The organism is Agrobacterium sp. CG160-95 (assembly GCF_053521725.1).
In genome coordinates, this window is sequence record NZ_JBNWDU010000007.1 from 225725 (window position 1) to 283395 (window position 57671).

General features: G+C 57.9%; 48 protein-coding genes (1 of these 48 cut by a window edge). 12 read left to right on the forward strand and 36 right to left on the reverse strand.

Translation table 11 applies throughout. The features are described 5' to 3' along the window. A protein-coding gene (locus ACQZ63_RS22495; RefSeq protein WP_173998665.1) for an aldehyde dehydrogenase family protein crosses the window boundary here: on the forward strand, nucleotides 1–662 show its end. The gene continues 1735 nt to the left of window position 1, outside the view; only the last 662 of its 2397 coding nucleotides appear in the window; its start codon lies beyond the left edge, outside the window; its stop codon occupies nucleotides 660–662. Between the two features lie 359 nt (nucleotides 663–1021). On the opposite strand, the gene ACQZ63_RS22500 is transcribed toward ACQZ63_RS22495, so the two are convergent. The 14 genes from ACQZ63_RS22500 to ACQZ63_RS22565 all read right to left on the reverse strand — a co-directional run bounded on the left by ACQZ63_RS22500 (nucleotide 1022) and on the right by ACQZ63_RS22565 (nucleotide 16088). Then, nucleotides 1022–1672, reverse strand: a complete 651-nt coding sequence (locus tag ACQZ63_RS22500) for a LysE family translocator (RefSeq protein ID WP_013637548.1) — start codon at nucleotides 1670–1672, stop codon at nucleotides 1022–1024. A gap of 168 nt (nucleotides 1673–1840) precedes the next feature. Then, nucleotides 1841–3592: a nitrilase-related carbon-nitrogen hydrolase gene (locus ACQZ63_RS22505; RefSeq protein WP_025591675.1), complete on the reverse strand. Its 1752-nt coding sequence runs from the start codon at nucleotides 3590–3592 to the stop codon at nucleotides 1841–1843. 24 nt (nucleotides 3593–3616) lie between these two features. After that, complete coding sequence (gene urtE, locus ACQZ63_RS22510) at nucleotides 3617–4312, reverse strand: urea ABC transporter ATP-binding subunit UrtE (RefSeq protein WP_003516996.1); 696 nt, start codon at nucleotides 4310–4312, stop codon at nucleotides 3617–3619. After that, entirely contained in the window at nucleotides 4312–5061 is a 750-nt protein-coding gene (gene urtD / locus ACQZ63_RS22515) for an urea ABC transporter ATP-binding protein UrtD (protein WP_013637550.1), read from the reverse strand. Before urtD ends, urtE begins: the two co-directional genes overlap by 1 nt. A 1-nt stretch (nucleotide 5062) precedes the next feature. Further along, the gene (gene urtC / locus ACQZ63_RS22520) at nucleotides 5063–6202 is read right to left on the reverse strand and encodes an urea ABC transporter permease subunit UrtC (RefSeq protein WP_013637551.1); all 1140 of its coding nucleotides are present in this window, start codon (nucleotides 6200–6202) and stop codon (nucleotides 5063–5065) included. Nucleotide 6203: 1 nt separating this feature from the next. Continuing rightward, nucleotides 6204–7097 carry an urea ABC transporter permease subunit UrtB gene (urtB, locus tag ACQZ63_RS22525; protein WP_013637552.1) on the reverse strand — a complete coding sequence of 298 codons (894 nt, stop codon included), beginning with the start codon at nucleotides 7095–7097 and terminating at the stop codon, nucleotides 6204–6206. Between the two features lie 156 nt (nucleotides 7098–7253). After that, entirely contained in the window at nucleotides 7254–8504 is a 1251-nt protein-coding gene (locus ACQZ63_RS22530) for a transporter substrate-binding domain-containing protein (protein ID WP_013637553.1), read from the reverse strand. A gap of 249 nt (nucleotides 8505–8753) precedes the next feature. Further along, nucleotides 8754–9362: an ANTAR domain-containing response regulator gene (locus tag ACQZ63_RS22535; RefSeq protein WP_003516987.1), complete on the reverse strand. Its 609-nt coding sequence runs from the start codon at nucleotides 9360–9362 to the stop codon at nucleotides 8754–8756. Nucleotides 9363–9374: 12 nt separating this feature from the next. After that, nucleotides 9375–10526: a transporter substrate-binding domain-containing protein gene (locus ACQZ63_RS22540; RefSeq protein ID WP_060641975.1), complete on the reverse strand. Its 1152-nt coding sequence runs from the start codon at nucleotides 10524–10526 to the stop codon at nucleotides 9375–9377. Nucleotides 10527–10896: 370 nt separating this feature from the next. Beyond that, the gene (locus tag ACQZ63_RS22545; RefSeq protein WP_013637555.1) at nucleotides 10897–11370 is read right to left on the reverse strand and encodes a hypothetical protein; all 474 of its coding nucleotides are present in this window, start codon (nucleotides 11368–11370) and stop codon (nucleotides 10897–10899) included. 43 nt (nucleotides 11371–11413) lie between these two features. Continuing rightward, a complete protein-coding gene (locus ACQZ63_RS22550; RefSeq protein WP_003516981.1) occupies nucleotides 11414–12061 on the reverse strand; it encodes a MarC family protein in 648 nt (215 codons plus the stop codon). Nucleotides 12062–12126: 65 nt separating this feature from the next. Next, on the reverse strand, nucleotides 12127–12558 hold the full coding sequence (locus ACQZ63_RS22555) for a hypothetical protein (protein WP_013637556.1): 432 nt from the start codon (nucleotides 12556–12558) through the stop codon (nucleotides 12127–12129). Nucleotides 12559–12610: 52 nt separating this feature from the next. Then, the gene (locus tag ACQZ63_RS22560) at nucleotides 12611–14776 is read right to left on the reverse strand and encodes a mechanosensitive ion channel family protein (protein WP_111802819.1); all 2166 of its coding nucleotides are present in this window, start codon (nucleotides 14774–14776) and stop codon (nucleotides 12611–12613) included. Nucleotides 14777–14828: 52 nt separating this feature from the next. Continuing rightward, nucleotides 14829–16088: an alpha/beta hydrolase gene (locus ACQZ63_RS22565; protein ID WP_236776521.1), complete on the reverse strand. Its 1260-nt coding sequence runs from the start codon at nucleotides 16086–16088 to the stop codon at nucleotides 14829–14831. A gap of 426 nt (nucleotides 16089–16514) precedes the next feature. Between ACQZ63_RS22565 and ACQZ63_RS22570 the strand changes: the two genes are divergently transcribed. The 3 genes from ACQZ63_RS22570 to ACQZ63_RS22580 are packed head-to-tail and all read left to right on the forward strand — an operon-like array spanning nucleotide 16515 to nucleotide 18957. Beyond that, a complete protein-coding gene (locus ACQZ63_RS22570; RefSeq protein WP_035200796.1) occupies nucleotides 16515–16799 on the forward strand; it encodes a hypothetical protein in 285 nt (94 codons plus the stop codon). A gap of 39 nt (nucleotides 16800–16838) precedes the next feature. Next, a complete protein-coding gene (locus tag ACQZ63_RS22575; protein WP_035252442.1) occupies nucleotides 16839–17945 on the forward strand; it encodes an HlyD family secretion protein in 1107 nt (368 codons plus the stop codon). Beyond that, nucleotides 17935–18957, forward strand: coding sequence for a DUF2955 domain-containing protein (locus tag ACQZ63_RS22580; RefSeq protein WP_173998661.1), 1023 nt, complete (start codon nucleotides 17935–17937; stop codon nucleotides 18955–18957). Before ACQZ63_RS22575 ends, ACQZ63_RS22580 begins: the two co-directional genes overlap by 11 nt. A 174-nt stretch (nucleotides 18958–19131) precedes the next feature. Here ACQZ63_RS22580 and ACQZ63_RS22585 read toward each other — a convergent pair whose 3' ends face one another. Continuing rightward, nucleotides 19132–20937 (reverse strand): adenylate cyclase, encoded by a 1806-nt coding sequence (locus ACQZ63_RS22585; protein WP_112286155.1) that lies wholly within the window; start codon nucleotides 20935–20937, stop codon nucleotides 19132–19134. 698 nt (nucleotides 20938–21635) lie between these two features. Beyond that, nucleotides 21636–22553 (reverse strand): AraC family transcriptional regulator, encoded by a 918-nt coding sequence (locus tag ACQZ63_RS22590; RefSeq protein WP_065687652.1) that lies wholly within the window; start codon nucleotides 22551–22553, stop codon nucleotides 21636–21638. Nucleotides 22554–22709: 156 nt separating this feature from the next. Here ACQZ63_RS22590 and ACQZ63_RS22595 point away from each other — a divergent pair, with 156 nt between their 5' ends. Then, nucleotides 22710–23096 (forward strand): limonene-1,2-epoxide hydrolase, encoded by a 387-nt coding sequence (locus ACQZ63_RS22595; RefSeq protein ID WP_025591684.1) that lies wholly within the window; start codon nucleotides 22710–22712, stop codon nucleotides 23094–23096. A 146-nt stretch (nucleotides 23097–23242) separates the two neighbouring features. On the opposite strand, the gene eutC is transcribed toward ACQZ63_RS22595, so the two are convergent. The 16 genes from eutC to ACQZ63_RS22675 all read right to left on the reverse strand — a co-directional run bounded on the left by eutC (nucleotide 23243) and on the right by ACQZ63_RS22675 (nucleotide 41691). Further along, nucleotides 23243–24049 carry an ethanolamine ammonia-lyase subunit EutC gene (eutC, locus tag ACQZ63_RS22600; protein ID WP_003516961.1) on the reverse strand — a complete coding sequence of 269 codons (807 nt, stop codon included), beginning with the start codon at nucleotides 24047–24049 and terminating at the stop codon, nucleotides 23243–23245. A 1-nt stretch (nucleotide 24050) separates the two neighbouring features. Then, entirely contained in the window at nucleotides 24051–25442 is a 1392-nt protein-coding gene (locus tag ACQZ63_RS22605) for an ethanolamine ammonia-lyase subunit EutB (RefSeq protein ID WP_112286156.1), read from the reverse strand. Nucleotides 25443–25451: 9 nt separating this feature from the next. Further along, a complete protein-coding gene (gene hisN, locus ACQZ63_RS22610) occupies nucleotides 25452–26240 on the reverse strand; it encodes a histidinol-phosphatase (protein WP_113292228.1) in 789 nt (262 codons plus the stop codon). Further along, nucleotides 26240–27175, reverse strand: a complete 936-nt coding sequence (locus ACQZ63_RS22615) for a choline/ethanolamine kinase family protein (protein ID WP_113292229.1) — start codon at nucleotides 27173–27175, stop codon at nucleotides 26240–26242. Before ACQZ63_RS22615 ends, hisN begins: the two co-directional genes overlap by 1 nt. A 47-nt stretch (nucleotides 27176–27222) precedes the next feature. Next, nucleotides 27223–28188 carry a phosphotransferase gene (locus ACQZ63_RS22620; protein WP_236761972.1) on the reverse strand — a complete coding sequence of 322 codons (966 nt, stop codon included), beginning with the start codon at nucleotides 28186–28188 and terminating at the stop codon, nucleotides 27223–27225. Beyond that, nucleotides 28185–29474 carry a Zn-dependent hydrolase gene (locus tag ACQZ63_RS22625; RefSeq protein WP_003516956.1) on the reverse strand — a complete coding sequence of 430 codons (1290 nt, stop codon included), beginning with the start codon at nucleotides 29472–29474 and terminating at the stop codon, nucleotides 28185–28187. Before ACQZ63_RS22625 ends, ACQZ63_RS22620 begins: the two co-directional genes overlap by 4 nt. Beyond that, nucleotides 29467–30228 (reverse strand): DeoR/GlpR family DNA-binding transcription regulator, encoded by a 762-nt coding sequence (locus tag ACQZ63_RS22630; RefSeq protein WP_003516955.1) that lies wholly within the window; start codon nucleotides 30226–30228, stop codon nucleotides 29467–29469. Before ACQZ63_RS22630 ends, ACQZ63_RS22625 begins: the two co-directional genes overlap by 8 nt. Nucleotides 30229–30286: 58 nt before the next feature. Further along, nucleotides 30287–32122 (reverse strand): dipeptide ABC transporter ATP-binding protein, encoded by a 1836-nt coding sequence (locus ACQZ63_RS22635; protein WP_173998659.1) that lies wholly within the window; start codon nucleotides 32120–32122, stop codon nucleotides 30287–30289. Then, nucleotides 32122–33039: an ABC transporter permease gene (locus tag ACQZ63_RS22640; protein ID WP_003516951.1), complete on the reverse strand. Its 918-nt coding sequence runs from the start codon at nucleotides 33037–33039 to the stop codon at nucleotides 32122–32124. The genes ACQZ63_RS22635 and ACQZ63_RS22640 overlap by 1 nt, the downstream gene beginning before the upstream one ends. Further along, complete coding sequence (locus ACQZ63_RS22645; RefSeq protein ID WP_013637573.1) at nucleotides 33039–34019, reverse strand: ABC transporter permease; 981 nt, start codon at nucleotides 34017–34019, stop codon at nucleotides 33039–33041. Before ACQZ63_RS22645 ends, ACQZ63_RS22640 begins: the two co-directional genes overlap by 1 nt. A gap of 71 nt (nucleotides 34020–34090) precedes the next feature. Then, nucleotides 34091–35674, reverse strand: a complete 1584-nt coding sequence (locus tag ACQZ63_RS22650) for an ABC transporter substrate-binding protein (protein WP_173998657.1) — start codon at nucleotides 35672–35674, stop codon at nucleotides 34091–34093. 917 nt (nucleotides 35675–36591) lie between these two features. After that, nucleotides 36592–37641, reverse strand: coding sequence for an ABC transporter ATP-binding protein (locus tag ACQZ63_RS22655; RefSeq protein ID WP_111802244.1), 1050 nt, complete (start codon nucleotides 37639–37641; stop codon nucleotides 36592–36594). Further along, nucleotides 37641–38687 (reverse strand): NAD(P)-dependent alcohol dehydrogenase, encoded by a 1047-nt coding sequence (locus tag ACQZ63_RS22660; RefSeq protein ID WP_035200777.1) that lies wholly within the window; start codon nucleotides 38685–38687, stop codon nucleotides 37641–37643. Before ACQZ63_RS22660 ends, ACQZ63_RS22655 begins: the two co-directional genes overlap by 1 nt. Nucleotides 38688–38694: 7 nt before the next feature. Further along, on the reverse strand, nucleotides 38695–39513 hold the full coding sequence (locus tag ACQZ63_RS22665; protein ID WP_003516943.1) for a carbohydrate ABC transporter permease: 819 nt from the start codon (nucleotides 39511–39513) through the stop codon (nucleotides 38695–38697). Next, nucleotides 39510–40373 carry a carbohydrate ABC transporter permease gene (locus ACQZ63_RS22670; RefSeq protein WP_003516941.1) on the reverse strand — a complete coding sequence of 288 codons (864 nt, stop codon included), beginning with the start codon at nucleotides 40371–40373 and terminating at the stop codon, nucleotides 39510–39512. The genes ACQZ63_RS22665 and ACQZ63_RS22670 overlap by 4 nt, the downstream gene beginning before the upstream one ends. A gap of 67 nt (nucleotides 40374–40440) precedes the next feature. Next, nucleotides 40441–41691 (reverse strand): ABC transporter substrate-binding protein, encoded by a 1251-nt coding sequence (locus ACQZ63_RS22675; RefSeq protein ID WP_448799402.1) that lies wholly within the window; start codon nucleotides 41689–41691, stop codon nucleotides 40441–40443. Between the two features lie 135 nt (nucleotides 41692–41826). On the opposite strand from ACQZ63_RS22675, the gene ACQZ63_RS22680 reads away from it, so the two are divergent. Next, nucleotides 41827–42765: an AraC family transcriptional regulator gene (locus ACQZ63_RS22680; protein ID WP_013637579.1), complete on the forward strand. Its 939-nt coding sequence runs from the start codon at nucleotides 41827–41829 to the stop codon at nucleotides 42763–42765. 342 nt (nucleotides 42766–43107) lie between these two features. Next, nucleotides 43108–44391: a RhtX/FptX family siderophore transporter gene (locus ACQZ63_RS22685; RefSeq protein WP_173998655.1), complete on the forward strand. Its 1284-nt coding sequence runs from the start codon at nucleotides 43108–43110 to the stop codon at nucleotides 44389–44391. A gap of 54 nt (nucleotides 44392–44445) precedes the next feature. Here ACQZ63_RS22685 and rhrA read toward each other — a convergent pair whose 3' ends face one another. Continuing rightward, nucleotides 44446–45405, reverse strand: coding sequence for a rhizobactin biosynthesis transcriptional regulator RhrA (rhrA, locus tag ACQZ63_RS22690; RefSeq protein ID WP_173998653.1), 960 nt, complete (start codon nucleotides 45403–45405; stop codon nucleotides 44446–44448). Between the two features lie 161 nt (nucleotides 45406–45566). Here rhrA and ACQZ63_RS22695 point away from each other — a divergent pair, with 161 nt between their 5' ends. The 3 genes from ACQZ63_RS22695 to htpG all read left to right on the forward strand — a co-directional run bounded on the left by ACQZ63_RS22695 (nucleotide 45567) and on the right by htpG (nucleotide 50499). Further along, nucleotides 45567–47819, forward strand: a complete 2253-nt coding sequence (locus ACQZ63_RS22695; protein WP_173998651.1) for a TonB-dependent receptor — start codon at nucleotides 45567–45569, stop codon at nucleotides 47817–47819. Nucleotides 47820–48184: 365 nt separating this feature from the next. Then, entirely contained in the window at nucleotides 48185–48403 is a 219-nt protein-coding gene (locus ACQZ63_RS22700; protein ID WP_034502169.1) for a DUF4172 domain-containing protein, read from the forward strand. Between the two features lie 203 nt (nucleotides 48404–48606). Then, the gene (gene htpG / locus ACQZ63_RS22705) at nucleotides 48607–50499 is read left to right on the forward strand and encodes a molecular chaperone HtpG (protein ID WP_026330880.1); all 1893 of its coding nucleotides are present in this window, start codon (nucleotides 48607–48609) and stop codon (nucleotides 50497–50499) included. Between the two features lie 299 nt (nucleotides 50500–50798). Here htpG and ACQZ63_RS22710 read toward each other — a convergent pair whose 3' ends face one another. The 3 genes from ACQZ63_RS22710 to ACQZ63_RS22720 form a co-directional block, all read right to left on the reverse strand. Then, nucleotides 50799–51518: a methyltransferase domain-containing protein gene (locus ACQZ63_RS22710; RefSeq protein WP_173998649.1), complete on the reverse strand. Its 720-nt coding sequence runs from the start codon at nucleotides 51516–51518 to the stop codon at nucleotides 50799–50801. 29 nt (nucleotides 51519–51547) lie between these two features. Beyond that, a complete protein-coding gene (locus tag ACQZ63_RS22715; RefSeq protein ID WP_173998647.1) occupies nucleotides 51548–52258 on the reverse strand; it encodes a YbhB/YbcL family Raf kinase inhibitor-like protein in 711 nt (236 codons plus the stop codon). A gap of 88 nt (nucleotides 52259–52346) precedes the next feature. Continuing rightward, nucleotides 52347–53240 carry a helix-turn-helix domain-containing protein gene (locus ACQZ63_RS22720; RefSeq protein ID WP_111783839.1) on the reverse strand — a complete coding sequence of 298 codons (894 nt, stop codon included), beginning with the start codon at nucleotides 53238–53240 and terminating at the stop codon, nucleotides 52347–52349. Nucleotides 53241–53811: 571 nt separating this feature from the next. Between ACQZ63_RS22720 and ACQZ63_RS22725 the strand changes: the two genes are divergently transcribed. Both ACQZ63_RS22725 and ACQZ63_RS22730 read left to right on the forward strand, forming a co-directional pair. Then, nucleotides 53812–55665, forward strand: coding sequence for an ABC transporter ATP-binding protein (locus ACQZ63_RS22725; protein WP_173998646.1), 1854 nt, complete (start codon nucleotides 53812–53814; stop codon nucleotides 55663–55665). A gap of 279 nt (nucleotides 55666–55944) precedes the next feature. After that, nucleotides 55945–57486: an IS3 family transposase gene (locus tag ACQZ63_RS22730; RefSeq protein ID WP_173998644.1), complete on the forward strand. Its 1542-nt coding sequence runs from the start codon at nucleotides 55945–55947 to the stop codon at nucleotides 57484–57486. Nucleotides 57487–57671 lie beyond the last annotated feature (185 nt).

The following is a 57671-nucleotide window of genomic DNA, read 5'->3' on the forward strand; positions in this document are numbered from 1 at the left end:
CCCATAACCGTGCGCAAGTGCTCTATTATCTTGCAGAGAACCTCGATGCACGGCGTGACGAATTTGTCGCCCGCATCATCGATAGCACCGGTGTCAGCGAAAAGAAGGCGAAGGACGAAGTCGACGCATCTCTGCGCCGTATTTCCTATTATGCCGCCCAGGCAGACAAGTTCGATGGCGCCGTGCACTCCACCAAGTCGCGTCACGTCACGCTTGCCATGAACGAGCCTTGGGGCATCGTCGGGATCATTTGCCCCGATGAGGCACCCCTCCTGTCGCTGGTGTCGCTGGTGCTGCCTGCAGTAGCGATGGGCAATCGCGTTGTGGTGGTCCCGTCGTCTCGCCATCCATTGATTGCCGGTGATTTCTACCAGGTGCTGGACACGTCGGATATGCCCGGCGGGGTCATCAACATTGTGACCGGCGAAAGCGATCTGCTTGCAAAGACACTGGCCGAGCATGATGACGTTGCGGCTGTGTGGTATTTCGGCTCGACCGAGGGAAGCGCGATGGTCGAGCGGGCTTCTGCGGGCAACCTGAAGGCCACCTGGGTCAATAATGGCCGTCAGCCCGATTGGCTAAATCGCACCGAAGCGCAGGGTCGTGATTATCTGCGCAGGGCGATCCAGGTGAAGAACATTTGGGTGCCATACGGAGCCTGACCGGCATTGTGCACGGGCGACAACTGACAAGATGGCTTACGGAGGCCAACGGTCTCCGTAGGTTTTTTGAATTATACTAATTGCTGCAACCGCATCTTTGCCCTGTTGGCCAACCTGGAAACGTCATTGGCGCAACTTCTGGGTTTCGAGCGGAACGAGCAAGCTAATAAACGGTTGAAAACCGTCGATTTAGTAAAGATCGCTCAGGGCCTTGGCGCCGATCTGGCGCCACAGCCAATCGCGGCTTGCTACGAAATCTCATATCAAAGCGACGCCGACAAAAATCGAACACAAGGGACGCCCCGTTGTCTCCAATAGGTTAGCCGTTCAGGGCGACTCCCAAGGTACAACAGGATGGTCTATTTCTTTTGATTGCCAGCAAAAGCGGCCGTCAAGCCAAGACCGATATACACGAAACCACTGACCCAGCGTTCAGCCTTCAGGTACGCGGGACTGCGCTTCAGCCACTTGCCGGCCGTGCCGGCGGCAAGTGCGTAAGAGCTGTCCGTCAGAACGCCAATCGCTGTGTAAACAAGCCCGAGAAAAGCGATCTGCATAGCCACATGGCCACGATTGACCTCAACGAACTGCGGCAAGAAAGCCAGAAAGAATAGTGCGGTCTTCGGATTGAGGAGATTAACGATAAAGCCCTCACGAAAGAGGCGCATGCGGCTCCGTGTGGGTAAATCGCCCTCGACGCCGGGAATATCCGAGGGGCCAAAAAGCTTTTTGAGGCCAAGCCAGATCAGATAGGCCGCGCCGGCATACTTTACGACGCTGAAGGCGAGCGCGGATGATGCCAGGAGCGCCGACAACCCGACAGCCGCGGCGGCGACATGCACAAGCGTGGCCGTATGGATGCCAAGGATTGAAACGAGCCCCGCAGAGCGACCCTGCTCGACCGAGCGCGCGAAGATGTAAAGAACTGCCGGTCCCGGCACAAGAAGCAGCACCAGTGTAGCGCTGACGAACAGGCTGAGATTTGTTAAGCTGGGAATTACCAAATCCATGATTGTCTTGCCCCGTTTTATATTGCACGAACGATAGCATTGGGCTTGCTCCAATGCCATATCGTCGTCTGCGGCTTGACACTTTTATGGTTTCACATCGCGCCGATTCCTGGTTCCGGGCTCACATGAGCCGCTATGACCTGAAAGACGTCGACATTGTGCCGCCTTTTACTGATGCCATTTGACGAGAGGCTGATAGTGATGCGGCTGACGCATGACGACAAGGTCTTTTCGCCGGACGATGTTCGTCGGATATGGCGTGTCGAGATTGGTGGTATCGACAGCCGCAGCGGCAATCCCCTCCTCATCCAGGATCGCCGATTCCTGACGTGGAAAAGCAAAGGAATCCGGCCCGAATACCGCACTCTTGCCCAGATAACCCTTTTCCTGGTCCAGCACATTGGCGAAGGCGAAATAGACGTTGTTCTCGCCGCCGCGAACGCGAAGCGCATGCCAGTGGTAGGGATCGGCGCCCTTTGGGATCGGATAGTTGTGCGGGATTTTCGTACCGCCATGGCTGCCGGTGAAGGTGCCGGCGATCGCCGAAGGGCAGGCAACAAGATCGCATCCCATGAGTGAAAGCGAACGGATGGCTTCCGGATAAAGCGCGTCGTGGCCAATCGCCAGGCCCACCCGGCCAATGGCAAGGTCGTAGATTTTCCATTCGTCGCCGGCCGTTGCCCAACTGTCGGCGACGCCCAGATGCGTCTTGCGATAGCTGCCCACCAGCCCCTCCGGCCCTGCAAGGACCACGCTGTTATAGATCCTGTCTTCGTCCGCTTCGGCAAATCCGGCGACGATATAAAAGCCGAGCTTCATGGCCAGACGAACGAAGGCGGATACGGTGGGACCAGACAGCGGCTCCGCACGCGTTTGCGGGGCCTCAAGTCCGGTCAGCGACAGTTCCGGGAACACCAGAATGTCCGGCGCCGTTGTCGCCTTAGCCTCGTTTGCGAGCCTTGTTATGTGGGCAATATTGTCTGCAATGACCGAGGTTGGCGCGAACTGGGCAACGGCTGCACGCGATCTGCGTCCGCGCGGGATTGGCTGATAGCCATAGAGGCGGAAGTAATCGCCAGGGTTCCAGGTGAAGCTGTTGGTCATCATGTTCATGTAGAGCTCGGGCCGGCGCGTCTTGAAGACCGGTTCGCTTAAGACCTCGCGGCGACGGGCACGGGCAAGATCGACCTTGCCATAGGCAATTCCGTCGCCTGTGTCGATGGATGCGGCAACCGTTCCGTCGGGCTCGATCAGGCAACTTCCCCCGGAAAACTGCACGGTTCTTTCCAGACCCCACCGATTACTTTCGATGACATAGCAGGCATTTTCGAAGGCGCGGTTGATCCAGTAGGGAGCGGGCGCGCGCTCCTGCAGCCAGTTGGAGATGTGGCATATGATGTCGGCACCGGCCAGAGCCTCCAGCCGCGCCGTTTCGAAGAAGTGCAGATCCATGCACACCAGCATTGAAATACGTCCGATCTCCGTTTCGAAGACCTCGTGCACGATGTCGCCATTTGCGGCCCATTTTGGCTCGGCGATATAGGGATGCGACTTGCGGTGCCGACCAACGATGCCATCCGGACCGATCAGAACTGCCGTATTGTAATAGAGATCGCTCGCCGGATCGACTTCCGGCATGCCGACGACGATATAGCAGCGGTGTTTGCGGGCAATCGCCTGGAAAACATCGGTTGTCGGTCCGGGGATCGCCTCGACGAAGGGCTTCACCTCGGCCCTGTCGAACCAGCAATAGCCTGTCGTCCCCATTTCGGGGGTGACGATCAGGCGGGCGCCGGCCTGCGCCGCTTCCTCGCAAAGGGCGCTCAGCCGGCTGATATTGCGCGCCTTTTCGAACATGGTCGGTTCGAACTGGATAGCGGCGGCGGTGTAGCTTTGTGTCGGTGTCATGATTGTTCCCATTGTCTTATGAAAGGATGCGTCTTTTCAAACAGCCATATGCCTATGAACCAGCGCGTCGGAGAGCGCGTCGATGGCGCCGGCCGCGACCACACCTCCCTTCTCCAGCATGGCGAAGTGGTGAGAGGCATGCCGCGCAAATGCAACGTTCTGCTCGACGAGGATGATCGTCATGCCGATCTCGCGATTGAGCCGGATGATGATCTTTTCAATCTCCTCGACGATCGAGGGCTGGATGCCTTCATTGGGTTCATCGAGAAGCAGTACCTTCGGATCCGCGGCCAGTGCGCGGGCGATGGCGAGCTGCTGTTGCTGGCCGCCCGAAAGCACACCGCCGGGCCGATCAAGGTTGGCCATCAGATATGGAAAAAGCTCCGGCACCAGTGCCGGAATTTCGCGTTTGCGATCGGTGCGCGCAAAGGCGCCCATCAGGATGTTCTCGCGGATGGTGAAATCGGGAATGATCTCCCGGCCCTGGGGGACGTAGGCGATCCCGGCCCGTGCCCTCATATGCGTCGAAGATGAGCCTATGTCTTTCCCCTGCAGATGCATCTCGCCCGTCATACGGTCGGTCAGCGCCATCAGGGTTTTCAACAGGGTCGTCTTGCCGGTACCGTTGCGGCCAAGAATGCTGGTTACCTTTCCCGCCGGGATATCAAGCGTGACGCCGTGCAGGATATGGCTGCGGCCGTAGTAGCTGTGTACGTTTTTCAATGTCAGCATCAGGATATTCCTTTCGAACCGAGATAGGCCTCGCGGACCTTCGGATTGCTCTCGATATCCCCGACGCTTCCTTCGGCGAGCACCTCTCCCAGATGCAGAACGGTGATGCGTTCGGCGATTTCACGGACGAACCCCATGTCGTGCTCGACGACGAGGATGGTGTGGCGGCCTTTGAGATTTTTGATGATCTGGGCCGTCTTGCGGGTTTCGGCCTGGGTCATGCCCGCCGTCGGCTCGTCCAGCAGAACAACCTTGGGATCCTGGACGATGAGCATGCCCAGTTCCAGCCATTGCGTCTGGCCATGACTGAGATAAGCCGCAGTCACATTCTCCTCCGCTTCGAGGCCGGTGAGGGCGAGTACCTCATCGACGCGTTTGGCTTCGGCGCGTGAAAATCCAAACCGGAGATTGGCAAACACCGATGGATTGCGGCAATTGGCGACCTCCAGATTCTGCCGCACGGTGAGATCGCGAAAAATGCTGGGGATCTGGAATTTTCGACCGATCCCGGCGCGGGCGATCTTGTGTTCCGGCCAGTTGGTGATGTCTGTGTCGTAGACGAAGACCCTGCCTTTTGTGCTGCGGGTCTTGCCGCTGACCAGGTCCATCAAAGTTGTCTTTCCGGCGCCATTTGCGCCGAGCAACACACGCAACTCGCCATCGCGAACGGTAATGCTGACATTGTTGACGGCTCTGAATCCGCCAAAATCGACGCTGAGACCGTCGATGGTCAATGCGATTGCACTCATATTACAATGCCTCGCTTTGTTGCTGTAACGATGAGGATGCCGGGCCTGGTTTGACACGGCGGATAAACTGCCGCAGCACATCGTGCGCGACGCCGCCAAGGCCCCGCGGCATGAACAGGACGACAAGGACGAAGATGAGGCCGATGATCGCTTTCCAGGCCTCGACCAGCGCTTCGGTCTCGCTGACCTCGGCCTCGATCATGTTGATCAGGATCGCGCCGATGCAGGCGCCGAGCAGGGAGGAGCGGCCGCCGACGGCAGCCCAGACGACCATCGTCACCGAGAAAGACAGGTCCATGAAGGTCGGCGAGGCGAACTCCGCGACGACCACATAGAGCATGCCGGCAACGCCGGCGATGCCTGCAGAAATGACAAAGAAGAATACCTGGTAAAGAGAGACGTCGAAGCCAAGATAGCGGGCGCGAAGCTGATCGTCGCGGATCGCCTGTAGGATCATACCTGCACGGGTCTCCACGATGAGACGCGCGCCGATGAGCGTCAGGGACAGGCATGCGGCGCACAGATAATAGGTTGCCCGGCTGTAGGGGTCGAATTCGATGCCGCCGATCGTCAGCCAGCCAAGATCGGTCAGGCCGTTGAAACCGTTCGTCACCGGTTGCGCATCGACCATGACGAGACGCACAAGCAGAACAAGCGCCAGGGTGATGATCGAGACAAAGACACCGGAAATACGCTTGCGGAAAACCAGCATGCCGAGTGCCCCGGCGATCACGACGGGAAGCACGATGCCAAGCACGAGACCCACGGACTGGCTCTGAAACGGAAGCCAGAGGAAGGAGCCCTTGTTGATACAGCAAAGTTCCGTCGGCGCGCCGGGCTCGGCATTCCACAGCATGAAATCCGGAACCGGCCTGTCGGAGCCCTGTTGCAGACTGGTCAGGCTCGACAGTTTCAGCGACATGGCGAGCATGTAGGCGCCCAGGCCAAAAAACAGCCCTTGGCCGAGATTGAGAATGCCGGCATATCCCCATGTGAGCGCAATGGCGACGCCGAGCATGCCGTAGACCAGATATTTCGAAATGCGGTTCAGCCAGAATTCGTCACCGAAAACCGGCGCTGCAAAAATCACCGCGATGAAAAGCACATAGGCGGCGATCTGGAATTTTCGTTCGATGCTCATGTTAGCGCCCCTTGAACGAGAATAGCCCGCTGGGCTTGACGAGAATGACGAGGATGACGACCCCGAAGACGACGGCGCGCGCCAGAATGTCGTTCGTTCCAATCGCCACCAGCGCATTGATTTCGCCCAGAAGCCCTGACGACAGGGCCGTGCCGAAAAGGCTGCCGACCCCGCCGGTCACCACGACCATGAAACCGTCAACGACCATCGTCGTGCCCATGTCGGGGAAAACGGTCTTGAAGCCGGACATCATTACGCCGGCGACGCCCGCAAGGCCGGAACCGAAGGCGAAAGTCAGGGCATTGATGCGTTTCACATCGATGCCGCAAGCGGCGGCCATTTTTGGATTACGGATGATGGCGCGCACCTGCATGCCCGCTGTCGTCCGGTAGAGAATGAACCATGTCGCCAGCGTCAACGTGGCCGTCACCGCGATGATGAAGGTGCGATACGCGTTGATGTCGGCGCCGGCGAACCTGAAGGTGCCCTGCAGATACGAAGGCACGGCGACGTTTTGCAGTCCGGCTCCCAGGCCCTCGATATGAATGCCGAAAAAGCTGAGGCCGAATTCGAGCCTTACGGCCTGCTGCAAAAGGATGGCAATGCCCCAGGTGGCAAGAAGCGTGTCGAGCAGGCGGCCGTAAAGCCTGCGCACCACCACCCGCTCGATCACCAGGCCGAGCAGGGCGGTCACGACAAAAGCCAGGGGAATTGCGAACAGAAGGCCTGTTTTCAGCCAGATGCCCGAGAGGACGGCGACGTAGGCACCGATCATGACCATTTCGCCGTGGGCCATGTTGATGACGCCCATGGCGCCGTAGGTGATGGCAAGACCGAGTGCCACCAGAAGAAGGATTGAGCCGAGACTGAGGCCGATAAAGAGAATGTCGAGCATAACGCCACCGTTCGTGAGAAGGGCGGATCAGACTTTGTCCTGCTCCTTGCCTGCCCTAAAATCGGGTTGGCACCGAGCAGAGGAAAAAACGCAGATCCGCCTTGCCGAGACATGATCCCGCCAGGCATGGCTGGCGGGAGGACGCGGAAAGAGGGGTCAGCCCTTGAGCTTTGCTGCGTCGAGACCGTTGCTGGTGCAGAAAAGATTGCTTTCCGTCTCGCCATAGGCCGAATAGGGCAGCGGCTTGATCGGTGACGGGTAGGCGTTGACGACCTTGCTTTGTCCATCCGGCTGCCATTGGCCGATACGCGGCGTCAGCCAGCAATGCAGGTTGTCGGGGTCGGTGGTCACCTTGCCGCCGGGCGCGTCATAGGTCTGGCCACGAATGCCGGCCCTGATAGCATCGGCGGACAGATCGCCGGATTTCTCCACTGCCTGCTTCCACAGGAATACCTGGAAATAGGCGGCCTCGAGCGAATGGTATGTCACTGCCTTCGGATCGTTGACGAAGGTCCTGAAGCGTTCGATGAAGCTCTTGTTGGCCGGCGTTTCGATCGACATAAAATATGGAAATGATGTGTAGCTGCCCGCCGCATATTCGGCGCCCATGGCGGCGATCTCGATTTCGGAGGTCACTGTCGCGCAGATCGGGATGACCTCCTGCGAGAGGCCCTGGTTCTTGAACTCGCGGTAGAAGGCGATGATCGAGTCGCCAACCACGTTGGAAAGAACCACGTCGGCGCCCGATTCTTTGATCTTGCTGACCATGACAGCCCATTCGGAGTGTCCAAGTTCCAGATATTCGTCCGCCACCCATTCTGCGCCCGCCGCCTCGATCAGTTTCTTGGAAACCTTGGCCATCTCGCGCGGATAGACATAGTTGGAGCCAACGATGAAGAACTTCTTCTTGCCCAGTTTCTCGACAATCCAGGGAATGTAGTTGGAGAGCTGCTGGTTTGGAACGGCGCCGGAATAGACGACGTTGCGCGAGCACTCAAAGCCCTCATAGTGCGTCTGGTAGAACAGCATCGCGCCGCGCCGTTCGAAGATCGGCAGCACGGCCTTGCGGCTGGCAGAGGTGTGGCAGCCGAAGATGGTGGAAATCTTGTCCTTGAGGATCAGTTTCGATGCTTTTTCGCTGAAGGTCTTCGGATCGGAAGCGCCGTCTTCGACGACGACTTCCACTTGGCGGCCAAGAACGCCGCCGGCTGCGTTGATTTCGGCCACGGCCATCATGACACCGTTGGCGAGAAGCTTCTCGGCGACAGAAAGCCCGCCCGTCTGGGAGTAGAGCGCACCGACCTTGATAGCATCGGCTGCAAATGCCCGGCCGCCCAGCGCCGGCAAGGCGAGTGCGGCGGAAGCTGTGGCTGCGGTTTTCAGAAAGTCACGTCTGTTGAACACCATCTTGGTTCCCCTTTTTTTGATTGGCGCACGCGACGGCACTGCCCGGCTCTACGGCGAGGCTTTCATGCCGAAAAAATACTGGAAGGCCGACTTCACTGTCAGCAGATAACAAAAAACCCGCGAGGCTTTTCACAGCCTGCGGGCACCCTTGCCATCATCGCATCACGGCTGCGCCGCGTGCAACAGCGGCACATGGCTTCGCGAAACGAAGGGATGTGCCGGAGGTGTTCATCTGGAACACATCAAAAACTAATCATGTTTTTGGGAAGGGCGCAAGAGCTGTTCGGCGTTGATAATCGAATTGGCGATTTCATCGATTGGGACCCGCCGAGCCATCGCTTGCTCGCGCATTTCACGATACGCCTCATTCTCGCTCGTGCCGCGATTGGCCATGAGAATGGCCTTTGCCCGGGCAAGCTTCTGGTCTCCCAAGACCTTGCGCTTATATTTACGGGCTTCCTTGACGAGCCTTTGGCGCTCAAGCCAGAGACTGCGCGCTATGGCGAGATTTGTCAGCAGGCCGAACGGTTTGATCGGTCTCTCGACAATGGCAAGCGCGCCGCTTTCCAGAACGATCTGCAATGTGGAGGGATTTTCGTAACCGACGATGGCGAGCATGGTCGGAGCGGGATTGGGGAGGCACTTCAGCAGGCGTTCGATTTCCGGTCGCGCCTCGTCTTCCATGGCAAGAAAGACGACATCCGTGCCGTGTGGCAACTCGGCAGGGACCGGCCAGAGGCAACTGACCGTACAACCGATACGGCGCAGGTGATCAACGAGAAACTCTCCTTCGGATGTCCGGGGATGAATCACCAGAACCTTGAGGTCCCGCAAATCTCTGAGAAGGGCGAAAGACATCGTCGCTCCTTCTCAGACCTGAACACGATGTGGGAACGGCTGCGTCAGATCCGGGCGATATTCTCGCATGAAGGGATCTGGCGCCACGCGCAGCGACGGGTCATGGACGATGTCATAGCTGCCTTGCGCATTTACTTTTGCAACCCTTGGCCACAGATGGGTGTGGTTCGTCAGCCGGTCTATCTTCACAGCGCCCTGCGGAGCGTCGTACTCGACCTCGTAAAGGGCTGGAAGAAGCTGCTCCAGCCCGTCGCCACCGGCCCGCTGCAAAGCTCCCGCATAGAGATAGACCTGGAAATAGGCCGCTTCGGCCGGCGCGGTCGGCAGCATCTGCTGGCCGTATCGCTGTTGGTAAGCCAAGACGAAGGCACGCGCGCGAGGCGTATTCAGGGAGGCGAAAAACGGGGCCGCGGTGATATGCCCCTCGGCCACTTCCGGCCGCATCCGGATCACGTCGGCCTCGCTTGTCGACTGACTGGCGATTGGCATCGTCGCTGAATCAAAACCCGCCTCTTTGAACGCCGTGTAGAAGGGAATGATACCGTCGCCGACGATTGTCGAATAGATGACATCCGGCCGTGCCGCGCGAATATGCCGGATGATTTTGGCGACATCTTCGGGTTTTAGGTTGAGAGGAACATATATTTCGTCCAGCACCTGACCGCCCAGCTGAAGAAAGAGATCGCTGATCGTCCGGTTGGATTCGTAAGGGTAGACGTAGTTCGAACCCACAAGGAAAACCCGCTTTCCATAATGCTTGGTGAGGAAGTCGACCAGCTGCACGGAGTTTTGGTTGGGTGCGGCCCCGGTGTAGATGCAGTGCCGAGAGTATTCAAACCCCTCATACAGTGTCGGATAGAATAGCAGGGCATCTCGAGCTTCGATGACGGGCAGTACGGCTTTGCGGGTGCTAGACATATGGCAACCGAAAACGACCCGGACCCGATCCTCGTCGCAAAGCTTGACCGCAAGTTCCTTATAGAGATTGGGCGTCGATTTAGGGTCATAGGCGACAGGCTCGATCATCCGGCCAAGGACGCCGCCAGCCGCATTGATTTCGTCAATCGCCAGCAAGGTCGCGAACCTCTGGGTTTTTTCGACGGCTCCGGTCACACCCGTCTCGGAGAACAGCACACCGACCCGCCAGCTTTCTGAATGCATCATCGCCCACCAAAAAATAAAAAAGCTCCCGCCCGTTTCCGGTCGAGAGCTACCCTGCTCATGGAATATCAGCGGCCCGTTGAAGCCTGCAAAACGATGATGTCAGTTTCCTTGTCCGGTGGCAACATAGAGGAGAGCTGAAAACACTCGCAAATCTAAAATCATGGGATCAAAATTCTTCCGCGTGTTCGCCTGAGCATCGAGAATACGCACACACCCTCTTTGCTCCACCGAGCGATGTCTAACTACCCTTCATCCGCGCGGCGCTATTCGGTAGCCTGGATGGAACGCGATATGGACATCGGTTCCACCGCCAAGTCGGCTTCGACAGCGGCGGCCAACACCACATTGCTGAGCTGTAACCGGAGGCAATTTATGTCTCAGCTGGATCTTCGATCGCCTTCGCAAGGCGTTCAAGTTCGACGGAGTAGCAAAAAAAACTGAACAGTACCAACAGGATCAAAGCCCCCTGCAGAACCGTGTGACCAAGCGGAGGCAGCGTGTTGGATTCCGGCAAGTGTCGAAAGAAGATCGTTGAGAACAAGACGCCTCCGAACAGGAAGGCCAGGCGTGCGGCAAACGATAAGAGGTGAGATACGAATATGGAGTGGAACGGTGCGCGGACCTCGACCCAACGCATTCTTGTCCAGTAGCTTGCCTGTAAAAGCAGCGCAACCGCAAGGATTGTGAGCAATGTCGACACGGGCACTTGTTGGCGTTCGCCAAGATGGGTGACGACGGCGTAAAAGATCGGGAAGATAACCCGGAGCAGGAATGCGACCGCCAGGGACTGGAGCACGATGAGTGATCCGTAAGCGAGAGCATTTTTCCTTCGATCAGTCATCATGCGCATTCCCTTCGAGCCGCCTGGAGAGGCTGCGCCCTATGGGTCAATGGCCCACCGCCGGCGCAATGATCCCTAGACGCCCTAGCCCACTGACAATCAGCTGGACTGCGACAGCGGTCAGCAAAATCCCGAACACGACCTCTGAGACGACCATGCTCGCTGGCTTCATGTGTTTGGACAGCTTGTCGGTATTGGTAAAAACGACATAGTCGAAAGCAGCGACAATCAGGATCAGAACAGCGACAACTACCGCGCTGGCGACTGAGACAACTTCGCCAGACGCCAGGATTATGACGGTTATGCCGACGGGGTTGAGCAAATAGGGAACCGCAAGCGGGAACACTGCGAGTTTGTCCGGATCGATCGGATCGGCAAGCTCGTCATGCGGCTTTTCCGTCGGTCCGGATGCCATCTTGATCGCTATGAGCGCAAGGATGATGCCACCTGCCACAGCGACGGCGCCGCCGGTTATGTGGAGAAGTCGCATCAGAAGCGCGCCGGTCGCAAAGAGGATCAGTGCTGTGACGAGTGCTGTCAGTACCATCTGGCGGCCGATGCGCACTTTGGTCGCGGTGTCGAAACTATGGGTTTTCTCAAGAAACGGCACGAGGGCAATTTTTGGACCCATGCCGATCAAAAGCAAAAGAAGAAGCTTTCCGACAAGCGTGGCGTCGATGGTGTTGAAGTCCATGGAAGATCCCCTTCGTTGATGATCTGCGCGTGCGCGAGCAGCATGATTGTCCCAGCCAAGCAGTTTCAGTGCGGGCAAACGTCCCAGAAGCCGGTCGTTTTGGCCGGAGACGTGTAATACCAGCACTGGCCGGGCTGCGGCGGTGTACCAGCCAGTGCGACAGCTGCTGCACCGGTGACGACGCCAATGGCTGCGCCTGCAGCTATCGCGGCGCCCGGCCGCCAGTAGCGGCGGGGAGCAACAACGACAACGCCGCGCCGCGCTGGCCGGTAGGCCGGGGCCGCAGGCCGATGGGCAGGGCGATATGCGGGTGCATGACGACGTCCGGCAGCAGCGCAACCGCGCGGTCCGCACGCCGCCACACCGCAGCCTCGGGGGCCGCAGGCTGCAGCCCCACGACGGGCTTCAGCGGTCGAGGGTAAAAGAACCGGTATGCTGATCAGCATCAGCACGGCGATCAGGCTGAGTAGGTGTGATACGATTTTTGAGGTTTTCATTTCATATCCTCCTTGTGATCTTTGATGGCGTTTCGCCTGGTTCACTTCGTGATCAAGCTGGCCCGGGCACGGTCACGGCGTTGTGTTTTGCCAGCGCCTGTTGGGCAGCGGCAGCAAGACCCTCTTCCTTTCCGCCTGCGACTTGCACGGTCGGAACGGCGATCTTGATGCCTTGGGCGTTGAATGCTTCCCGCAGCATTGCATAAGCTCTGCGACGGATGGCCGATTGCAGTTGGGTAGGTTTCAACGTCATCCCAAAGCTCAATTTTATTCCAATGTCTGTGATCTCTTCGACGCCTTTCATTTTGAGGTTCTCAATAATGAACGGCTGGAATTCGGGGTCATCGTACAGGGCTTTGCCCACGGCTTTGGTGATTGCCTTGACCTGGGCGACGTCGGATTCGTAGGACACGGACAGCAGGAATTTGACCACTGACCAGTCGCGGCTCATGTTCTGGACGGCACCCAGTTCACTGAATGGGACGATGAATATCGGGCCCCTGTGGTGCCTAAGCTTGACCGAGCGGAGACTGAACGCCTCGACGGTTCCTTTGTAACTGCCGCTCTGAATGTATTCACCAATCCGGAATGCATCGTCGAGTAGATAGAACATGCCGCTGATGATGTCCTTGACGACGGTCTGCGCACCAAAGCCAATGGCGACGCCTACGACGCCAGCACCGGCGATCAATGGTCCGATCTCGATTCCGAGTGAAGACAGGGCCATCATGATCGCAATCGCTGCAAAAAGGATCATGACGAAGTTGCGCAGGATCGGTAGAAGAGTTCTCAAACGGGTACGCCGCCGCTCCCGCTCGCTTCCAATCTCAAGCGCGGCTTCCGTGTCTCCCATTTTCCGATCGATCAGCACTTTAACGACATTCCATGCCAGATCGACGACGAGGAGAATGATGCCGGCGCTTAGCACTCCACGTAAGAGCCGTAGCGCGGGTGAATCCTGCATCGTCATCTCGGTCAGTCGAACGTCCATGACATCGGCGAGGAAGAGGATGGCTGCAACGATCAGGGCTGCCCTTATCCCACGCTCGACGACAACCGAAACCACTGTGACACGTTTATGACCATCCTCTTCAGCGCCGGAGCGGCGCAGAATGTTGTTTATAGATGCTTTGGTAAGAACGATCGCGCCTGGCAATGCGGCGCAGACGACCATAATCCAGAAAAGCGTCGTCGCGCCCGCCACCCAGAGCAACCAGATACCGGTTAAATAGGCAGTCCAAAGCCAGTTGCGACCATTCAATCCAATCCGGCTGCCCTGTAACGTGGAGGAATGAGGCGGGCGTCGCCATATGGCCTCGATAGCAATGCCGAGAAGAATGAAACCCAGGAAGTAGGCCGCGAGCTGCCGCGCCGGGATCGATAGGCCAAGCGTACCGAGAAGCCGAATGGTCACCCAGCCAAAGGCGTACCAACCCACGAGATAGCTCAGTCGTTTTGCCCAGTGACCTGCCGTCTCGTCAGAGATCGGAACCACGCGGAAATGGCCTTTCTCGTTCGAGCGTGGCGCCAAAAACACATCCAGTACTGCGCTGGCGAGGCGGTAAATGACGACAGCGAACAGGAAGCCGACGACGATTTCCCTAACGATCGGTGGCCACTCAAAAAGCAGGAAGAAACCGATGCTGCCCAGCCCGAACGACAGCACGTAAAAAGCCGCCCAGAGCAGCCGGGCGGTTATGGCAATAATCCTGTGCCAAACGGTCGTGAACGAGGCTTCCGCCATCCATGACCGCCAGCCAGCACTGATCCACCAAAATACCCATTGAGCGGCAAGTCCTGCGACAACAAACGCGACCACCAGCACGATGGGCCGGGTCCCGCCAATCGTCTTGATGTCCTGCTCAAGTAAAGCGGCGCCACGCATTGCTTCGGACGGAAAAGAATGTGCAGCGTCGACCATTGCGGCGGCATGGGCGCGGAAACGCATTGTCGATGCGGCAAACGAGGGACCCGCCTCTGCGCTGGTCGAAGGCGGCGCTTCAGGATTCGCTCCACGAGCAACGTGCTGCAACCATTTCTGAACATCGGGATCCGACATTAGGGTGATGAAGTGCTGGACATTGGGTGGTTGTTCCGCCGGAGCGGGCGCGCCAGGCATTTGCGCTGCTACGGCTGAGATGCCAACGAAAAGGATGAGCATCGCCGCAATAGACGTGCGAGATATTTTCATCAGCAAAAATTTCAGGCGCATTACCATTGTCTGTCCCTGTTGTGGTACCTCGGCGCCCTTCCGAAGGACGCTCGACCCGCTAGTGATGACATGCTTCAGTCGAAGTGTTCGGTGTGTTGCAGTGCGATGATTTCCGTGTCGTGCCACCTGAACCAAGAAGGGACTGAACGCCCCCGGCATAATTGTCTCTGGTGTCGGCATCGACGACGGCAACCGGAGCGGCAAGGATCAGCCCTGCGGTACTGCCCACTGCCGCTGCCGTGCCGGTTGTTGCTGCAAGGATCGTATCTCCAAGGCCAATCTTGCTGTCCGTCAAAGTCTGTCCATCAGAAATCCGGGCTCCAATCAGCCGGACGATCTCTGGCGACTCCGCGAACTTCCCGTGGTTGAGGCTGTCCCCGGCTTTGATCATGGTGAGGTCGATTACCGAGATCTGGCTTTCGGCCAATTCACTCTTGTAGGGAGGCTGCTCAGGGTCGATAGCGCCAAGCCTCGCGACGTTGCCCCACACTCGGCGGGACACGGCCAATGCCCGATCATCCCGGGAGACAAATAAAGTGAATTTCGGATGCTTTTTGCCCATGTCGGCGATCTGTTGCCGGAAGACGTCGACGTCGACGTCGGGAGATGCGAGCATCACATTCTTGAACTTGGCCGAAAGGCTTCCATTGCGAATGGCCATTTGACGAAGCGCCTCGAGCGCGAGCCAGTTACCCATGGAATGAGCAAGGATCGAAACTTCCTTCACCTGCTTATCCCTGGCCAGATATTGAAAAAGCAACTCCAGGGCATTGCGCGTATAGTTGGTGCTCTCGCGGTCGTAGCCGTACGCAAGTAGGCTTCCGCGCGACGGCCAGGTGACCAGTACGGGAGCGCTCGCTACGCCGGAATCCTGGACGATTTGGGCAAAGCGATAGACCGAGTCTTCAAATCGATTGTTGAAGCCGTGAATGAAGACCAGCACGCTGCCGTCACGGCTCTTTCTGACGGAAGCGCTCAGCCATTTCCGGGCATCGTCGCGGCTGATTTCCTGTGCCTTTAACGTCGCAAAATCAGTGGCTGGATTGGGAGGAATCCTTTTCGGCCAGGCAACATTACCAATCTTGCGGACATTTCCCGGAGGGATGGACACGGTGATCTCCGCGAAGGCGGCATCCCTTGCGCGTTCACCCGTAAACATCTCGCCTTTGTTCGCGGAGCGACTACGCGTTGTTGTGATCAGCATGTCCACCTTGGTGGATGTGGGGGCGCTATCGGCAACAGGGACAAGAACGTTTTTCGCGTGGCCGCCGCAACCAACGAGAGCTGCGAACATCACACAAAAAGGGAGCCTTCCCATTCGATATGGAAAGCGTCCGTTACGGAGGTCCCTTGTATCGTTGCCGTTCACCAGATCGCCCGCCGCCATTTGTCACAGCTTTGTCCTCGCCACGTCGGCGCACAAAAAACCTATGCGAATGACGGGCTGTTTTCCCGTAACATCGGGTATGTTACGGGCATCCGGCGGACGATGCCGTCATCTGAATGCGTGAAAGTGTGGAAGTTGCCAGAGACAATCACACGCGGCCCCGTAACCGTCGTCTTTCTCGCCCGCTCGCTAGCGTGGTAAAACATGCGAGGCCTTGACGGTGCTGCAATCCGACCCCGGTAAGCTGACCGCACCAGCGTATATTACGGTAACATACTGCACGAGCCGCGCTTCATCAAAGAATATGCCATCGAGACATTCGGCGTCGCCGTGACGCTGTGACGGTGGGAGAGGACAATGGATGAAGGTGTGGCTGCGGTCAGGCTGCGGTTTCCCACAAGAGTTCAGGCCATCAACGAGCTTGCGTCGCGGGACGTCATATTCTGTGAAATCTGCCAGGATTTTGCCGAAGCCCAGACGGAGTTGGCAAGATGGGAGGCGGCTTCTTCCGATCCGGTCCGAGATGACCGTGTGGCCGAATACAGGGAATTGTTGGCGGCCCTTGGCAGAGAGATTGAAGATGCTCTCGCCCGAGCCACCGTTGTCTCTCTTCATCGCTCACCTGGTCCGCGCCCGGTGTAATTCCGCCGGATGGGCAGTTAACTTCGAAGGAACGAGATCGTGGCTTCCGAGATATCACACGAGCCTGTAACTACCCCGCCACCCCGCAATCCCCTGCGGAGGATCGCTTTCGCTGTCGTTTGTCTGGCGCTGGTCCTGTTCGTGCTGTCAATCTTCATGGAGCGGCGGACACCATCAACATCTCAAGCGCAGGTCCAGGCGTATGTCGTTGGTATAGCGCCTGAAGTCACAGGTCGCGTCGTGGAAGTGGGCGTTAACGACAATACGCGGGTGGAGGCCGACCAGATCCTGTTCCGAATTGATCCCCAGCGCTACCAACTCGCCGTGAACGAGGCGGAGGCCGGTCTGGCCAGTGTCGGCCAGTCAATCGGCGCATCGACCGCTGCGGTGGATGCCGCCCAAGCAAAGCTTGTCCAGATCCGTGCCGACAGGGACAACCTTCGCGACCAATATGCCAGGGCCTCCGAACTCCTCAAAAACGGCGTGTTTTCAAAAGCCCGTTTCGACGCCGCCAAATCTGCCTTCGATCAGGCAGAGGCCTCGGTTTCCGGTGCGCAGGCTGATCTCACCAAGGCCCGCGAGCAGCTCGGCCCTTCCGGAAACGACAATCCGCAACTGCGCGCAGCTCTTGCGGGATTGGAGAAGGCCAGGCTGGACCTGATGCATACCACAGTGCGGGCGCCTTCGTCCGGGGTCGTGACAAACCTTCAGCTCACCAGTGGCAAGGTCTTGCCAGCCGGCCAACCGGCCATGACCTTTATCGATGTGGGCACCATCTGGATCAATGCCGCGTTCAAGGAGAACAGCCTCGAAAATGTCGTCGTCGGCAACAGGGCGGAAATCCTTTTTGATGCCCTTCCAGGCCGACTGTTCCCTGCCACGGTAGAAAGCGTCGGCTTCGGTGTCTCGCAAGGGAGCACGGATCCGAGCACCGGGTTGCCAACCATGCGCAGTGACAGCGGCTGGGTCAAGGAAGCGCAGCGGTTTCCGGTCCGTCTCAATATCGATGAAGCTCAAAGACCCAAGGGCGGCGTGCGCTACGGTTCGCAGGCGACCGTCATCATCTATACCGGTAACAATCCGGTCACCAATGCTTGGGGATCACTCTGGATCCGTATCATGTCGGTGCTCACCTATGTCAACTGACAGCACCGCCGCCCAGCAGAAACGAAAAGGATTGCGGGTCGCTCTTGCGGTTTCGATCGGCTTTGTGCTGGCGGTGTATTGGGGGGCCTTTGTTCCGTTCCTCGGGCCGCTTTTCGCCGCGCAATTTCTGCTGGGAAGCTCTCGACCGATGCCGCTTGCCAAGACACTTGGCGCGGCGCTCGTCATTCTGGTCGCGGGAATGGCGATGATGATCTTGACCAGCAGCCTCGGCAATCGTCCTGTTCCCTTTCTCCTGCTTCTGGGGCTAACCTATTTCCTGTGTTTTGCCTTACAGGCGTCGGGAAAGGGCGGGCCTGCGGTCTTTCTGGTGTTGGTGGTCGCGATCATCGTTCCGCTGCTCGGTATTTTGAACGATGAGTTGGCCAATTCCATCCTCTCGATTCTTGTTGGTGGCGTGTTGTCGGGCACGCTTTTGATGTGGCTCGCCCATGCGATCTTTCCCGAACCGGTAGTTCTGGACGGAAGTGCCGCGCCATCCTTCGACCAGCCGCCGGCTCTGCTGAGAGCATTGGCCAATACGCTGATCCTGCTGGCATCTGTCGTGATCTGCCTGACGAGCGAAAATCTGACGGCCGCGGCGGTCATTCCGATCACCGTTGCATCCTTACTCGGCCAGCTCGACGTCGCCGCAAGCACGCGGGCAGCTGTTGGGCTTATAATGGTCAATCTATTCGGCGGCGTCCTCGCATCTTTAGCTTATGCGATCCTCACGCTTCGCCCCAGCCTGTTCTCGATCTTTCTGATTGTCCTTGTCGTTGCCCTCTTTCTGGGAGGTCGGGCAGCAGCTCGTACCAGGGAGGCGCCGATGTTTGCCGGTGCTCTGACGATTTTCCTTATCCTGTTCGGGCTCGGTGTGTCGCCCCTGCCTGGCAGTGCTGCGGAAAGCTTCGCCACCCGCATTGTCTATATCGCGTTAGCTTTGACCTACACTCTGTTGCTCGCCACCATTCTGTGGCCCAGAAGGCCGCACCTGAGAAGGATAAACCCATGAAAACGCAGCTCGTCTGATTTCTACAGCGGTGCGTGGATCTGGAAGTATCCGCGTAAGATGTGGGCGTTCGAAAAAGGCCTGAAGGAAAGAGATATTGGCGTCACCTTTCCTACCTGCCCGTTTGGTACGTCGCAGCGGGCGGCATTTCGATTTTCAGCGTATTAAGCCTCTGCGCTAGCGCGGCTGCAAATCCGAAGCACTGATGGTTATCGCAGCGGGTTCTTTAACCTTGGGAGGCAGCATTCCGGCTTTGCGAAGTCCCTCTACCAGTCGGTCACGATCACCTGGCTGTACGTTCCGCATCGCCAGTTCTTCAACGACGTTTGGCAGGAAGTCCGGGCGCATTCGAACGAAAATCTCTGCCTCGTGCCGGGCTTGATCCATCATTCCGGCATCTGCGTATATGACCGCCGCAACCGCATGAAACAGCGGAAATTTTTGCATATCAGCCTTGGTGATCTCGCGGACGGCGGTTGAATTGTCGTGGAGCATGTAGGCTGCAAGAGCGCGTGTGCCGTTATAATAGCCGCTGCCGCCTGGATTGAGTGCGATAGCCTGATCAAGCAGGTTGGCTCCCCGTTGCCACTGGCCGCCAAGGGCTAGTCTGGTGCCGAACTCGCCCATCAACTCGGTGTCGTTGGGGTTGGTAGCGAGGGCCACTTCGCCTACTCGCATCGCCTCGGTAAGCTCCCGGTTGAAAAACAGGGCCATCATCAACGCCTGAAGCCCTCGCGTGTTGCTCGCATCAAGCTGGGTCGACCGCCGCGCCGCGCGAAGCGCCCGCTGTAATGGTGTTTCCGGACCTTGGCCCCTATTGAATTTGAAGCGGTCTTCATCGAGATAGATGATTGATAGCATCGCCCAGGCAGTGGAAAAGGTCGGATACCGCGCAACGGATGTTTCCAGGCATTCGCGAACGTGTGCATGCTCTTCGGGGCTGAGCTCGCTACGATATGCGTAAAAGCGCAGGCTGCATTCGTATGCACCAAGATCCTGCGGTGGAGGATTTGCGGTGTCGGCCTGTGCCATCACACCATATGGTTGCGCAATGGCGGTGGCGACTCTTCTGGCCACGTCCGCCTGTATGGAAAACAGGTCTTTCGATCCGAGATCGTTGTCATAATCCCGGGACCAGACTATTTCGCCATCGTCGGTGTCCAGAAGACGGGCTGTCACGCGCAGGCTGTTTCCAGCAGTTCGCACACCCCCGGTCAGAAGATAACGGGCCCCAAGCTCTTCCCTAACTTTGGATACATCGACGTCCGACGGCAGCGCTTTGGACGTCTCGCGACCAAAGACCTTGATCTCCTTGAAGCGGGGCAGGGCAGTCAGAAGCTCCTCCGTAAGCCCGAGGCTGTATAACTGGGCGTTTGGTCCATCGCCCAAATTGGCGAAAGGAGCCACAATTAGGGCGGGTCTGTCGGGAGCCGTGCTTTCGGCTAACTCTTCTGTTGGCGCCAATCTTGAGTGACTTGAGAATTGATAGGCAGACGCAGCCGTAAGCAGGGCAAGGCAAGTAAGTGAAAGCCGCCTCACGCTCCACCATCGGACCATCGGCGATAGCTGTGATGCCGGAACGGACCCATTATCGACCTTCTTGGAAACGACCGCAGTATTCAATGAGAACACCGGGGCATATCCGCCCTTCGGTATGTCGATCCTGACCGGGTCCTTGTGACCTTCCACCAGATAATAACGTTCTAGCGAACGCCTTAGACGCGCGGCCTCGATCCGCACGACCGGATCGTCCTGCGTGAAGCTTTCATTGCGGCCGAATACCTCAATTGCGATGGAGTAACCCTTGATGCGGGCGGCCCGCCCGGCGATGGCTTCCTCGACAACATATCGCAGAAATGCGGCACTTCGCCCCAAGCCGGGAAACTCCGCGCTCGCGACGATGCGTTCGAGTTGCGACCGGATTTCCTCTACTCCCGGAGGGTCTCGTGCTGCAGTTGAAGCCGTGGACACCGTCGTCTGCATAGCCGCCTCCCGTCCCCCTCGAGATTCATCGCATGCGTGTAGTGTGTTGTGAGCTTACACCCGAGATATGGGCGCGTCCATTGTTCCGTCGAGCCGTCGCCTGTGAAAGCCCGCTGTTTTTGTCTTTATATGCACATAAGGCTAACGCCTTGAGCAAACGTTTCGTTAGTTGCGGTGCCCGACGATTGCACCCGATCAGGCATTTAAGATCGAGAGCGAGCTGGTTGCCATGTTCTTGGCGTCCCAACAGCATGTTCCCGGTGGTGCTACATTTCCATCATCTATGCCGACTGATACGTCCGCTTTCCGTGGACGGCAACGCCGTAGTTTCGACTGTAACAGAGTTGACTCTGGCAACTGGGCAAAGCGCCTGCATTCCAGTCGTGAATTGCGAGGCGCTATGGCCGGCTGCTAGTCGGGCCTCCTGCAATCTGAGATGCTTGTGGTACTGACTAGGACTGAACGCTGTTATCGCCAGAAAATGGCGATGCAGGCTTGCGCGGCTCATGCCGCTGGCATCGCGATCTTCGAGATGGTCGATGCGGTGTTCGCGCCTCTTTTCCGGTACTTCGGTTTCATCGACCCAGCCATAACGCAGACGATATCTCAGGGTCTCCCGCGCGTCACGCGATGGCGCGAGGCTTTGACTCTACGAGCGAGTGTCGTCGCAGCGGTCAGTCAGGACTACGGTCAGCGGTTCAAGCAACCTCTGGCCGCGCACCGGGTGCTTTTGGCGGATTGATGCCCCCCAGGCCAGCCTTTGCTCGCTTGGTGTCTTGACCCGGGGGCGCTCCGAAGAGACGCCTGTATTCGCGGCTGAACTGCGACGCGCTCTCATAGCCGACGGCGAACGCAACTTCGGCTGCACCTGCCTGGTTCGCGATCATGCGTCGGCGGGCCTCGTGGAGCCGGATATATTTCTGATACTGAAGCGGACTGACGGCGGCGACGGCTTTGAAGCGATCGTAAAAGACGGATACACTCATGCCGGCAAGTGCCGCGACCGCCTTGAAATCGAGACGTTCGGCGTAGTGGTCGCGTATCCAGGCCATTGCCTTTCGGATGTGCATCAGACGCGAGTCAGCCCCGGCAATCTGACGCAGCAGGCCGCCATGCGGCCCCATCAGTAGCCGAAACATCAGCTCATGCTCCAGAGACTGAGCCATAACGTGGATTTCGGATGGGCGATCGAGCAGTTCTACCAATCTCCCCCAAGCACCGAGAAGCGGCGCGCTCGCGGTGCTGACGCCGTATCCCGATTCCATCGGTAACTCCGGCATCGCCGCCATCTCAAGGACGAGGTCGGACAGCATAGGCGGGTCCAGATATAAACCGATTGCGACAAACGGTCTGTCTGGCGACGCTTCGCAAACTTGGCCCAAGGCGGCAATCTCGGCTGCGACGATCATGCTTTGGCCGGGTCCGTATTCAAACATCTTGTCGCCGATAAACATGCGCTGCGTACCCTGGATCACCAGGGACGCCGCAGGATCGTAGATCAGCGGATCGACCTCGGTCGTATGGTCGAGAGTATACGCGAACAGTCGCGGCAATTTAAGACTGGGACGGCCAGCATGACGCATGGCGATGGCGCGTATTTTGTCGAGTTCGCTCATGGAGTCACCCTAAGTCGATTGCCCAGTTTTATCAAGTATTCCGGAAGATCAGGCAAGAGTGCCGGAAGTTTCGGCATCGTGGCATTGGGGTCGAAATCCTAATATCGCGGCAAGACAGAGGCCAACGGGGCTTCTGATGGCCCAGGAGAAACTGCCATGCCCACCCCAATCGAAACCGTTTCGGCTTTTTGCGCCACGTTCGTTGAAGACGGCGGAAGGCCAGCCGTGCGCCGCTGGTTCACACCCGCCACGCGCTGGGTCAATGAAGGCGTGTCAGTCACGACGGGCGCCGACGAGGCCATTGCGATGATCGACGGACTGGAGACATCGCTGGGAATATCGACAGTCCATATCGATATGCTCGCGATTGCCGCCGATGGATCCCGCGTTCTCACCGAAAGGCTTGACCGGTTCGAGCGCGCCGACGGCAGTGAAATCGGGCGCGTGATGATCATGGGAATTTTCGAGCTCGAAGGCGACAAGATTGTCGAATGGCGGGACTATTTCGACGTAACCGCCGTCCAGAAGTTCTCTGCCGGCTAGCACGGCAGCTTGCGAACGATGATGTTGAGTGCAGGGACTATTGTCTCCGCACTCAACACAAGGCAGTCGACTGGACTTTCGACGACAGGCCGCAATCCTTCCAAAGCAGATGGGCCACGTCCCGAAGGCTTCTCACCGCAAAGACTTCAAATAGTCAGTAGGTCTTTAGCTGGAAGCGAATTGTCATGTCTTTCGAGAAACTCCACCATGGCAGCCTTGAGCGCCACGCCACTGACGCGGGTCCTCATCATATCCCTGGTCAGCGTCGCAATGATCTCGGCAGCTTCGCAGACCGGCAGACCACCATCCCTGATATTGGAGACACAATTTCGGCTGGAATCCAGGTTTCCCGACTTGGGACCGTAAGTGATGTAAGCACCGAGGCTGTCGGCAGCTGAAAGTCCCGGACGTTCGCCGACAAGCACGATCGTCAGTTTTGCACCTAATGCCTCACCGGCAGGATCGCCGAGCGCGACGCGCGCCTGGCTCGCCAGCACAATTGGTGCAGCGGTCAGGTTCAGGATAGCGAGCTTCGGAACAAGCGCCTCGATCAACGGCACGGCATTGAGATCGATCGCGTGGGACGACAGGCCATCCGCGACGATAATTGCGACATCATAGCCATTGATCGTTCTCTCATGTTTCAGCCGTTTTTCGGATTCCGCCGCAAGCCGCCGGCCAAGATCCGGCCGCCGCACATAGGTGCTGCGGTCACTTGCCATGCTATCGACATTGACAGCCGGAAGGCCGAGACGATCGAGCCTGTCTGCCAGCGAGGGCCGGTCGACGCTCGTCCAGACCGCTTCGCGTGCCCGCGCGTGGTCGAGAAGGAATGCGAGTTGAGCGCGTGTCGGAAGACCCGCGCCATGACGGCCGAGCGAAACACGCGCATCGGTCATATCCTTGATAGTGAGGTTTTTTCCGGCAGCAGTGGGTTCTCGCACCTCTTCCATGTCAGGCTCCGATGAATGCGCTGTTGCGGACATAATTGGAAAGCGCGACAGGCTCGCCGACCAGCGCGCCATCTGGATCGGTCAGGCCGATTTCGAAAAGCCATTTCTCGAACTCTGGTGCGGGTGGCCGCTTCAGCGTCTCGCGGCAATAGACGGCATCGTGATGCGATAACGACTGGTAGTTCAGCATGATATCGTCGGCGCCGGGAACGGTGATGACGAAATTGACATTGGCTGCGCAGAGGAGCGTCAACAGCGTATCCATGTCTTCCTGATCAGCATCGGCATGGTTGGTGTAGCAGACGTCGACGCCCATCGGCAGGCCAAGGAGCTTGCCGCAGAAATGATCCTCGATGCCGGCACGGATGATCTGCTTGCCGTTGAACAAGTATTCCGGCCCGATGAAACCGACGACCGTATTGACGAGCAGTGGATCGAACTCGCGCGCCACGGCATAGGCACGTGCCTCCATCGTCTGCTGGTCGACGCCGAAATGCGCATCGGCCGAAAGCGCCGCGCCCTGCCCAGTCTCGAAATACATGACGTTTGCGCCCGGCATGCCACGACCAAGCGACCGCCCCGCCTCATGTGCCTCCTTCAGAAGCGCCAGATCGATGCCGAAGCCGCGATTGGCCTTTTCCGATCCCGCCACCGACTGGAAGACGAGATCGACCGGCGCACCGCGTTCGATTGCCTGGATCGCCGTCGTTACATGGCCAAGGCAACAGGTCTGTGTCGGGATCGCAAGCTTTTCCCGCAATTCGTCGAGCAAGGAAACGATGCGGATATAGTCATCCGTCGCATCGGTCGCGGGATTGACGCCAATCACGGCATCTCCCGACCCCATCAGCAGCCCGTCGATGGCAGACGCGATGATACCGCGGCTGTCATCGGTCGGGTGGTTGGGCTGGTTGCGGGTGGAAAGCCGCCCGGCGAGCCCGATCGTGTTTCGGAATCGCGTCACGACACGTCGCTTGGCAGAAACAGCTATCATGTCCTGCAGGCGCATGATCTTCGACACGGCCGCGACCATTTCCGGCGTCAGTCCGAAGGTCACCGCCTCCAGCCGCTCATGCGACGTCTCGGGCTTGAGCAGCCATTCGCGCAATTCACCGACAGTAAGCGAGGAAACTGCGGAAAAGGCTGCCGGATCGTGCCGTTGCGCGATCAGTCGGGAAACCTCGTCATCCTCCGACGAAATGAGCTCCTCGCCGAGAAATGCTTTCAAGGGGAGATCGGCCAGCGCCATCTGGGCTGCCAAGCGCTCGACCGGGCCTTGCGCCGCAATGCCGGCCAGCTGGTCGCCGGAGCGCTCCGGGGTTGCTTTCGCAAGCAGCATTTTCAAGTCATCAAAGCGGAAGACAGTCTGCTCGATTGTCGTCGTATAGGGCATTTGTTCACGTCACCGGTTGAGGAGGGCCAGGGCTTCGTCATGAAGTCTCGGGGTGGCCGACGCCAGAACCCGTCCGTCGGAATGGATCGAAAGCGCATTTCCCCGCCAGTCCGTAATGCATCCGCCGGCACCCGTCACAACGGGCACGAGAGCCATGTAGTCGTAAGGTTTAAGTCCCGTCTCGAGAGCGATGTCGCAATGGCCGGAAGCGATCAGACCATAGATGTAGCAGTCTCCACCGAAACGCCGCAGCCTGGCTTTGCGGGAGAGACGCTCGAAGCTTTCAGCTTCGATGTCCACGAACATATCCGGCGAAGTCGTATAAAAACGGGCGCTGGAGAGGTTTTCGCAGCCGCTGGCGTGGGCCGGCTTGCCAGCAAAGAGTGTCTCTCCCGGCCGGCCCTGCCAGCGTTCGCCGGTGGCTGGAATATCGATCAGACCACAGAATGGCTTTTCCTGAAATGTCAGTGAGACAAGCGTACCAAACAGCGGGAAACCGGTGATGAAGCTCTTGGTGCCGTCGATCGGGTCCAGCACCCATGTAAAGGCGTTACCTGCCTTTACGCCGAACTCCTCACCATGGATGCCGTGATCGGGAAAACGCGCCTCGATCATCTCGCGGAGATGTTTTTCGATCGTCCGGTCGGCGATTGTCACCGGGCTATCGTCGAGTTTTGAGATCACGTCGAGCGGGGTCCGGAAATAGGAGAGCGCCAGCGGACGCGCGGCGTCGGCAAGTTCCGCGGCGAAGGTGATATAGGTCGCAGCTTCTTGCGGGCTGATATCGGTGACTGGCATCAAAGGGCTTTCAGGAACAGGGGCCAACGGGGGTCGTGGATGATCGAGCGGGCGCGCATATGCTTCCAGATTCCGTACTTGTAAAAGTCGAAATCGAGGGTCGATATCCGGTTTTGTACCATCGCCCAGGTGCTCCACTTGATGTCGGCGAGTGCCTTGTGGACGATGAAGCGAGCGTGATGCGCCTTGTCGTAACGACCGAAATACTCCTCGATTATCTCGCAGTCGGTCGCCTCGGAATAGAACATCTCGCCACTCCAGATCGCGAGATCGTAGAGCCTCTCATTATTCGACGCATATTCGAAATCGATCAGCTTGATCGACTTGTCGTCACCGATCAGGAAATTGCCCGGCATCGGGTCGTTGAAACAGGGAACCAGATCGAGCCCGGATGCCTCAAGCGCGGCGCGCGCCTGTCTGTAGTTGCGCAAGAGCCAGTCGTGGTCGAGCGGCCAGTGGCCGTCAAGCTGGCGCACTTGGTCGAAATGTTCCTCGATCATGTCGAAGACGTTTTTGGTCAGCGGCAGGGCAGGGGCATCGTGAAACTGCCGGTAGACGCGCACCGCTTCGTTGCGGATCGCCGGGTCTGCAAAATCCCTATGTGTCGAGGCGCGGCGACCGTCGATGAACTCGGCGATTTCGATGTCGAGGTGATCGAGATAGTCGAATGTCTTCGGGCCGATTCCGATCACTTCCGCCTGCTTGCTGGCGGCAGCGGCGGCCTTGCGATCGATGAACATCTCGGTGCCGCGGCCGGGAATCTTTAGAAAATACCCACGCTCTTCGCCTTCGACCTCGATGCGGAAATTGGTGTTGCTGATTCCGCCGGAAACCGGACTGTAGCGCAGCCTCCGTCCTTCCCAAGGTGGTACCTGGATGATTGCAGCCTCAACTGCCCGTTCGGCATCGGATCGTGCCATTCCCAGTTCATTCATAGGCTTGTTCCCGTTATTGTTTCTAGCCCGTTATCGTTCTCGTATGCCTAGAGCGCTCTCAGCCTGGCCTCGAAATCCGGCTGGCCGAGCAGCATTCGGCAACGCAGGAACCGCCAGCCGGCATATTTCAGGAATTCGACACCCCGCGGCGGCGAACGAAGCTCCAGTACGAGGCTGCGCAACGCCCAGTAGAGGTCGTCTGCCGCCGCATAGACACGGCAGCGGTTGAAGTTTCTTTCGCTGAAACCTCCATCGTGCATTTCCAGCAAGGGCCTCATCTGGCTTTCGAACTGGTAGAGTTCGTTCATCTGAACGCCGAGCTGGTAGTAGGGGTCGATGTCGGCGGCCATGTCGAAGTCCACGAGCTGCATTTTCCCGTCTGGGCCCAGCATGACATTCGAAGCCTGCGGATCACCATGGGCCGGTTTCAGGTCCACGCCGGCCGCTGAAACTGCCTCGCGGATCGGCGTCATCCAGGAGAGCATCCATTCGACATCGCCGGGCAGGCTGGTGGCATCGGCACTCACGATCGCCCACAGCTGATCGATGCCGTCGAAGACTGACCATGTTCGGCCGGTGGAAACACCCCCTGCGATCGTCGTCTGCATCTCGATCAGGCGGGCAACAGTTTTCGGCTGCATCAGATCGTCGATCCTTGCCGCTCGCCAGCCGTCGCCAAGTCGGGCAATCAGCATGCTGGCCGTCCCGGCATCGTAACCAATCGGCTCTGGCGAAAGACCAAGGCTGTGAAAACGGTGTGCCGCAGCATTTGCGGTCTCGGCATCCACGAGATCGGTTACCTCATCGGCACCGAGACGCAGGAAATAACGTGCCTCCCCGTCTGTCGGCGCGACCACGAAACCGCAGGATTCGACGGCATGATAGGACGGCGATGCGACAGCTGCCGTCGCCGGCGCATAGGAAGGGGTGTCGCCAATCACTGCGGAAAAGACTGAAAGCGCCTTCTCCGCGCGGGCTTCCATCGGTGATTGAGGAGAGCCCGATCTCTTCATTCGGCAGCCTCGCTGAGTTCGACAACTTTCAAACCTTCGCAGGCGATCTTGTAAAGCATGTCCGCCACTATCTGCGTGCCAAGAGCCTGGTCTTCAGGCGAGGTATACTCGGTTGGGTGGTGGATGACGCCGTCACGGCTCTGAACCGCCAGCACCACCGCCGGGCAGACATCGGAAACGGCAACGGCATCATGGCCGCCGATCGTATCGAGGTGACGGGCGCTCTGGCCGAGATGCGCCGCAGCACTTTGCGCAAGCGTTACCAGGCCCGGCGCGAACCTTCCCGCCTTGCGGCGGTCAATGGAGCGGACCTCCGAGGTGACGCCGGCTTTCATCGCCGCTTCCTCGATCTTGATCTTCATCTTGCGTTCCGCCTCCGTCAGGACGTCTGGCGATCCCGAGCGCAGCTCGATGAACAGCACGGCTTCGGCCGGCACGACATTGGGTGAATTGGGGAAGACTTCCAGGCGGCCAACCGACGTATGCAGGTCCAGCCCGTGTTCGGTCGATATCTGCTTGAGATCGGCGATCAGATAGGCAGCAGCAAGCAGCGCATCCTTGCGATCGGCCATCGGGGTTGCGCCGGTATGTGCCTGGCGTCCATGGAAGGCGAGGCGATATTTTGTCGCGCCCCAGAACCGCGTGAAGATACCGAACCGCTCCCCGGCGCGGCTGAGCGTCGTGTCACCTTCTATATGCAGCTCGATCAATGCGTCGGGAATTTCCACCTTTTCCTTGCCAGCATAACCGATCTCGTCCAGCGACTGGCGCACCGTAATGCCATCGCCGTCGGCCCGTTCCAGCGCCCATTCCAGGTCAATGGCGCCGGTAAACACGCTGCTGCCGAGCAGGCTCGGCTGGAAACGGGCGCCTTCCTCATTGGTCCAGTTGACGATCTGGAAGTTGCAGGCGGACAACCTGCCTTCCGCCTTGAGACGTTCGCTGACGGACAAAACCGCCTCGCAGGCGGCTACGACTCCAAGCGCTCCGTCGAACCGGCCGCCGTTCGGCTGGCTGTCGATATGGGAGCCGACCATGACGACGGGCGCATTTGCGCCCGCCAAGGTCATCTTGCCGAACTGGTTGCCGATCGAGTCCACGGCCTGCTCGAAGCCGTTTTCGGCAAACCAGTGCCCCAGCCAGTCGCGCGCCATTCCGTCTTCCCTGGAAAGCGTCAGGCGGGTCATCGAGCCATCGGGGCCGCCGCCAAAAGTGGAGAGGGTCTCCATCAGCATCTGGAGCCGCTCGGCATTGATCGGGACAGGGGAGGAGGAGACGTCAGGCATGTATGATTTCCACTTTGGATTGATTGAATTGATCTGAAAATTCCCGCGCGATGACGCCGCTGGTCACCACCGCGTCGATTTCGCTGAGGCCGAATGTGTGGATGGAGCCGAGGCGACCAAACTTGGAACTGTCGGCAACAATGATCGAACGTTTTGCCTGGGCCTTGGCGACGCGGCGCAGGATCGCCTCGTCCTCGCCGAAATCCATGAACCCGCGTTCGGCGTGAATGGCGCTGATGGCGATGATCGCGAGATCGAAGAAATGCTCCTTCAGCGCGGCCACGGTCTCATGGCCGTATGTCGCCTGATAATCTGGGCGCATGCGACCGCCAAGAACGCGCACACTTGCCTGCGGCAGATTGAAGAAGTGGGCTGCGACCGCCAGCGAATTGCTGACAACGGTCAAGTCCCTGCGCGTCTCGATATGTTTCAGGCAGGCAATCGTTGTGGTGCCGGTATCGATGAACACCTTCATGCCGTCCTCGACCAGCGACGCTGCGGCCTCGCCGATCTTGGCTTTCTCGCGTGAGCTGACACGCAGTCGGTCGGTAAACGGCTGATCGCTTTCCTGCTGGTCAAGGACCGCGCCGCCATAGACGCGGCGGGCATAACCGCGCATCTCAAGTTCCTTGAGGTCGCGCCGGATCGACTCCTGGCTGACCTGCAGATAATCGGCAAGCTCCCTCACATTGACGCGCTGGGTTTGCTTCAGCATGTCGAGGATAAGCTTGAGGCGATGTTCGGTGAAACTCATGAATGCACCCTGGATTCTAGTGATCGTTGCGGCCCCGTCTGTGGCGCCGCAACCATGGTCAGGCTAAAGCCATTTGACGGGTTGCGTCATCGAGAGCCAATGGCTGGATGAGATGACAGGCGGCGAAATCCTGGCTGCCACGCGCGGTAAGCGCGGGCTGCAGGCTGCCGCATCTCTCCATCGCACGCGGACAGCGCGACTTGAAGCTGCAACCTGGAGGAATATCGATCGGGCTTGGCGGTTCACCTTCCAGAAGGCAGTTTTCCGCCTTGTAGCGGCGTTCTTCAAGTGTCGGCATCGCGCTGAGCAACGCCATTGTGTACGGATGTCCGGGATCGAAGAACAACCGCTCGTTATCAGCCAGTTCGAAGACCTCGCCGAGATACATTACCGCCACACGGTTGCAGACCTTGCGGACCATCGCAAGGTCGTGGGAGATGAAGATGTAAGTGAGGTCGTATTCCTTCTGCAGCTTCTGGAAAAGATCGAGAAGCTTGAACTGTTCTGTCTGGTCCAGGGCAGAAAGCGTTTCGTCCATGATCAGTATTTCAGGCTCCAAAACCAGCGCACGGGCAACATTGATGCGCTGGCGCTGGCCGGCACTCAGGCCGATCGGCAATTCCTCGTAGAGATCGGCGGAGAGGCCGACTTCGCCCATGACCTTGAGAACCCGCTCACGAATTTTGGCACTGTCCTTCCATCCGTGCGTGCGAAGCGGGCCCTCCAGCATCTTCCCGACCGATGTGCGTGGCGGCAGGGAACCGAACGGATCCTGAAGTACCATTTGCAGCTTCTTGCGGAAGGTCAGAAGGTCTTTGCCACCGAGCATGGCGATATCGTCGGCACCGCACAGAACCTGGCCGGAGCTCGGCAGTTCCAGCCTGCTCAGAAGCCGCATCAGCGTCGACTTGCCACAACCGGATTCACCGACGATCGCGAAACTGTCGCCGCGCCGGACATCGAAGGTGACGTTGCGAACCGCACGCACATGGTTGAAGCCACCGAAGCCGGTCTTCTTCTTTACCCTGTAGACCTGTGAGGCATCGCGCAGGCTCAAGACAACGTCGCGTTTGTCGTTGAGACGCGGCATCTCGGTCTTTTCGATCCAGATCTTCGGCGTCTGTTCTACAAGCTCTTTCGTATAGGCATATGCAGGGGCGGCGATCAGCCTTTCGGTTTCCTGTTCCTCGACGATGCGACCTTTCTCCATCACCAAAATCCTGTTGCAGGCTTCGCGGGCAACGGGAAGCGAGGAGGAGACGAACAGCACAGCGGTATTGAAACCGTCGGTCAGTTCCTTCATCAGACGGATGACCTGGGCTGCGACGGTAACGTCGAGCGGCTGGGTGACATTATCTGCAATCAGCAGCGCCGGGTTCGTCACCAACGCATCAACGATCAGTGCGCGCTGCATCATGCCGCCGGAAAACTGCGAAGGATAGTCGCTGAAACGGCTGCGGGCCGAGGGAATGCGGACGGCCTCCAGAAGCTCGATCGTGCGCTTTTCCGCCTCTTTCCGCGAGGTTCCTGGAACGACCGCACGCAGCTTCTCGACGATCTGGACGCCGACCGGCAGCGTCGGATCGAGTGCACCCATCGGATTGGCGCCGACATAGGCGACCCGGCGGCGCAGGGTACGCATCTCGTTCTCGGAGATGCCGTAAATATCCTTGCCTTCGAAGAGGACGCTGCCGGAACGCACGGAAAGCGGCGGTTCCAGCCAGTTGACGACTGCCTTGGAAAGCACCGTCTTGCCGGCTCCGCTGGCCCCGACCACACCGACGATCTCTCGCGGCGCGAGGCTGAAGGAGATATTGTCCAGAATAATCTTCGCCTTGTCCGAGCGACCGGCATTAACGGTGAGGTTTTTCAGCTCAAGAAGCGGCTTGATCATCACTCGGACCCTCCATGAATGGTGTTGCGGGCCCGTTCCAGCGAAGCGCCTATGAGATTGATGCTGGTTAAAGTGAGGCCGAGGAAAATGCCGGGCATGGTAGCGATCCACCAGGCGTTCAGAAGATACTTTCGGCCATCGGCAATGATATTGCCGAAGGTCGGGGTCGGCGGCTGGACACCCAGGCCGAGGAAGCCGAGTGTCGATTCAAAGATCATCATGCGCGCCACATCAAGCACCGAGGTGAAGATCACCGGCGGCAGGAGCAGCGGCAGAAGCAGGCTGACGATAATGCGGAAATCGGTCGAGCCCCCAAGTTTGGCAGCGCGCACATATTCCCGCTGCCTTTCCGTCATCACAATGCTGCGCATGATGCGCGCATAGACCGGCCAGCTTGAGAGACCAAGCACCAGGACGATGGCCGGAATTGTCGGGCGCGACACGCCAAGAACGGCGATCGCCAGAATGATCATCGGGATAGACAGCTGCGCATCGGTCAGACGCATGATCAGCATGTCGATACGACCGCCGAAGTAACCGGCGATCGTGCCGAGGGCACAGCCGATGATGAGTGTCACTGCAACCGATGCAATCCCGATCAGGAAGGAGTAACGCAGGCCGACAAGCGACCTCACCAGCATGTCGCGGCCAATCTGATCGGTGCCAAGCGGGTGGCCCCAGCTCCAGTTGTCGCCGAAGAAAAGTGGCGGCAGAAGGCGGGCCTTCACATCCATCTTGGTCGGGTCGACGCCACTGATTTCCGGATAAAGTGCGGCGGCAATCGCAAGCAGCAGGAAGATCGCAAGGCCAATGCGAAAACCGGGCGTCGATGCGGCGCGATCGAATATGCGGCGCGCAATCGAGCGGCTTGCCATTTTCGAAATGATCGGGGTGTCGAGTGCGGATGTGATGGACATCAGTATTCAAGCCTCGGATCGATGGTTGTTGCGACGAGATCGACGACAATGTTGATCAGTACAAAAATGGCGCTCGTGACGATCGCGATACCCTGGATCAACGGAAAGTCGCGCTGCAGCACGGCATTGATGGTCAGAAGGCCGAGTCCGGGATAATCGAAGATATATTCGACGATGATGACCCCGCCGAGCAGGCTGGAGAATTGCACACCGAGCAGGTTGAGAAGCGGCACCGAGGCGTTGCGCAGGGCATGGTTGGAGATGATCCGCGAACGGCTCAGGCCACGTACGCGTCCGACTGCCACATAGGGCTCCATCATCTGGCTGGATACGGAACTGACCAGCGTGCGGATCAGCACCGGAGACAATTCGACCGCCAGCACGATTGCCGGCAGGATTGTGTAGGCAAAGCCCTGATAGCCAATGGCAGGAAGCCATCCGAGCTTCACCGAGAAAAGCAATGCCAGAACGATGCCAAGCCAGAAATTTGGCAGCGAGATGAATATCGATGAGATGTAGAAGGCAAGCTTGTCTGGCCATCTGCCGATCGCAAGCCCGCCGGCAATGCCGATGATTGCCGAGAAGATCAGTGCAATCACCAGCGTCACGGCCGCCAGTTGAAGCGTCATTGGAAGTGCATCGAAAATCAGGTCGAAGACCTTTGCTCGTTCGCCTCGAGTTGAGTCGTTGAATGTCGCGCCACCGGTCGAGGCGCCGTTTGCCGGGCGCACGAAGGACTGGCCAAGATCGCCACGAACCACACCGCCCATGTAGCGACCGAATTGCACCAGTATGGGATCGCGAAGGCCCATGTCGGTTGCGATCTTTTCGATCAGTGCTTCGGGCGCCATGCCGCCCGCCATAAGGCGTACCGGGTCACCCGGCACCACCCGCAAGAGGGTAAAGATCAGCAAGGACACAAGGAATATGATGATGGCGCCCTGCATGAGGCGTCGCATCAGGAAGTTCACGGCAAACATTCAGTCACTCCGCTCGAGAAGTCACGGGCAAGTCCACACGCCGCCTGATCGCGGCGTGTGGCTGATCACGGTCAGGCAGCAGGTTTGGCGGCATCGATCGACCCGTCGGGATAGATGTACATGCCCTCAAAGTCCTTCTGCATTGCGTGGATCATCACGGATGTGAACAGCGAGAGTGCCGGCATCTTGGCGGTGATGAGAGGCATGGTCTCTTCCTGAAGGATCTTCTTGCGCTCTTCCAGCGTTGGTGCCGAACGTTCCTTGTCGAGGCTGGCATCGATCTCCTTGTCCTCGATGCCGCAGATGCGGTGCGAAGTGGAATGGAAATGGGTGCGCAGGACCAGATCCGGTTCCGGAGACGCTGTCGACCAGCCGCAATCGACCATATGGCCCGGGCCGCCACCGGGGCGATGATACAGTTGCTCGTTCCAGGCCGCAGGTTCAAGCACGGTCAGGCTGACGTTAAATCCCTGCTCCTGCAGCATGGCGGTCAGCATCTCGCCATATTCCTTGGTCTTCGGATAGAAGCCGACGGACGTGATGTATTCAAGTGGCGGCAGGCCCTTGCCGTTTGGGAAACCGGCTTCGGCGAGCAGAGCCTGGGCCTTCTCGGGGTCGAATTTCGGGTAGTTCGCCAGATCGACATAGCCGAATTTGACCGGCGAGACGAAGTTCGACGAGGCATGGCCGGCCGAGCCCATCAGTTCCATGATCATGTCGCGATCGATCGAATGGCAGGCGGCAAGACGGATACGCGGATCGTCGAAAGGCGGTTTCGAGCAGCGGAACCAAAGATACTTGTTCTCGACGGAAACGACCTTGTTGATGAAAATCGCCGGATTGTCCTTGATCGTGTCAACCTGTTCAGGCTCCAGACGTTCAACGATCGAAGCCTGGCCGTTCATCAGCGACAACATACGGGTGGTGGAGTCGCCGGTGAAGGTGAAGTTGATGCCGGGGATGGCCGGCTTGCCCTTGAAGTAGCCGTCATAGGCCTGCATCACGGTGTCGTTGCCGCGCTGTTCGACGAATTTGAAAGGACCGGTGCCGTTGAGCCGCTGGGAGAGCGGGCCGCCGGGGCCGCCGGCGACGTCCTTGGCCGACATGATCGGCAGGAACGACGCAAGAAAGACGAAGAGATGGGCCGGATAGCCGCCCTTGGATGTGTCCACGATGACGGTGTAATCGTCCGGTGTTTCGATCGTCAGCGTCTCGGTCGGGCCGGGATACCACTGCGCCGGACGATCTGCCCTGGAGCCGTATTCGAAGGTTGCCTTGACGTCTTCCGCCTTGAACGGCTTGCCATCATGGAAGACGATGCCTTCGCGCAGCTTGATCTGTAGCCGGTGCGGGTCAAGCAGCTTGATGTCGGTGGCCAGTTCGTAGACGACCGCGCCGGGATCGTCGAGTTTCATCGGCGTGCGGGTAAGAAAGCCCATGACGAAACCTTCGATATTCTTCTGAGAAAGTGTCGTATGAGCGGTCGGGTCCCAGTTGCCGGTGATGTTTTCGGCCGACAGGAACGTCATGGTCTTGCCGGCCTGTGCGAAGGCCGGCGAGATGAAGAAGTCAGGATTGATCTGCATGTAGCCAGCGACGACGGCTGCGCCCGCGGATCCTTGCAGGAAGCGACGACGACTGAATTCTGAACCCATCGAGTTCCCCTTTTCTATTTTGAATAAACCGTCAAATCAGTCAAAACGGTCAAATCAGTCACAAGCAAACAGCGTGCCAATCTCGATTTCCTGCGAGAATCGCGCTTTCGGTTTGATGCAATTTGTGGGATCTGACCATTTATTGGTCGAATGAGAAAGATTTAAGCGACCAGCCGGATCGCTAAAATTACGGGGTCATTTCTGCCGTTGAATCGGGGGATGCTGATCCGTTGTCAAATTGTGTCCGAAACGGACAGCGACGATGATTGCAAGCGCCGCCGGATTGAAACTCTCACGAGAGTTCAACTGAATATTTCGTTTGCTCTTTTGATGGCGTGAATACATCAACAGCGGGCAGTACATCCGCCGATCCATTTCGTGCATGCCCGCCCGCATTTTTGCTGCGGTCTCATCTCTCTGCCGCCTCAGTTGATCACTTCATCCTTCATAGTGATTAATGCTCTACGATGGGTGATCGCGGTTATAGTGACGTCGCCGGCAGGGGCTGTCGATTCCGTCGTTTCACGCTGGCCTGGCCTCAGTAAGGAAAATAAGAGCAGGACCAGAAGAAGGTTCTTGCCATGGCAATTGGCTGTCTTTCACCGCCCGAGAGGTTTAGGCCATGCTTGCCGACCTCACTGGTAAGGCCGCTCGGTATGGCAACGGTTCGGTCATAAATAGCAGCCTGCATATTGCGTGTTTACGGCTGATATCAGCCGCTATCCTGCTCTTTCAATATCCCGATGAACTGCTCGTCCGAGAATGCCTGGCGTTGCCCGTCTCTTCAGGGTAACCGACCCTACCAGGATCGAAGGTCGTTTTGCGGCTCAGATCACCGGCCACCTGCCGGAAGCCAGTTAGATTGCAGGCGTCCAGTTGCCCTGCGCGACGTGATTGAAGGTCCCACCTAAGTGGGTCTAAATCAACCTCAGTCCCGTGCCGGGATCAAACACGTGTAGGTCGGACGATGCCACTTCAACACCAAGCACCTCGCCGATGGCGGGTCTTATGTCCGCAGGAACAGAAATATTGATCTCGTGGCGGTCGTTTTTCAGGCAGATCAGACGTGTCTCACCGTGGAACTCGTTCCGCTCGACGGTGCCGCGAAAGGCTTGAGCATCGTGGTTTATACGAAATGATCCGGGCCGAATTCCAACGGTAACCTCACCCGAGCGTAGGCCTGCCGGAGCTGTAAACCTGACAAGATTGTCGCCGAGCCACTCCTGTGTCATCTGCAACTGAAGGAAGTTCATGTTCGGTGTGCCTATGAAGCCGGCAGCAAACACTGTCCGAGGCGCCTGATAAATTTCTTCGGGCGTGCCCATCTGCTCAATACGGCCGTCCTTCATCAGGACAATACGGTCGGCAAGCGTCATGGCTTCGAGTTGGTCGTGAGTGACATATATGCTTGTCGTTTTCAGGTCGCGGTGGAGGCGCGCGATCTCGACCCGCAGGCTGCCGCGCAGCTTGGCATCAAGGTTTGAAAGCGGTTCGTCAAACAGGAAGACCTCCGGGGTCTTGATCATGGCGCGGGCGATGGCCACACGCTGCTGCTGTCCGCCGGACAGTTCCGTCGGCTTGCGCGCAAGATAGACGCCAAGACCGAGCGCGTCGACCACAGGCGCCAGGCGCTGATCGATCGCGGCTTTTCCTATTCCGGCCCTTTCGAGACCGAACGTGATATTGTCCCGCACACTCATATGGGGGTAAAGCGCGTAGTTCTGGAACACCATCGCGATGCCCCGGTCACCCGGATCGCGATCGTTCATCCGCTCGCCACCGATGAGCAGATCCCCGCCTGAAATCTCTTCAAGCCCGGCAATCATCCGCAGCATGGTGGATTTTCCGCAGCCTGACGGGCCGAGAAAGACGACGAATTCGTGGTTGTCGATCTTCAGGTCAAAATCCCGCATGACCTCAAGCGAACCATAGACTTTCCTGATCCCCCGGCACTCAACAGTGGCCATCACTTCGTCTCCCCGTCCACGACGATCTGCAGCTTTACGTCCTCTGGCCGGCCTTCGGCCGCCCTTTCGAAGGCCTTGATCGATTGATCAAAGGCATAGGTGCCGGAAACCAATGGCTTCAGGTCGACCTTGCCTGCGGCGATCAGCGCCAGTGCACGGTCAAACACGTTGGCGTAGCGGAAAACCGTTTCAATACGGCATTCGCGGAAGCAGGCCGCCGCAAGGTCTACCGCGACGGGTTCGGGCGGCAGACCGACGATAACGACTGTTCCGCCCGGGCGCACGACCTTGAAGAGATCACGGACCGCGGCCGGTGCGCCGGAGCATTCAAAGACGATATCGGCTCCCCAGCCTTCTGTCGCCTCGTTGACGGTCTCAATGACATCGACCTCCTTGAGGTTGATACCAGTGATGCCGCCATAACTTTCGGCCAGTTTAAGTTTTGTTGCGGAAATGTCCGAGATCAGCACTCGCGAGCAGCCGCCGGCAAGGGCAGCCAGTGCCACCATGATGCCGATGGTTCCGCAGCCTGTAACAACCGCCGTATCGCCGGGCGTGATCTTCGCCCGGGCGGCCGCCTGCATGCCCACGGCAAATGGTTCAACCATCGCGCCTTCGGCGAAGGAGACATTGTCAGGCAGCTTGTATGTGAAGCTTGCCGGATGGACTGTCTCCGGGCACAAGACGCCGTGCACCGGCGGCGTTGCCCAGAATGTCACGGCAGGATCAACATTGTAGAGGCCGAGCCGCGACGCACGCGATTTCGGATCGGGGATGCCCGGTTCCATGCAGACGCGGTCGCCGGGCTTCAGATGGGTGACGTTGGCGCCGGTCTCGGTGACGGTTCCTGCTGCCTCGTGGCCGAGAACCATGGGCGCGTTCACGACGAAGTCACCGATGCGACCATGGGTGTAATAGTGTACGTCGCTGCCGCAGACGCCAACAGTATGGATACGAATGCGAACGTCATCCGGCCCCAACTCTTGAGGAATTTCGATATCGCGCAGGGAAAGTTCGCCGACATGTTCGAGGACAAGTGCTTTCATGGGTCAGTCAACCTTGGTCAGTTTTCTTGGAAAATGCGGCGTTGAGGCCACCGGCAAGCACTCCGAGCAGGATCAGCGGTGGCAGCGACAACAGGACGACGGCGGCGTTCAGAATTCCCCAGGGCACATTCATGCCGAGCTGCGACATCTCGGACGCGATGATCGGCAGGGTCTTTGCCTTCGAGGTCGTGAGCATCATGGCAAGCAGGAACTCGTTCCAGACAAGGACGAAGGAGAAGGCAATGGCGCCGAAGACCTGGAAACGGGCAATCGGCAGGGCGATGCGGAAGAAGGTCGCATAAGGGCCAAGCCCATCCACCCGGGCAGCTTCTTCAACGTGAAGGCTGACACGCTCGAAAGCCGGCACGGAAAGCCAGATGGTGATCGAGGCTGTCACAATGAGATAGGTCACGATCAGCGATAGCCGGGTGTCATAGAGATCAAGACCGAGCCAGATGACCAGCATGGGAATAGCGATCGCGACGGGCGGCAGAAAGCGCAGCGACAGAACGAAGAACTGCGCCTCCGCCGTGATCCGGTTCTTGAACCGGGCAATCACATAGGCCGCCGGTACACCGAGCACGGCGCCAAGCACGACCGCACTCGAGCAGATGATCAACGAATTGGTAAGTGCGCGCGCCACCGAGCGGCGATTGAGCACATAACTCATATTGTCGAAGACAGGCTGGAAGATAAGCTTTGGCGTTGACACCAGCAGATCGGCATTGGTCTTGAAGGCGTTTAGCAGGGTCCATAGGAGTGGCAGCACGACAAGTGCAGCGGCAAGAACCAACAAAAGCCTGAGCAGAAAGGTGGATATCTTCATCGGTTCAGCCTCTTCCAGGTAAAGGTAAAGGTGACGATGGTCAGGACCATCATGATGACGGCCATGGAGGACGCATAGGAGATCTTGCCAGCTTCTATGAAGCCTTGGGAATAGGCATACATGTCAAGCGTCTCGGTTGAGATGCCGGGACCGCCGCGCGTCATGACGTAAACGAGGTCGAAGGAGCGAAGACTCTCGATCGCCTTGACCAGCAGCAGACTGATCAAGGGTGCTTTCAGCATCGGCAAGGTCACGAAACGATGGATTTCGAAGCGGGTCGCCCGATCTATGCGTGCGGCTTCCAGCGGCTGCGGCGGCAGGGATTCGAGAAGCTTCAAGATGATCACTGAAAAGAACAAGCCCCATTGCCAGACGTCGACGAAAGCAACAGCAAGGAGGGCGCCGAGCGGCGTCGACAGAATGTCGGGCGTGATGCCGGTGAGCTCCCTGACCGGCCAGGTCAGCGCGCCGTAGAGCGGATGAAAGGCGAACTTCCACACAAAAGCGGCGCACACGCGTGGCAGGAGAACGGGAATGATGAAGAGCACGCAGAGGACGTTGCGCATACGGGGGCTCGCTGCCTCGAACATGGCAATCCCGAGCGCAACCCCCGTCACCATGGTCAACGAGACGCTGATAACCTCCCACTTGAAAGATACCCAGAGCGCGTTCAGGAAACGGGCATCCGAAAACAGCGCCAGATAATTGGCTAACCAGACATAGTCTGCATCGGGTGCCGAAAGGGTCCGGTTCTGCAGGGATATATTGATAGCGTAGATCGTCGGCACGAGCGCCAGAATGATCAGGATACCCAAACTGGGCCCAAGAAAGACGTAAGGCAGCGAGCGGCCTCGGCGCATGGCAGATCCTCGGATTGGGAAAAGGGGGCGCGTCATCAGACGCGCCCGTCAGACGGCTTGGGAGGCGTCAGAGTTTGGCTGCGAAGGCTTCTAGGTCGTTCAGCGTCGCCTTGATGTCAGTGCGGCTACCGGTGATCAGCTCTTCCAGCATGATGCCCCACTGGTTGCCCAATTCCTGCCAGCGCGGATCCTGCCAGAAGGTGACGGTGGTCTTTTGACCGGTCGCCGCCATGGCGTCGGCAAGGTTCTGGCCAAAGGTCTTGGCGTATTCCGGGCTCTGATAGGTGCTTGTGCGTGTCAACTCGCCCGGCTGGCCGGCGGCGAGGCGGCGGGCTTCCTGTTCCTTGGATGTTGCCCAGGCAACAAAGAGACCGGCACAGGCCTTTTCCTCATCTGTCTTGTTGGCCTTGGACGCGATTGCAAAACCATGGGCGTAGCCAGCCCCAGGCAGCGGCGACGGCGGAACGGAGAACGCAACCTTGTCTGCAACCTGGCTCTGTGCCTTGTCGACGGACATGCCGCCAAGGGGTGCGGATTCGATGATGATCGCCACCTTGCCGGAGCGGAAGGCGCCGGTGGACCCGTCCCAAGAGCCGGTCTGAGTGCCCGGCGCCGAATATTTGAAGAGCTCGAGATAGGTCTCTGTCGCCTTTACCGCGGCATCCGAATTGAAGGCCGGCTTGCCGTCCTTGAACCACTCGCCGCCGTTTGCTTTGAAGAACGGCATCCAGCGCCAGACGTTGGCGCCTGAACCGCGCTGTCCGCGAAGCGCAGTGCCGTAGACGCCGTTGGCCGGATCATGCAGCTTCTGCACGGCTGCGAAATATTCGTCCCAGGTCTTCGGCGGCGCGATGCCTGCCTTTTCCAGGAGGTCGGTACGGTAGACCATCAGGTCGCCGCCACCCTGCACCGGTGCAAACCACTCTTTGCCGTCATAGGTCGCAGCTGCGCGCATACCGGCGTCAAAGTCTTTGTAGTCGTATTCGGATGGATAAAAGCCATCAAGCGGGACGATCCAGCCAGACGAGGCAAAAAGCGCCAGATTGGCTTCATCAACATAATACACGTTGAAGCTTCCGACCGTCGAGGCGTCGGCCTGCGACTTCGCGCGGCGATCGTTCTCGTTGAGATAACTGATCTCGAAGCCTGCGCCGGAGAGCTCTTCGAACTCATCGACATATTTTTCGAGAAGGGTCAGTCCGTCGCGCGGCTGCGCCAGGACACGCACGTCGCTGGTGCATTGTGCGGCGGCAAAAGCGCTGGATGCGGCAAATATGGCGATAACCGCGCAACCGGCGCGGAGAGCGTTGAGTGTCATGATGTCCTCCCTGAATGGCAACTCCCTTGCCATCGACCAGCCCACATTTACGCAAGCGACGGGCGCGTACTAGTTTGCCTCCGTCACAGAACTAGTATTATATTGACATTTGTGCGCTGTAACATGAGCAATTGAATGCCTATTGCATCAGACTTTCCTCAAACAGTCTCTGAGACTTTCACCGCCACGCGCGAGCAGATCGTCTTACCCGGAGGCGCTTCCTATCTGATCCGGAGGGACGACTATCCCAATCCGATCTGCATCTGGAACTATCATCCCGAATGGGAGATTCACTTCATCCCTGACGCTTCAGGATTTGCTTATGTGGGGGACTATATCGGCCCGTTTCGGCCCGGGCATCTGGTGCTCACCGGGACAAATCTGCCGCACAACTGGATCACACCCGGTGCACCGGCTTTGCCAGGCCGAGACATGGTCCTGCAATTCGACGCGGATGCCCTGATCGGTATTCGCGCAGTATGCCCTGAGTTCGAAGTGCTCCACCGGCTGAAGCCTCTGGCCCAACGGGGGATCGAGGTTCTGGGCGCCGACGCGCTCTTGATTGGAGCGAAGATTCTCGAGCTTCACGCGGTGGGACACCGTGGTGGGCTCGGGCTGTTTTTAGAGATACTGGAGGCAATCGAAGCGGCCACCGAAAAGAGGTTGCTCGCCAGCGAACACTTCATAGCGGTCTATAACCAGGTGTCGGACCGCAGGCACCGACGGATCGACCAGGCAATCCAGATCCTGCAATCGGATCCTGGTGCGCAGATGCATGAAGTGGCTGCGATGGTTGGTTTCGAGCCGTCCGCCTTCTCGCGTGCCTTTCGGCGTCTAACCGGCATGAACTTTTCTGACTACAGCCGATCCGTCCGCGTCTGGCGAGCAAGAACCCTTCTCGCGGAGACCGAAATATCGATCACCGATATCTGTTTCGAGGCGGGCTTCAACAACCTGTCGAACTTCAATCGCTATTTCCGGATGGAGATGGGACTCACGCCCCGGGCCTACCGAAAGGCCGCGCGCATAAGAGCCAAGTCCGTCATTGGAGGAGTGCCGGTTAAGTCCATTTAATGGGTGGTCGCGCCGAGATATCATCGATCCCTGGGGCTGCAATCGGTTTTTATCGTATCCCCGCCGCTTCGATATGTCGGCCTCTTCGCTCACAACAAAACTGGCATCTCCATTTCCCTGAACCAGTCTTGCGAGGGGGTGGCAGCCGGCCGCTGCATTTGTTGCTTCAGCTCTGTCGCATCGAGCGGCTGTTCGCAATTGTCCTATTCGGGTTCGCCCATATCCAAGCATTTGCTTGCCGGTGAGATAAAGACGATTAAAAAATACTCCTGTTTACGCTCCGGGACAGACCGGCGTTTGAAGCGCTGAAAACCTTACCTGGGTCTGTGGTGTTCCGGGCTCATGAATTCGGTTCTTGCAATGGCCCAAATCGACGACGCGATTCCTGGCGACACCGTTTCGACTTCGACTTCGACGTTCGAGCGGCGGTTGATGTATGTGCTGGGCGGTCTTTACCTCGCTCAGGGGATACCGACGTATCTGCTTTTGGTGGCCCTGCCGCCGATCATGCGCGAGAGTGGGGCATCGCGCACGTCTATCGGGCTGTTTTCGTTGCTGATGCTGCCGCTCATCCTGAAATTTGCGGTCGCACCGTTGGTGGATCGATGGTCTCCGTTACCCAAGCTTGGCCATCGCCGCGGCTGGGTTGTGCCGACCCAGCTTCTCGTCAGCGCCGGTATCGCTTCCATGACGCTGGTGGATCCGAGCGATGCCACGGTCCTTTTTGCAATCTGCATATCGATCACGCTTGTCTCCTCAATCCAGGATATTGCAACCGACGGCTACGCCGTAAGATGCCTGACCGACAAGACGCGCTCGCTGGGGAATGCCGTGCAGGCGGGTGCCGTAGCGCTGGGCGTAATCGTTGGCGGGACGGCGGCACTGGTGGTGTTTCATGTCGCTGGATGGCGCACGATGATACTGCTGGTAGCCGCGCTGTCGTTGCTGCCCCTTCTTGCAGCCCTGGCGATGCAGCCGGAAGCGCCCACGGTTGGCAAAGAAAAAAAGCGCGCAAGCCTTGCTGGTTTCTTCCGCCGTCCGAGTGCCTGGCTGATCTTCGGATTTGCGCTGACATACCGGGCGAGCGAAGGTCTCGTGCGCGGGATGGAAGGCACCTATCTGGTTGACAGCAAGGTCCCGGCTGACTGGATCGGTTACCTCTCTGGCGGAGCGGCGGCAACTGCGGGCCTGATCGGCGTGGGTATCGCTGCCTCCATTATCCGCAAGGTTGGCCTGACGACAACGCTCATCCTGCTGGGTGGCCTCAGAAGCTTGTGCTTCCTCGCCTTCACCCTGAATGCGTCCGGCGTCTGGCCCGGCATGTGGGTGGCGATGTCGGCCTCGGCATTCCAGACGCTGATCCGCTACATGGAGCTGGTCGCCATCTATTCATTCTTCATGAAGAACTCTTCGGACGATCAGCCAGGAACGGATTTTACCATTCTCACCTGTGCCGAACTGGTCGTCTACATGGTTGGTGCATCCGCAGCCGGCCTGGTTGCCGACCGGATGGGTTATTCCGCGCTGTTTTCGACGGCAACAGTTCTTTCGCTTGTCGGAATGGGACTTTCCGTCTGGTTCCTTGGAAGGATCGGACGCGGTTCAGGCGCGTCGCTACGGCGATGATGACAAGCGGCCGGAGTGACGCTTTCCAGCGGTGTCACGAGACGGCTTAATTCCTCACAGGTTTTTTGCCTCGTCAGGCGCCGTCATGCGGCGCAGGTCTGTCGGGCGTATTCCGTAGCGACTGCGGAAGGTGCGATTGAAATATGACAGGTCGTTAAAACCGACGCTGTAGACGATCTGGCTGATCGGAGTTGCGGTGTTCTCGGCAAGAATCAGGCTCTTGGCGAGCACCAGCCGCCGCTCCAGCACGTAGCGCGAAAAGGTCGTGCCTGTCCGACTGAAAAGTTTCTGGATCGCGCGCGGTGTGATGCCTTCGGTGCGTGCCACATCAGCTATCGAAAACGCACCGTCGGCAAGATTTTCCTCAACCATCGCCTTGATCGCTTCAATGCGGTTTTGCGGAACTGCCGAAGGCGCAACCTCGTTCCCATATCGGGCGAGAACGGGAAGCAGGGAGTAGAAGTGCGCCACCATCATGGTGGCATGCTCTTTGTCCTGATGGTCCTGTTGAAGAAGATATCCTGCATAGTGGGTCAACAACTGCAATGGCAGGCATTCTGCTGAAAAGGGCCGCAACAAGATCCGGTCGATCGACTTTCGTGCAAGGGTGAGGGCGGCATGGGGAAGATGGGCGCAGTCGAGGCGCCCGCCTTCCGGCAAAATAATTTCCGATGCCATATCCGTGGGAAGGATGATGACATCACGGGGTTCCAGTTCGAAAGTGTGCTTGCGATGATGGACAATTAAGGTTCCGTCAGTTGCACGCAACATCGCGATATCAGGCCTGCCGATCCCATGAGCTGTCAGCCGCAAGGGTGTTTTGGGCAGGTAAACGGTTGCGAGAGAAAGGTTTTCGTGTTTCCAGACAAGGCCGGTGACACCCGCCAGATCACCATCTTCAACGGTGATTGTTGCTTCTCCCAACATGTCCAGAAGGATTGTGCGGCAGACCAGTCTGCTTTCTGGATCAGGTAGCGAGAGGGTTCCAAGTTTCAGGGGGCGGACAACTTCCATGAAAAATCAAACCTGTCTTTGCTGTTGATGTTCGCATCTATCCAAATCGGGTTCGTTCCCATCCAAGCCCGGCGGTTTCATAGCGCATAAAACATGATCAAAACAGTCTTGTATTTTCCGAGGGACGACTTGGAAGATATTTTTTGCGCATTGGGGGCGACATGATCGGAAAGTGGAATGTCGGCGTTAGTCTTGTGGCTATCGTCGTCGCAATCGGGGGCGGCAACGACGCCGTTCAGGCGCAGGATACGTCTCAGAACGCGCAGTCAGACAACGGTTCTACGGTGCTGGAGCCGATCGTTGTAAGTGGCAACCGTATACCCCAGCAAATCTCGCGGACGGCGCGAACGATTTATGTCGTTGATGCACAGGCCATCGAGGCCGAAGCCCGTTCAGGCAAGTCGCTTCAGCAGATTCTTGCTGAGAGAGTTCCAAGTTTCGACCCCGCCAGCGAAGGTGCGCGCACAGCCTATGGCCAGAACTTGCGGGGACGCACGGCCCTCATTCTCATCGATGGTGTTTCGATGAACTCGGCGCGCTCCCTGAGCCGCCAATTCGATTCAATCGATCCGTTCAATGTCGAGCGTGTCGAGGTTCTGTCTGGCGCGACGGCAATCTACGGCGGCAATGCAACGGGTGGTGTCATCAACATCATCACGAAGAAGGGGAAAGATGCGCCGGACGGTTTGCGCGGTGAAGTGACGGCGGGCCTTGGCAGTGGCTTTGGCCGTACCCGTGACCTTGACCGCAACGGTGCAGGTGCCGTGACCTATAACAGCGAAAACTGGGATGCACGTTTCTCCATCGCCGGTAACCAGACGGGAGCCTTTTACGACGGCTCCGGCACGATGCTCACCCCCGATATTACCCAGACTTCCACAGCATTCAACAAGCGCATCGATTTCATGGGAACTGTCGGTTTGCAGATCGATGACGACAGGCGCCTTGAGGTGTCCGGCCAGTTTTATGACAGCGCCCAGGATTCGCCGTTCGGGCTTTATCTTGGCGCAGGCCTTGCCGGGATCCGCAATTCCAACCTGGTTGAAACGCGGGACGGATACCGATCGGATTTCGACCCCCGCACGCGCCGTACCATGGTAAACGCGACTTACACCGACAATGATTTCCTGGGGCAGGAACTGCTTCTGCAGGGCAGTTTCCGGCGGGAAGAAATCCGGTTCCACCCGTTTCCCGGTAGTGCGATTTTCTCCCCCTTCGTCTATTTCGGCGGCAGCTCGCAGGATACCGATTACTATAGCCTGAAGGCAGCGATGATCTCGGAGCCGCTGGACGGGCTTAAGGTGACATATGGCATCGACGCCGACCGGGATTCGCTGAGTTCCAAACAGAACGTCTTCGATTTCCTGACAGTCGCGACGACCGGTGCGATGGACTTCAGGACACGCGGCATTACCGGGCTTTATCCCGATATCGATGTCTCGACCCTGGCCGGTTTCATCCAGGGATCTTATGAGGCGACGGACCGGCTGACGGTCAACGGTGGTGTGCGTTATCAATATGTCACCACCGACGTATCGAGCTTCGCCGGCGCGGCACAGCAGGTCGCCGTTCTCAACCGGGTCGGCTCCTCTGTGGATCCCATTCCCGGGGGGGAAGTCAGCTACGATGCGGCTCTGTTTAACGCCGGCGCGACCTATGAGCTGACCGATACGCAGCAAATCTATGCCAATTTCGGCCAGGGTTTCGAGCTTCCTGACCCGGCAAAATACTACGGGATCGGGAGCTATAGGCTTGTCGGGGGCCGTTACGTCCTCCTGGACAGCGTCAATGTTGCCGACTCCGCACTCCAGGCGATCAAGACCAACTCTTTTGAAGCCGGTTATCGTTTCAATGACGATAGCTTCAGCTTCCAGACCGCGGCATATTACTCGCTCTCCAACCGATCCATCGAGTTGAACCGCACGACCCTGGCTGTTGATGTCGTTGATCGTGAGCGACGTGTCTATGGTCTGGAGGCCAGCGCCAGCGCGACACTGGATTACGGGTTTGATGTTGGCGCATCCGGTCACTGGGTGAAGTCGGAAATCAAGTCTGACGGTAACTGGGAGAAGGAAAGCATCGGTACCGCCAGTGTTTCCAAGCTCGGCAGTTATATTGGCTGGACGAAAGATAACTTCAACATCAAGCTGGCCGGGCAACATGCCTTCAATCTCAGCGACGACGACAGCCGGAAGATTGATGGTTACACCCTGTTCGATCTAACCGGTGCCTATCGCTTCGAAGCGCAGGACACAACGCTTCGCTTCGGCGTGATGAACCTGTTCGACAAGGATTACACAACCATATGGGGCGCGCGCGCCAACGCGCTTTATGGTGCTTTGGCCAATGAAGCCGTGTTTGACTACAAGGGACGCGGACGCACATTCGCCGTTTCATTGACGAAAGTTTTCTGATGGATCATCAGGGCGGCATATGGCGGGGATCTTTACTCCCGCCACGCGCCGCCAGGTCAGCGCAATGACCGGTCTGACCTGCTATGGTGCCTTCAATCTCCATGGCTGCGGAACAGCGGGCTTATCGGGAGGGCGCGCGCGTTCTGGGCGCGGGCGCTGAAGGATAAGCGGCAGTTTCGATATTTCTAAGGCTCGCAGTGGTGGAAAGATCGCGGTTGGTGACATGTCGGCAATGCGTCAGACATCGAGTGTCTGGGAGCCGCCTCCCGCGCTTCGATTTCTGACGCTGTCGGACAATGGCCGGGCAGGGCTTCAAGACGAATTTGCGGCCCAACTTTACGGCATCTGCAATGTGGAACGATAGGATGGGGCAGGCGCCCGTTCTCCGGGACGGCGAGGTTATCGGTGCTGTTCGCCATTTCAACGAGGACAACAGCAAACAACGTTGTATCGAGTTGCTGGGCGATGAAGCGGTCAAGACCTCAGAAGTTGAGGGGGGAATTTATGGACCGCGTGAGTGTCCAGTCATCATTGCGCCGGAGTTTCGGTCGGTAACGGTTATATCTCTGCTGACTTACCGGTAAAAAGCTACCGAATGTCATCTTTTTCGCAGCACTATTTTGCGCGGAGGTTGTTGGCGCAATCTTAAAGGCTCACGGAAACTGAAAATCGGAAACAATCTAGTCGAAAGACGATCCAGGAACGCTGGCGCAAGCGGTAGATAGCGCTTGAAATATGACTCTGGAAAAACCATTTGACCGGCGATTTATGTGCAATGGAGGTATCAATGACGACCGTACAAGAGCGCCAGCCCGAGCAACACGTATTCGAAGCCGATGTCAGCCGACTTCTGCACATGATGGTGCATTCGGTCTACTCGGACAAAGATGTATTCCTGCGCGAATTGATCTCGAACGCGGCGGATGCCTGCGAAAAGCTGCGGTATGAGTCGATTTCCAAGCCGCAACTCTCGGCCGATGGGATCCAGCCGGGAATTCTCGTGACGCTCAATGAAGAGGCGCAGACACTCGTTGTCGAAGACAGCGGCATCGGCATGGACCGCGACGAGATGATCGACGCGCTCGGTACGATCGCGCGCTCGGGGACAAAAGCATTCATGGATCGGCTTGAGGCGGCCAAAGCTGGAGAGAAAGCGCAACTGATCGGCCAGTTCGGCGTCGGCTTCTATTCATCGTTCATGGTCGCTCACCGGGTCGAAGTAATCTCGCGCCGCGCCGGCAAGGACGAGGCCTGGAAATGGTCATCCGACGGCAAAGGAAGCTATGACATTGCTGCGGTCGATCCGGGACAAGCACCGACACGCGGTACTCGCGTCGTGTTACATCTCTTGGAAGATGCAAAGAAATATACGAGCAAATGGACGGTGGAGGAGATCATTCGAAACCAGTCCGGCCACGTCCCCGTACCTATCCGTCTGGTCGAGAAGGAGGGTGCCGAGCCCTCACAGGTATCCGATGGTGCAGCGCTCTGGATCAAGCAGAAGAACGAAATATCCAAGCAGGATTATGTCGATTTCTATCGGAGCGTTTCAGGCCAGTACGACGAGCCGCTGAGTAACGTCCATTTCCGCGCTGAGGGCCGACACGAATATACGACTCTTGCCTTTATACCCGGTTCTCAGCCATTCGATGTGTTTGATCCGGACCGACACGGTCGGATGAAGCTCTATGTGAAGCGCGTCTTCATAACCGATGATGCCGAACTGCTACCGCGCTATCTGCGCTTCGTCCGTGGCATCGTTGATACTTCGGATCTGCCGCTCAACATCTCCCGCGAGATGATCCAGGAAAGTCCGGTCCTCGCGGCCATCAAAAAGGGCGTGACGAGCCGGATCCTTTCCGCGCTGGAGAAGATGGCCGAGCACGACGGCGAGACCTTTGCCAAGTTCTGGGATATGTTCGGGGCTATTCTCAAGGAAGGCATCTACGAGGACTTCGAACGGCGCTCACAGTTGCTGAAGCTGGCACGCTTCCGCAGCACCGTATCGGGCGAGGCGACACGCAGCCTGGCTGACTACCTGGCCACGATGAGGGAAGGACAATCGGCGATCTACTATATTAGCGGCTCCACTTTGGACCAGCTGAAATCGTCGCCGCACCTTGAGGGTTTCCGGGCCAAAGGGATCGAAGTCCTCCTGCTTACAGATGGTGTCGATAACTTTTGGCCGACCAATGTGCCAGATTTTGAAGGCAAGCCATTTAAATCTGTCACCCAAGGTCTTGCCGATCTGAACACTGTTGCCGGGGAGGGAGGCGCTGATGAGGCTGGTCGGCAAGCTTCTCCCGAGGTTGGAGCCTTCATCGATTTCGCGCGAAGCGCCCTTGGTGAAGAGGTCGCTGACGTGCGTATTTCTGATCGGTTGACCGAAAGTGCGGTCTGCCTTGTCGCGTCGGATTATGGCCCCGACCGCCAACTCGAAAAACTCCTGAAAGGCGCCGGGCGGTTGCAAACAACGTCGAAGCCGATCCTGGAGATCAATGGGCAGAGCGAACTTGTGAAAAACATTGCTTCAATGGACGATCAGGCGTTTCGCGAGGATGCTGCGTGGCTTTTGCTTGACGAAGCCCGCATCCTTGACGGGGACAAACCAGCCAACCCGCGCGCGTTCGCCGATCGGCAAGCCAGGTTATTTGCCCTTGCGATGAGATCCGGTAAGTGACAAGCCTTGGCGAGGCGGCCTTTGGCTGCCTTGCCAACACTCGGCCGAAGAGGACGATCGGTGGTTGCCGATGTTGCGCAGGTTATCAATGAGTGCGACGGCGTTTTCTCAAGTGATGCATCATGACAGCGCCAATTGCGCCCGGCACAGCCCCTTCAGTGCCGCTTTCTACCCTCTGGACGATGCAACTGCACTACAGAACCCAACATAAGTCATTATTGGAACTGTAAACTGCCAAGGGCCAGTTATAGAACCCCTGCAGATTTCATAAACCGCTGATGCCAGGTCTTGCTGCTATCTCAAAGGTTCGTAGTGGCTGGCGGCTCGCCCTGACGTCGGCCACTGAGCACCGCGAAACGCCATGCTTTGAAGCTGCAGTCCACCTCGGAAAATCCCGTATCGTGCATCCATTGCAACTGGTTCTCGATAGGGGAGCAACGATCGTGGGACATCCGCTCGAGCGCTTTGGTGATTTCCTCTTCGGGTACGCCCAGCCTCCTGACCTGTTGCAGCCAGATACGGGCGTAACGGGCCTCTACCTCGCAATCATGGCCGAGGACCTGCTCGGCGTTGACGAACAGGCCACCATTCGACAAGGCGCTCCGAATTTCACCGAAGAGATGCTTTTTCGCGGCGTCTTCCAGATGATGGATCGCCAGCGCTGAGATGATGAGATCCCACGGACCGCCGAGTTCGGTATCGGACAGGTCGGCCACGGCATAGGTAATGGCCGGATTGCCATCGAAGCGTTGCCGGGCCTGCTCGAGCATCTTTTCGGAGGCATCGACGAGGTGGATCTGGGCATCGGGGTGGCGGGCCAGCAGCATTGCCGTGAAAAGGCCAGTGCCAGCGCCAAGATCGAGCACACGCAGTTTCTCGGCGTCCCGCCAGTCGTCGATCAAGTCGAGCGCTGTCCCGTAAAACGTATCGAAACAGGGAATAAGGCGGCGCCGAAGGGCGTCGTAGCCGGATGCATCCCGATTGAAGACGGGTAAGGACGAAACATTTATTGGTGACATGGTGTGTCTGAACCTTTCGGGATTGTGATCTACTTCGCCGTGGCGGCGGGGATCAGGCTCGGGTTCAATGAATATGTCGCTGTCGCCTCGCCGCTTGCAAGGATGTGGCCAGCCATGGCTTTTTCCACGTCTTCGCCAGTGAACGGCCCGGCAAGGCCCAGTGTCACAACGTCGAGCGCGACCACTTCAAGGATGTAGCGGTGAACGCGCTGATCGTTTATGGGCGGGCAGGGGCCGTCGTAACCACCATAGGTGCCTGCCATGCCATCAGTTTTGGCCAGAAAACTCGTATAGACATTGGCGCCGCGCAGTCCGTGTGGTGTCAATCCGACCGGCTTGCCGCCCAGCACGAGACCATCGCTTTCCGTACCTTCGCCGATGGACATGATGCCGGCGGGAATATCGGCCAAAACCCAGTGGAAAACGTTGATCCGCGGCGCGTCGTCTGGAATCGTGGTGCCAGGTTTATTGATGAGGCTAAAATCGAGTGTTACCTCCGGATCGGTCATCAGTAACACATAAGATCTGGTGCCCTCTGGGCCTGCCGACCATGAGACCCCCGGGCTCACGTCCTTCGCCCCTTTTCCGGGCGGGCAGAAGGCGGCGGAATCTGAAAACCGGCCAGAACCGTCAAGCCCTTCGATCTTTACGGACAGCGTGGAGTTCGCGGCCATGGGCGCTGTCGCCGAAAATGCGGCGGCCACAATGGCGGCGCATATGCTTCTTTTATTCCTGTTCATCTCGTCTCGCCTGTTTGATTTCAGTCGAGCATAGGGAACGATGCCAGTGCGGGTGGGCCCGATCTGATCAGCAATGAGCCTGAAGCGGTCAGGCTAATGGTTTTTTACGTGCCTTGCGAACGGTCGAAGGAGCCTGTCCGAAGGCATCCTGGAAGTGCCGCGAGAAGTGTGAACGCGATGCGTAGCCGGTAGCGGCTATTGCGTCGGCGACATCGGCATCCCGATCCGAGAGTATGAGGTAAGCGGCATGCATTCTTTCGGTGAGCAGCAGCGCGCGTAGTGAGTGGTTTTCGTCCCGTAGTCGCCGCCGCAGGGTGGCCTCTGACATCGACAGGGACGCGGCGACCGCGGCGGTTGACCACGCGTGATCGAGCCGGTGGCGGATCAGGAGGCGCACTGCTTCTGTGACTGAGCGGTCGACATATTTGGGCATCAATGGCAGCGCACCCTGTTCGGCCAGGATAAGCAGAACCTCGAGAACACGGTGATCTACGACGCGCCGGGAAAGGTCGAGCGTACCCGCCAGCGCCTCGCCACTATGGATGATTGCCGAGCAGAGCGTCGGACTGATCGTGATGGGCGAGCCGAGGGGTATGTCGCGCTTGGTGAGTTGCGGCCAAAGGCGTGCCGCCTCAATGACCAGGGTGCGAGAGAAGCGGACGAACAGGGCGCGATAGACGCCAGTGTCGGCATCTGGTTCATTGACAACATCAACCTCCGCACCGGCCGGCAGCACGAAGGCGTCGCCGGCGTGGTAGATATTGCGTTCCGCGCCCCACAGCACTTCTTTGCGGCCTTCGATGACAATGACGAGGCCGGCTGCGGGCATGCTGAGCTCGGAAATGGTTTCCCTGTGACGGGCGACGAAGGCCGAGATGGACGGTGGATCTTCGTTTTCGAGCATCAAGCGCGTGTCGCGCTCGGCCAGCGGGCGAAGGGCATCGACGAGACGCCGCCGTAGTGTTTTGTCGCTGTCACGCATTGAACAAGCTATCTCGAAATTGGATCAGGCGTCATTGCTATGTTGAAATCAAGTCGCTGTCGATACGCCGCCGAAGGGCGCTTAAAACGGAAAGGTACTGTCTGCCATTGGCGATCTTTTGGAGGGCTACAACGTCTGAGATGGTCGGATATTGCAAGCCGGCAAAGCGCCGTTATCTTGGTCGTAGAGGTTGTCATCGCGCGCCTGAACGCAGAGTGCGGCACGCCTAAACGGTTGGACTTAAGTTCAGAAGTAGTCAAAGTGTTCACCGCGTTTGACGGCAGCTATTTCACTCTCGCCGCCATAAATCAGACAGTCCGGTCCCGCCCCAAGGCGAAAATAACTTCCGTTTTGGACCGTCGGGTTGCCCATTCGATCCGGCAGAGGTGCATCCCAAAGCGGTCACTTATGTTTCGGTATGATGGAGTTGCTGGCCGAGAAGTGTTGGATTCGTGGCGTTGGCTCGTGCCGGACGTCGGCTTAGGGAACGAGGTCATAATTGATGCCGTCGCAGAAATGCTAAAATATGCCGAGACCCTCTGATCTTTCCTCAATTGGAGTTCGAGCCCTGATGTCGATTTCCGATACGATCTATCGACCCTTTGAAACGCTGATCCAACCCCTCGACATCCCCTATCAGCCGTTGCCCGCGAAAGGCCCGGTGGCTGTTCTCCTGCACTTCATCCGGATGTTCCGCGGCATCTTGCTCGTGCTCGCCCTTTCCACAATGGCAATCGAGGCCATGAATCTGACGATTATTTGGGGACTATCGGTCATCGTTGATGGCGTGACGCAACAGGGCGCAAGCGCCTTCCTGCACAATGAATGGTTGCTTCTGACCTTGCTTGGCCTGATGCTGTTTCCCGCAATCCCGCTTGGTTCCTTTCTCGTCAACACGCTGAACTCGCATACGCTTGGCATTGGTATGCCTGCCGCCATTCAGTGGCAGGGCCACAAGGCGGTGGAGCGGCAGGATCTGGCCTTTTTCCATGATCTCTATGCTGGTCAGGTCGCCTCACGTCTGCAGCAGGTGGCCTCTGCCGTGCAGCAGCAGATCATATCGGCCTTCCAGTCCATCCCGCGCTTCGTGATGCAAATGGCTGGGTCGGTCATTCTCTTGAGCGCTCTCTCCTGGCAGCTCGCCTTGCCGACCATCGTCTGGATCACGCTTAACGTTCTGCTCGCTATCAGGCTGGCACCTGTATTTACCGAGCGCTCGCGCCGTTCCGCCAAGCGGCGCAGCCTGATTTCTGGCGCGATCACCGATCTCTACGGCAATATGCAGATGGTGAAGCAGTTTGCCGCCGAAGACAGCGAGGCGGGCGCTATCCGCGGCATTATTGCCAAGGCCATCAGTGCCCAACAAAGTGAACAGCGGATCTACCGCACCTCGGAGGTCATAGTCGTTGTCCTCAACATGATGCACTGGCTGGCGATACTCTCGATCGGATTTACCGGGCTTGTCGATGGTTTCGTCACGATCGGCGAATTCACGGCTGCCGTTTACGTCCTCAGCCGGCTGTCTGCTCACACCTTCACGTTCCTACAGATGGGTCAACAGATCTTCCAGGCAGTCGGTACGATCAAGGATGCCATGCCCGTCATGACGACACCGCCCACCATCACCGATCGTCCAGACGCAGCGGAACTTACCATTCGCAATGGCGAAATCCGTTTCGAGAACGTCCGTTTCGCCTACAAGACTGGCAAGCCGGTTATCGATGATCTCTCGCTGACGATCAGTCCCGGTGAAAAGGTTGGACTCGTCGGGCTATCGGGGGCTGGCAAGACCACACTCGCCAATCTCCTGCTGCGCTTCTACGACATCCAGGACGGCGCTATCCTGATCGACGACAAGGATATTCGCTCGGTCACCCAATCAAGTCTGCGCCGCGTGATTGGCGTTATAGCCCAGGATGTGTCGCTGCTGCATCGTTCGGTCGGCGATAATATCCGCTACGGGCGACCGGAGGCGAGCGCGCAGGAGGTGGAAGATGTCGCCAGAATGGCTGCTGCCGACACCTTCATAACAGAACTCTCCGATAGCGATGGCCGCAAGGGCTACGACGCCTACGTCGGTGACCGAGGCATCAAACTGTCCGGCGGCCAACGCCAGCGTGTCGCGATCGCCCGCGTTCTCCTGAAAAACGCTCCGATCCTGATCCTCGATGAAGCAACTTCGGCCCTCGACAGTGAATCCGAAGCCGCCATTCAAGAGAAGCTTGATCTTGTGATGCAAGGCAAGACGGTTATCGCCATTGCCCACCGCCTATCGACCATCTCCAGCATGGACCGCATCGTCGTGCTCGAAAACGGCCGCATAATCGAGGAAGGCCCGCCGGGGGAGTTAATTGAAACCAATGGTCTTTTCGCGCGGCTGTGGCAGCGGCAGACGGGTGGATTTATTCCTGAAGACATCAACTGAACTCGCGTTTGCGGTAAAACCCCAGTTATTCGCGACGCATTTAGGAATTGTTTGCTGAACAGATGGTCTGCTTCACGGTGAATAGTGTTGCTTCTCCAAAGGACAACTCAAATCGATATCGCAAATTGATCCTGCTGGATTGGGGTGGCCAGCACGCACCTGGCACAACTATGGACCCGTCCAGCGCTCGGCGATCAAACCTCATCGCCCACAGGAGGCGAAAATCGGATAGAAAAAAGGGAGGTGCGGACGAAAACTTGGACTGACAGGAGATAGTTCATGTATTCGTACGAAGACCGCATGAGGGCTGTGCAGCTCTATATCAAGCTCGGCAAACGGGCGAATGCCGCCATCCGTCAGTTGGGCTATCCGACAAAGAATGCACTGAAGCATTGGCATCGCGAATTTGCACGTGGCAACGACTTGTCGGCAGGGTACGTGCGCAGCAAACATCGGTATTCGGACGAGCAAAAGAGAACCGCTGTTGAGCACTATCTGGACCACGGCCGTTGCTTGGCATGGACCATGAAGGCGCTTGGCTACCCTAGCCGTCAAAAGCTTTCGGCTTGGATCGATGAATATGAGCCAGGCGGCAGGCGGCGAGTTCACACCGGCAACTCAAGCGGTACCCTCAAATCGGAGCAGCAGAAGCGAACGGCCGTGATCGATTTGTGCTCCAGGCGTGAGAGTGCCCGCTCGGTGGCTCAGAAGGTAGGCGTGAGCCGGCAGACGTTGTACGACTGGAAGGACCAGAAACTTGGTCGTGAGGTCCCTGCATCCATGACACGCCATCGCGAATCACCACCGACTGCCAGCCGAGACGAACTCGAGCGTGAACTTGACGCACTGCGCAGTGATGTGAAGCGCCTTCAACTCGAACATGACCTGCTTACGAAGGCTAACGAACTCATAAAAAAAGAACTGGGCATCGATCTGCGGCTCCTGGGAAACCGGGAAAAGACACTGCTGGTTGATGCCCTGCGAAACACATATGCATTACCAGAACTCCTCACGCGCCTTGAGTTCGCCCGCAGTTCTTATTTTTATCATCGGTCTCTGCTTTCTCTCGAGGACCGATACGCAGATCTTCGCCAGACCATTGTGGTGCTCTTCGAGACCAACCGTAACTGCTACGGCTACAGACGCATTCATGCGGCACTGGCCAGAAACGGAGAACAGGTCTCAGAAAAGGTAGTACGCCGCTTGATGAAGCAGGAGCAGTTGGTTGTGACCACGACTAGGCGGCGTCGATACACGTCTTACCAAGGCGAATTAGATCCCGCGCCGGAAAATTTGGTCAATCGTGATTTCCACGCTTCGAAGCCAAACGAGAAATGGCTGACCGATATCACTGAATTCCAACTACCAGCAGGTAAAGTGTATCTGTCGCCCATGATCGATTGTTTCGATGGCTTAGTGGTCAGTTGGTCTGTAAGCACGCGCCCGGACGCAGAGCTAGTGAACACAATGCTTGATGCCGCAATCGAAACAATCACCGACAGTCCTGACCGACCTGTTGTGCACTCAGATCGAGGTGCGCATTATCGTTGGCCCGGCTGGTTGTCACGCATGCAGAACGCTCAACTGGCCCGGTCTATGTCACGCAAAGGATGCTCACCTGATAACTCCGCCTGCGAAGGATTCTTTGGGCGGCTGAAAAACGAGATGTACTACAATCGCACCTGGATCAATACGACCGCTGACGACTTCATGCAGCAGCTAGGTTCCTACATCCAGTGGTACAATCAGCATCGTATAAAACTCTCACTGGGCGGCATTAGCCCCGCCGAATACCGCCGGAATCTCGGAATTGCAGCATAAGCTGTCCAAGAATTTGTCCGCACCTCCAAGGGGTCAATGTTCCCTGCTGATTTACGGGCTCTGCGTCGTCATAAGGTTCTGCGATTGATAAAGGTCAATGGCGGATGGCTGATATTTCTATTTACTAATGGATACGCTGCACCGAGATGAAAATGTAGAAACGGAAAAAGTACTTCGAACGCGGG

What these genes read in the sequence shown, in the direction of transcription:
- ACQZ63_RS22500 (WP_013637548.1), bottom strand. Translation starts at nt 1,672, where the DNA reads ATGGATTTGGTAATTCCCAGCTTAACAAATCTCAGCCTGTTCGTCAGC.
- ACQZ63_RS22505 (WP_025591675.1), bottom strand. Translation starts at nt 3,592, where the DNA reads ATGGGAACAATCATGACACCGACACAAAGCTACACCGCCGCCGCTATC.
- urtE (WP_003516996.1), bottom strand. Translation starts at nt 4,312, where the DNA reads ATGCTGACATTGAAAAACGTACACAGCTACTACGGCCGCAGCCATATC.
- urtD (WP_013637550.1), bottom strand. Translation starts at nt 5,061, where the DNA reads ATGAGTGCAATCGCATTGACCATCGACGGTCTCAGCGTCGATTTTGGC.
- urtC (WP_013637551.1), bottom strand. Translation starts at nt 6,202, where the DNA reads ATGAGCATCGAACGAAAATTCCAGATCGCCGCCTATGTGCTTTTCATC.
- urtB (WP_013637552.1), bottom strand. Translation starts at nt 7,097, where the DNA reads ATGCTCGACATTCTCTTTATCGGCCTCAGTCTCGGCTCAATCCTTCTT.
- ACQZ63_RS22530 (WP_013637553.1), bottom strand. Translation starts at nt 8,504, where the DNA reads ATGGTGTTCAACAGACGTGACTTTCTGAAAACCGCAGCCACAGCTTCC.
- ACQZ63_RS22535 (WP_003516987.1), bottom strand. Translation starts at nt 9,362, where the DNA reads ATGTCTTTCGCCCTTCTCAGAGATTTGCGGGACCTCAAGGTTCTGGTG.
- ACQZ63_RS22540 (WP_060641975.1), bottom strand. Translation starts at nt 10,526, where the DNA reads ATGATGCATTCAGAAAGCTGGCGGGTCGGTGTGCTGTTCTCCGAGACG.
- ACQZ63_RS22545 (WP_013637555.1), bottom strand. Translation starts at nt 11,370, where the DNA reads ATGATGACTGATCGAAGGAAAAATGCTCTCGCTTACGGATCACTCATC.
- ACQZ63_RS22550 (WP_003516981.1), bottom strand. Translation starts at nt 12,061, where the DNA reads ATGGACTTCAACACCATCGACGCCACGCTTGTCGGAAAGCTTCTTCTT.
- ACQZ63_RS22555 (WP_013637556.1), bottom strand. Translation starts at nt 12,558, where the DNA reads ATGAAAACCTCAAAAATCGTATCACACCTACTCAGCCTGATCGCCGTG.
- ACQZ63_RS22560 (WP_111802819.1), bottom strand. Translation starts at nt 14,776, where the DNA reads ATGGTAATGCGCCTGAAATTTTTGCTGATGAAAATATCTCGCACGTCT.
- ACQZ63_RS22565 (WP_236776521.1), bottom strand. Translation starts at nt 16,088, where the DNA reads ATGGGAAGGCTCCCTTTTTGTGTGATGTTCGCAGCTCTCGTTGGTTGC.
- ACQZ63_RS22570 (WP_035200796.1), top strand. Translation starts at nt 16,515, where the DNA reads ATGGATGAAGGTGTGGCTGCGGTCAGGCTGCGGTTTCCCACAAGAGTT.
- ACQZ63_RS22580 (WP_173998661.1), top strand. Translation starts at nt 17,935, where the DNA reads ATGTCAACTGACAGCACCGCCGCCCAGCAGAAACGAAAAGGATTGCGG.
- ACQZ63_RS22585 (WP_112286155.1), bottom strand. Translation starts at nt 20,937, where the DNA reads ATGCAGACGACGGTGTCCACGGCTTCAACTGCAGCACGAGACCCTCCG.
- ACQZ63_RS22590 (WP_065687652.1), bottom strand. Translation starts at nt 22,553, where the DNA reads ATGAGCGAACTCGACAAAATACGCGCCATCGCCATGCGTCATGCTGGC.
- ACQZ63_RS22595 (WP_025591684.1), top strand. Translation starts at nt 22,710, where the DNA reads ATGCCCACCCCAATCGAAACCGTTTCGGCTTTTTGCGCCACGTTCGTT.
- eutC (WP_003516961.1), bottom strand. Translation starts at nt 24,049, where the DNA reads ATGGAAGAGGTGCGAGAACCCACTGCTGCCGGAAAAAACCTCACTATC.
- ACQZ63_RS22605 (WP_112286156.1), bottom strand. Translation starts at nt 25,442, where the DNA reads ATGCCCTATACGACGACAATCGAGCAGACTGTCTTCCGCTTTGATGAC.
- hisN (WP_113292228.1), bottom strand. Translation starts at nt 26,240, where the DNA reads ATGCCAGTCACCGATATCAGCCCGCAAGAAGCTGCGACCTATATCACC.
- ACQZ63_RS22615 (WP_113292229.1), bottom strand. Translation starts at nt 27,175, where the DNA reads ATGAATGAACTGGGAATGGCACGATCCGATGCCGAACGGGCAGTTGAG.
- ACQZ63_RS22620 (WP_236761972.1), bottom strand. Translation starts at nt 28,188, where the DNA reads ATGAAGAGATCGGGCTCTCCTCAATCACCGATGGAAGCCCGCGCGGAG.
- ACQZ63_RS22625 (WP_003516956.1), bottom strand. Translation starts at nt 29,474, where the DNA reads ATGCCTGACGTCTCCTCCTCCCCTGTCCCGATCAATGCCGAGCGGCTC.
- ACQZ63_RS22630 (WP_003516955.1), bottom strand. Translation starts at nt 30,228, where the DNA reads ATGAGTTTCACCGAACATCGCCTCAAGCTTATCCTCGACATGCTGAAG.
- ACQZ63_RS22635 (WP_173998659.1), bottom strand. Translation starts at nt 32,122, where the DNA reads ATGATCAAGCCGCTTCTTGAGCTGAAAAACCTCACCGTTAATGCCGGT.
- ACQZ63_RS22640 (WP_003516951.1), bottom strand. Translation starts at nt 33,039, where the DNA reads ATGTCCATCACATCCGCACTCGACACCCCGATCATTTCGAAAATGGCA.
- ACQZ63_RS22645 (WP_013637573.1), bottom strand. Translation starts at nt 34,019, where the DNA reads ATGTTTGCCGTGAACTTCCTGATGCGACGCCTCATGCAGGGCGCCATC.
- ACQZ63_RS22650 (WP_173998657.1), bottom strand. Translation starts at nt 35,674, where the DNA reads ATGGGTTCAGAATTCAGTCGTCGTCGCTTCCTGCAAGGATCCGCGGGC.
- ACQZ63_RS22655 (WP_111802244.1), bottom strand. Translation starts at nt 37,641, where the DNA reads ATGGCCACTGTTGAGTGCCGGGGGATCAGGAAAGTCTATGGTTCGCTT.
- ACQZ63_RS22660 (WP_035200777.1), bottom strand. Translation starts at nt 38,687, where the DNA reads ATGAAAGCACTTGTCCTCGAACATGTCGGCGAACTTTCCCTGCGCGAT.
- ACQZ63_RS22665 (WP_003516943.1), bottom strand. Translation starts at nt 39,513, where the DNA reads ATGAAGATATCCACCTTTCTGCTCAGGCTTTTGTTGGTTCTTGCCGCT.
- ACQZ63_RS22670 (WP_003516941.1), bottom strand. Translation starts at nt 40,373, where the DNA reads ATGCGCCGAGGCCGCTCGCTGCCTTACGTCTTTCTTGGGCCCAGTTTG.
- ACQZ63_RS22675 (WP_448799402.1), bottom strand. Translation starts at nt 41,691, where the DNA reads ATGACACTCAACGCTCTCCGCGCCGGTTGCGCGGTTATCGCCATATTT.
- ACQZ63_RS22680 (WP_013637579.1), top strand. Translation starts at nt 41,827, where the DNA reads ATGCCTATTGCATCAGACTTTCCTCAAACAGTCTCTGAGACTTTCACC.
- ACQZ63_RS22685 (WP_173998655.1), top strand. Translation starts at nt 43,108, where the DNA reads ATGAATTCGGTTCTTGCAATGGCCCAAATCGACGACGCGATTCCTGGC.
- rhrA (WP_173998653.1), bottom strand. Translation starts at nt 45,405, where the DNA reads ATGGAAGTTGTCCGCCCCCTGAAACTTGGAACCCTCTCGCTACCTGAT.
- ACQZ63_RS22695 (WP_173998651.1), top strand. Translation starts at nt 45,567, where the DNA reads ATGATCGGAAAGTGGAATGTCGGCGTTAGTCTTGTGGCTATCGTCGTC.
- ACQZ63_RS22700 (WP_034502169.1), top strand. Translation starts at nt 48,185, where the DNA reads ATGGGGCAGGCGCCCGTTCTCCGGGACGGCGAGGTTATCGGTGCTGTT.
- htpG (WP_026330880.1), top strand. Translation starts at nt 48,607, where the DNA reads ATGACGACCGTACAAGAGCGCCAGCCCGAGCAACACGTATTCGAAGCC.
- ACQZ63_RS22710 (WP_173998649.1), bottom strand. Translation starts at nt 51,518, where the DNA reads ATGTCACCAATAAATGTTTCGTCCTTACCCGTCTTCAATCGGGATGCA.
- ACQZ63_RS22715 (WP_173998647.1), bottom strand. Translation starts at nt 52,258, where the DNA reads ATGAACAGGAATAAAAGAAGCATATGCGCCGCCATTGTGGCCGCCGCA.
- ACQZ63_RS22720 (WP_111783839.1), bottom strand. Translation starts at nt 53,240, where the DNA reads ATGCGTGACAGCGACAAAACACTACGGCGGCGTCTCGTCGATGCCCTT.
- ACQZ63_RS22725 (WP_173998646.1), top strand. Translation starts at nt 53,812, where the DNA reads ATGTCGATTTCCGATACGATCTATCGACCCTTTGAAACGCTGATCCAA.
- ACQZ63_RS22730 (WP_173998644.1), top strand. Translation starts at nt 55,945, where the DNA reads ATGTATTCGTACGAAGACCGCATGAGGGCTGTGCAGCTCTATATCAAG.